Raw genomic sequence first — 57,671 nt, forward strand, 5'->3', positions numbered from 1 at the left:
AATGCGAGTTTGCAAGTTTGCCCCAAAGCTTTGCCCTGGGTGCTGCTTCCGCAATAATTCACTCTTAATTGCATCCATATTTTGGTTTTCACGCAATGCAATGTATTCCATTTCTGGCGTCACAATACCTTGACGAGCATAATGCATTTGCGTCACACATTTACCCTGTCGGGCCTTTCGTACGGTGGGCAGTTGTTTAAAACGCAGCTCGTCTAACGATGAATTTTCCAAGCGAGACTGAGCAAACTGTGATGAAACACCCTGTAAAGCTTCAGTATCTTGGCGCTTTTCTATCCAAGGTGCACGCATGGCAGCTAAGCCTTCGTAAACATCAATAGTGACTTGAGGGTCTGCATAGGGTCCGGAACAATCATAGATGTATATGGCTTCATTGGGTTCAAAGTCAAGATTGTCAGGGTCAGACCCAAGCGGTGTATCGGTCAGGTTAATTTTGCGCATGGGAACACGGATAGAGTCATTAGAACCCGTTAAATAAATACGCTCTGACGCCGGAAACGGTGTGGCTTGCAAGGATTCAATAAAGGATTTTGCAGCTAAACGTGTTTCTTCACGAGACTGCTTTTTAGATACCTTGTTTGGTTTTTTCTGTTGATTCGGTTCGTTGATAGTAGACATAAGCATTTCCCTTATTTAAAAACTGGAGAATTGCTTGTCTGGGGTGCTGCTTTACTGGAAAACGCATTTAAAGACGCTTTTAAAGCAAAACATGAACCCTGAATTTTCATTGAAGAATGATGGGCGTGACGTTACGAATAAAACAGTAGACATCGCATCGAATCAATCGTCATAAAAAATACAGGTGTTCATTCGATGCAGAAAAGAAAAATGGAGACTTTCTTGTTTCCTACGCGGGTTCTAACCCGATCAGGTTCTGCGGATCCCGCACTTAATTATGCGATCTCAGCCAAATGGCACTCCGACAAGTGAGACTGAGTATACCCAGTCTCACTTTCTTGTAAACACCTAATTTTTATCAGGACTAAGGAAGGAAAATATATCAACCACTAAAGGATTTATGCTTAGTTTTGCATTTCTAACGCCATTTTATAAAGGTAGTTTTTCTTTTCGCCGGTTAATTTCGCAGCCATGGCAGCGGCTTGTTTAACCGGTAAATCTTCCAACAAAATAGTGAGAATCCGTTTTGCTTCTAACTCCGCTTCATCGCCACTTTCTTGAGTAAAACTCAACATGACGACAAATTCACCACGCAATTGATTCGCATCAGCGTCAAACATCGCAAGAATCTCCGCCGCAGTGCCGGATAAGAAGGTCTCAAAGGTTTTTGTCACTTCTCGTGCGAGAACTAGCTGAGCATCCTCACCATAGACTTTTTGAACATCGGCAATGGAGTCATAAATACGGTGCGTCGATTCATAAAACACCACCGTGCCGGTCTGCTTCTTCCATGACTCGAACAAATCACAGCGACCTTTTGACTTCGCTGGAACAAAGCCAGCAAAGAAGAATTGATCCGTCGGCAAACCTGACGCGCACAACGCAGACACCAAAGCACACGCACCAGGAATAGGCACCACTTTATGCCCTTTTCCACGCAGTGCATGCACCACGTGATAACCTGGATCAGAAATTAACGGGGTGCCAGCGTCGGATACCAACGCCACATTTTTACCTTCGTCTAGTAAGCTCGCCACATAACCCGCTTTGTCTTTCTCATTGTGATCATGAATGGAGAAAAGCTTCGCTTCGATGGCGAAATGATTCAATAAACGCCGAGTGTGTCGGGTGTCTTCCGCCGCTATATAGTCTACGTCTCGTAAAGTTTGCTCGGCTCTTTTACTAAAATCATCGAGATTGCCTATTGGGGTTGCAACTATGTACAGCGACCCTCTCGCATCGTCAGAACTATGTGATACCATGTTGCCTCTTTTATTTGTCATTCTATAAGCTTATGAGCCTACTTAATTACCGCATCATATCATTAACTCTGTGTTCTTTTCTGCTGAGTGCTTGTAATTCCATGAATTTAAACATGGAGCAGCAACAAAAAACGGCCCAAAGCACGACGCAAGAAAGAACACTGCCGCCAAGCATTTATCATCCAATAAAAACCACTGATGTCTCAAAAAAGTTAGGCGACGCTTATCGCTCTGCAAAAAACTTCTATCAGCAAGGTGAATTCCAGCAAGCCATTGATACGTTAGAAAATGAAGTACTACCTACAACTTCTTCCATTCAGTTTGAAGCGTATTTGCTGGCCGCTTTAGCCACATCAAATTTAGACAACACTACTGAGTCTTTTGATTATCTAGAGCAAGCCGAGCGCTTAACGGCCGCGCGCCACCCTGACAACCAAAACAAACTAAAAGACACCAAAGCCTCTATTCTTGAGCACTTTGGAAATTGGTTAGGTGCGGTGAGTATACGCATGGATTTGACATACAATTTACCGCTTAATGAAGGTGAAGATAACCAAACCAAACTGTGGTTGGCTGTCCAAAATTTAACTCGAAATGAAATAGATGAGCTCTATCAACAACAAAGACCGCTGCTCAATGGCTGGTTAACAATCAGTGGTATTTTAAGGAATCAATCACTGTCTATTGAGCAGCAGCTTACGGTATTCGAGAATTGGCGAATAGAAAACCCAAATCACCCAGCAGCACTATCTCCTCCACAAGATTTCCAAATCATGTCGTCTATTGAAGACATGGCGCCGAAAAAAATTGTCTTACTGCTGCCGATGAGCGGCAAACTAGAGCGCGCATCTCAAGCTATTGTCGACGGTTTTTTTGCTACCTTTTACAATCAAAAAGAAGCAAGACCACAAGTCAGCATCATTAACGTAGATGATTACTCAAACATCAATGACGCACTCGCAGCGGCGAACGAAAAGCAACCAGATGTGATTATTGGCCCCTTGCAAAAGAACAATGTCGCCCAAGTTGGTCGCTTAGATTTACCTTACCCTGTCATCGCACTTAATCAACTAGATATTAATTTACACCCCAAAAATCTTTATCATTTTTCATTAAGCGCAGAAGATGAAATACACGAATTAATTACCTTCGCCAAACAAGAAGGCGCAACAAAAGCCGCTATACTAAACATCCAAGACACTTGGGCATTAAAACAAAGTGATGAGTTTCGCGCCGCTGCAACCAAAGAAAACATCACCATCACCTCCAATCAGTCATATGCCAATACACCAAAAGGCAGACAGGATGCGATTCAAAAGCTACTCCTGATCGATGAAAGTTATGCTCGCAAAAGACGGGTAGAACAATGGACAGGAGCGAAGGTTGAAAGCATAGCTAGATCACGCGAAGACCTTGATTACGTGTTTTACGTCGGGAAACTTAATGATGCCAAACAAATAAGGCCTCTTATAGATTTTTACTTCGCCGACAAAATTCCTATGTTAGCGACCAGTACATTAAATGATAGTGAGCCAGATAAATCGATTAACCCTAGCGATATTGAGCGGATACTTTTTACTGAGGTTCCCGCGCTCACACCAAACAGCACTACCTTAGATATATTACCTAAAAATCAAAATTCAAATATCTTGCGTCGATTGCAAGCGCTCGGCGCCGACTCCTATTTGTTAGCAAACAAATATCGACTGTTCACACTACTACCAAGCACTAAAATTTCAGCGAATACCGGCATTATCACCATAGATGAAAATGGCATATTTCATAAAAGACCTGAAATTATGACTTACCGAAAAGGAAATTTGGTATATGCAAACAATTACCCGTATTTTCAGCAACAGAAGAATACCGAAAAATAGTGGCGAAAAGGCAGAGCAGGAAGCTGAAAGTTTTTTACTTTCACAAGGCCTTCGCTTTGTTGAGCGAAATTTCTTCTGTCGCATTGGCGAGATTGATTTGATATTTTTAGATCAAGACACCTATGTTTTTGTAGAAGTCCGCTATCGCGCAAATAGTGCACACGGTAGCGCCGCTGAAAGCCTTGGGCAATCTAAACTAAATAAGGTGCGAAAAAGCGCCTCTTTATGGCTACAAAAGAACAATAAAGCAAACAGCGCTAGTCGTTTCGATGCGATACTATTTGATAAAAAAATAGACCAACAACATTTAACTTGGCTTAAAGCAGTATTTTAATCACTATGGATTTTCAAGAAGCAATCTACACACAATTTGCCCAGAGTTTTGAAGCACAACAGCAAGCGCTGGAAAGCTTACCTCCGTATATAGAGCACGCCGCTAAAGTGATTTTTTCAAGCGTTGCGTCCGGCGGAAAAATCATCTGCATTGGCAACAGCACGGGATCTCACCTATCTCAATACTTTAGCACGCTAATGCTAGATCGAATGGACAGAGAGCGCCCAGGCCTACCAGCCATTAATTTAAGCGGCGATGGCGCCGCTTTACTGGCAATTACTCACAATGACAGTTACCACGATGTCTTTTCAAAGCAAATAACAGCCCTAGGTAATCCGGGGGATATATTATTTGTTGTTGCTAATCGTGGTAACACATCGCCTATCATCCAAGCTATCCAAGCAGCTCATGAGCGTAAAATGAGTATCGTCGCCCTAACCAGCCCAGAAGCCAAAAACGTCTCCTCCCTTACCTCACAAGATGACACAGAGATAAAAATAAACCTTCTTGGTACAGCCAGAGTGCATGAATGTCAGATCACCGTCATTCACACGTTGGTTGATCTTCTTGAGCGTCAACTATTTGGCAATGAAGACTGAGTTAAGAACATTTAAAAATACATAAAAAAAGAGCCATCTATAAGTGGCTCTTTTTTATTTAAATAACGTAAACAATCAACTCTCTTTTCTACTTCACAACCTTCAACTTAAAACCTTTTTTAGGCACTGGTGGTGTAGGAGGGGTAGGCTCATCAGTAAATTCCTCATCAGGGAATACAAAGCCATCGCCATTCTCTTTAGCGTACAAGGCAAGCGCCGCTCGTATCGGCACATAAACCTGCATTGGCTTACCACTAAAGCGCGCCTCAAAAGATACCGCTTCTTTGTCCATAATTAAATGACGCACCGCAGACATGCCGATGTTCAGCACTATCTGACCATCTTTAACAAATTCTGTTGGTATCACTACATCTTTTTGCTCTGCATCCACCAAGAGATAAGGCGTCATATCATTATCAGCAACCCAAGTGTAAGCGGCATTTAATAAATAAGATCGTTTGGGTAACATAGTCTCTCCTACTTAATATTTTGCAAAAAAAAGGAGCCATAAGCTCCTCTTTTGCTATCTAACATAACCGAGAGCAAAAGCCTCAGCTTAGTCTAAACGCATTTCTTGTTCAGCTTCAGAAAGGCTTTCTTGGAAAGACTCACGCGCAAAAACAAGATCCATATATTTGTACAACGCTCTTGCTTGCTCTTTAGGTATTTCTACACCCAATGAAGGTAGGCGCCATAAAATAGGAGCCAAGCAACAGTCAACAATCGTAAAGTCGTCGCTCATAAAGTAAGGCTTTTCCTCAAAAATAGGAGAAACACTTACCAGCCCTTCACGCAGTTCTTTTTGAGCTTGAGCAACCGCCGCTTTATCTTTACTAGAAAGAATCAAGTCAACTAATTTCGCCCAATCGCGTTGAATGCGATACATATACAAACGGCTTTCTGCACGAGCAACAGGGTAAACAGGCAATAATGGTGGATGCGGAAAACGCTCATCCAAGTATTCCATCATGACATTTGGCTCATAAAGAACCAAATCACGATCAACCAAGGCCGGCAATTCATTGTATGGATTAACATCAGCCAATTCGTCTGGCTTGTTAAATGAGTCCACATCAATAATGTCTACTGTGACAGCTTTTTCTGCCAATACAATACGCACTCTATGGCTATAATGATCCTCTCCATCAGAGAAGAACGTCATTGAGGAGCGCTTAGCAATAACACCCATGTCTAACCCCTATTTTGAAAACATCCAAGTCCCCTTAATCGGAGACAAACTATAAAATAATATCGAAGTCATAGCTTAATCACTTCGATATCGAAATTCTTTTAGCTTTCAACTGAGTCGACGAAGAATAAAAAGTGACCCAACAGAAACATCAAACCAATATCAAATTCATGCTAGTTATTCATGTAGTTGATTACAGCCTTAATAGCGAAACATTCTAACATGATTTGACTTAAAATTTTCTCTGAATACTTACTTTGATACACGAATAGAGAAATTCTCTTTTTTTTTGAATAAAAAAAGCAGAAAAATAATACAAAGCAAAAAAAACGCTTGATGAAAAATCACCAAGCGCTTTAATAGTATTCTGAAAGCGAAAATTAACGCTTAGAGAACTGAGGACGACGACGTGCTTTGCGTAGACCAACTTTCTTACGTTCAACTTCACGCGAGTCACGAGTAACGAAACCTGCAGAACGTAGAGTACGACGTAGAGTCTCATCATATTGCATCAAAGCACGTGTGATACCATGACGGATCGCACCAGCTTGACCAGAGATACCACCACCTTTAACAGTGATGTAAACGTCAAATTTTTCAGTAGCGCCAACAAGTTCAAGAGGTTGACGAACAACCATCTGAGCTGTTTCACGACCAAAGTACTGAGAAAGTGTACGGTTATTGATAACCAAGTTACCAGAACCGGCCTTAAGGAACACACGAGCGGTAGACGTTTTACGACGACCTGTACCGTAGTATTGAGTAGCTGACATAATGATCTTCCGTATTAAATGTTAAGTGTTTGAGGCTGTTGAGCAGCATGTGGATGCTCAGTACCAGCGTATACTTTCATTTTCTTGTGCATTGCACGGCCCAATGGACCTTTTGGCAACATACCTTTAACGGCAAGTTCAAGAACACGCTCTGGAGCATGATCAATCAGCTTCTCGAAATTCATAGAACGCAAGCCGCCTGGGTAACCAGTATGGCGGTAGTATTGTTTTGCAGCTGCTTTATTACCTGTAACATGAACTTTCTCAGCGTTAACAACAACGATGTAATCGCCAGTATCAACATGCGGAGTGTATTCAGCTTTATGCTTACCACGTAAACGGCGAGCAATTTCAGTAGCCAAGCGGCCTAGAGTTTTGCCTTCAGCATCAACCACGAACCAGTCGCGGCGAACTTCAGCAGGTTTAGCTGTAAAAGTTTTCATCAAAAAACCCTTTCAATACGCGTGTTCAATGACACGCAATACCTATTATTATTGGTTAATTAATTATTTGCACAATTAATTAACGTACACTTACCTTTAAAAAGGCGAGCGAAGTATATACCAACGCAACAAAATAAGAAAGGCAGATATGCTTATGGACGGTGCTCTAAAGACAAATATTCTTCAGATTGCATTTCCAACAATCGACTCACTGTGCGGTCATATTCGAACGCTAAACGCGTGCCTGTATAGATATCTGGAATCGACACTTCAGCCGAAATAATAACCTTCACATGACGATCATAAAACTCATCTACCAGGTTAATAAAGCGCCTTGCTAAATCATCCCGTGAAGCATCCATTTGCGGCAGATTAGAAATAATAATTGTGGTATAGAGGCGAGCTATCTCGATGTAATCAACCTGGCTTCTTGGCCCATCGCATAACCCCTTAATATCAAACCAAGCAAGATCTTCACAACTGCGAACCAATGGAATATCACGCCCCTCTATTTCAACAGCACCACCTTCAACAACATGAGATGCATCTGATATTAGACTCAAAAATCGATTATTCAACTCAATATTGGCTGCGTCACTTAATGGGTAATAATATAACTTCGCCTGTTTTAACGTTCTAAGACGATAATCTATACCACCGTCCACATTCATCACCTTGGTATGTTTATTAACTAAAGCAATCGCGGGCAAAAAACGAGCACGCTGCAAACCATTTTTATACAAGCCATTAGGCTCAATATTAGAAGTTGCAACCAACGTTGTTCCGTTTTCAAACAGCACCTCAAGCAAGCCCGCTAAAATCATAGCATCGGTAATATCCGTGACGAAAAACTCGTCAAAACACAACACTTTCGCCTTAGAAGAAATATCTTTACCCACTATTTCAAGCGGGTTTTTCACGTTATGAAGCTTGCGCATTTCTTGGTGGACCATTTGCATAAACCGATGAAAATGCAGACGCATTTTCTTTTCCATTGGCAAACAGTCGAAGAATGTATCCATTAGATAGGTCTTACCCCGACCCACACCACCCCAAAAATACAAACCTTGCTCTACAGTCGGTACTTTCTTTTTTCGAAACCGATCAAAAAAACCATTTGAAGACTGACCTCCCTGATTTGCCACCAAACGATCGAATAAATCCTGAAGCGCTTCTACCGCCTCTTCCTGAGCCGGATCGTAGTTAAAGTCTGCTCTTGTTAAATCTTGCTTGTAACGCGTAATGGGGGTCATCGTCGCTCTTTTGTTCGAATAAGTGAATTCTGACTATTCTAACAAATTGCATCTTAAACAACACCTATCAAGCTGTTATCGTAGGGACGATTTCGCTATAATGGATTATCTGTTTTTTGGAGAAAGTCATGAACTTAGAAGAATTCAATATCATCATCTTTATTACCGGCATTATTATTGGCTGCGTCGTCACATTAGCTCTCAAAAGCTACAAAGCAAGAAATAACAAACAGGCTTACTCAAGCTCAAGCATCATCACTATGAAATCACTACAACAAGAGCTAGACAGCAAGCAAGTCATTATTGATAACTTCTTTTCGGACAGCAACGAACACCTAATAGCTGTTGAGAAACGTTTGGCGGATCTAAGAAATTGCCTTGCTGATAATGCGAGTCAATCTAGCAATATCAAAATAGAAAGTAGTTCAATCATCAGCAACGCTCAGACTCCTGACGCCCCTCCAGTAACTGAGCCACCAAGAGACTATGCTCTAAAAAATGATAAGCAACCAGGCATGCTTAGCGAAAACTTTGGCCTAGATGATAGACATACCGATTTAGAACCTAAACGTACTGTTTAATTAAAAAACGGGCTTTAAAACTGCCCGTTTTTTTATGTCTTTACAGCCCATTTAGCTCTTTCAACCCCTTCAATTAAGCAGGGTTGTCTATATCAATAAATACCGCATCTAGACCACACTCTTCCGATAAAAATGCCGCCATGGATTTAGCGCCAAAGCGCTCGGTTGCATGATGACCCGCCGCAATAAAATGAATCCCCATCTCACGCGCAATGTGAATTGTTTGCTCAGATACCTCTCCAGTGATATACACATCCGCACCAACATCGACTGCCTGCTCTATATACCCCTGAGCACCACCAGTGCAAAGTGCCACTCGGTGGATCTTTCTATCGCCAACACACTCAAACAGCACGTCTCGCTCGACCGCTTTTTCTACCATAGACCGAAAAACACTAATGGACACTGGCTCACTTAACTCACCAACAATTCCAATGGACTCCTCGATTGCAACACCTGACTGCAATCCAGCTCTATTTAAGAGACCAATGGCATCAGCCAACCCTGCGTTGTTACCTAATACAGGATGCGCGTCTAGTGGTAGGTGATAACCATATAAATTGATGTCATGTTTAATCAACGCTGAAATGCGACGATATTTCATTCCAACAATCTGAGGAGTTTCATTTTTCCAAAAATAGCCATGGTGGACAAAGATTGCGTCGGCCTTATACTCAATCGCCGCATCAATAAGCGCCTGACAAGCCGTTACACCAGTAACAACACGACTGATTTCTTTTTTTCCTTCCACCTGCAAACCATTGGGCGCATAATCTTTAAAACGATTTGGACTCAACGTCTGATTAAGTAACAACTCAAATTCACTACGTAGCACAACAACTCCCTAAGCCTTATGATCCGAAAAAACTATTGTACACCCATCATTATCTCCGTTCTCGCAGGCACTTGCATAGGCCTAGCTGTATTACTTATACAAGAGAAGCAAAATACGTCCAATTCGAGCTACTCCATACCAGTAAAAGTAGCGACACCCTCTGTTGTTAATATTTACACCCAAGTCGCCCAAAAAATAACACTAAGCAACCAAAAAGAATCCAAACACAGCATTAATTTAGGTTCCGGCGTCATCGCTACAAAAGATGGCTTTATACTCACCAACCATCACGTTATTCAAAATGCACAGAGTATCGTCATTGCCCTTAACGATGGCAGACGTACCGAAGCAAAACTCATCGGCTCGGATCCATCAACCGATCTAGCCGTTTTAAAAATAAATCTACCTGATTTGCCCAACATTAGAATGGGCAACAGCAATAAAGTCTCTATTGGGGATCGTATACTGGCAATAGGTAATCCATTTGGAATAGGTCAAACCGTCACAGCCGGCATCATTAGCGCCAAAGGCCGAAACAGCATAGGTCTTAATACTTACGAAAACTTCCTACAAACCGACGCAGCCATAAACCCAGGCAATTCTGGCGGCGCTTTAGTCAACCTTAAAGGTGAACTTATTGGCATAAGCTCTGCAATTTACTCAAGTACGGGAGGCTCACAAGGAATAGGGTTTGCAACACCAGTCGATGACGCACTTGATGTGATGACAGCCATTATTAATAACGGAGAAGTAGTGCGAGGATATTTAGGGATGGACGCTCAAAAAATCACAAAGTCATTGGCGAATAACTTATCACTGCCATCAAACCACGGATTACTTGTTAACGACATTACAAAGGAAAGCCCAGCAGAAAAAGCCGGCATAGAAGTGGGAGATATAATACTTGAAATCAACAACAACCCGAGTAAAGATCCGTTTCAAGTCAGGCGACTTATCGCGTCGCTAAAACCTGGTACCAACATTTCTCTTGTTGGCATTCGAGGGCAGCAATCCTACCAGACAGATATCATGCTAGAAAAACAACCCACGATGCAGCGTATTAATTATTAGCATCAACCCTAACGCTGAAGCTCAACCTGCTCTTTAAGGTTCTGCAAACTTCGCTCAAAGTTATTACCCGCAATATTATTTGCAAACATAGCAAGATAAGGGCTTAACAAGCCCGCACTAAGATTTCCTTCAATGGTCCACGTCACAAGTGTCGACTCATTGCTTGATTGCAACGTTATTACGTTATGCACAATATTAACTTTAGGTTTGGGACGAACATCGAAGCGTATACGCTTTTCGGATAGCTCAATCACAGACAAAACACCTTGCTCCGGCACTTCGTCGTACGACAATGCAACTGAATCCCCTTCCTCTAAAGCGCCTTCAAATGGATCCACTTTACCTTTTTGAATGAACATCCAGTTTGGTAAACTATCGCCGTGAAACAGGTCGTTGTATATTTCATCACGAGGTGCGTCAATAAGCACACTCCGTTCTACGCGATAGTCTGTCGGCATAAAAAACCCGCCTATAACCAAAAGCAAGATAATCAGCGCCAAAATACGCGTCACCTTCCTTAATTTATAAAGAGCGGCAGGGTGAGACGTATTTTTCACGATTAAGAGTCCTTCAAAATTCGGTATTCTGCTGACATAGCATGAGCCTCTAAAGACTCACCGCGGGCCAACGGAGAAGCAATTTTCGCCAACTCACTCGCCCCTTCAGGTGAGCAGTAAATTAACGAACTGCGTTTTTGGAAATCATAAACACCCAGTGGAGATGAAAACCTTGCCGTACCGGACGTAGGCAAAACATGATTCGGCCCAGCACAATAGTCACCTAAAGCCTCAGGCGTATGTCTGCCCATAAAAATCGCCCCAGCGTGACGAATTTTTTCAACCCATTTCTCTGGCTCATCAATTGATAACTCAAGATGTTCAGCCGCAACAATGTTCGCAATATCCATGGCTTCATCCATGTCTTTAACATGAATAAACGCACCCCGCCCCTCTAGAGAAGCCTTGATAATATCCTTACGGCTCTGAGTATCGATCAAGCGCTCCATCGCGGTTTTTACATTTTGTATGAAAACCAAATCTGGAGAAATTAAAATAGATTGGGCATCTTCATCATGTTCAGCCTGAGAGAATAAATCCATCGCAATCCAATCAGGATCTGTCTTTCCATCGCACACAACTAAGATTTCAGAAGGACCAGCAATCATATCGATGCCAACAACGCCAAAAACCATTTTCTTAGCCGTTGCTACATAAATATTACCCGGACCAACAATTTTATCCACCTTAGGAACTGTCTCGGTACCATATGCCAAAGCAGCAACCGCCTGAGCACCACCGATCGTGAAAACACGATCGACACCCGCAATATAAGCAGCCGCCAAGACAATGTCATTTACAAAACCATCCGGCGTTGGCACCACCATGATAATTTCACCAACACCCGCCACTTTAGCTGGCATAACATTCATCAACACAGAAGAGGGATAAGCCGCTTTGCCACCGGGCACATAAACACCAACCCGATCCAAAGGCGTAACTTTTTGACCTAGTATCGTGCCACTCTCTTCTTGATACTGCCAAGAAGGCTGTTTTTGACGCTCATGGTAATCATAAACTCGCTTTGCCGCCGCCTCTAGACTAGCGACTAACTCAGGGCTGACCCGACCTTTAGCAAGAGCAAGCTCTTCACGCGATATTTCCAGTTCAGATGAGGAAACCACGTGACGACGATCAAAGCGATTAGTGAACTCAATAACCGCATCATCACCTTTCAAACGAACTTGCTCAACAATGTCCGCCACTGTTTTCTGCACTCGCGCATCGGACACGGAGTCCCACGCAAGTAGCGAGTCTAACTCTGAACGAAAATCATCAGAGCTTGACGAAAATTCTCGTATAGTAAGGTTCAATTATTTACCCTCGCTGTCTTCAACCGCACACCTTATCATTTCTAAGATCGGCTCAATTTCAGAGTACTTTGTTTTATAAGCGGCTTTATTCACCACCAAACGTGTACTGATCGGTGCGATTAACTCTCGCGCTTCAAGACCATTTGCTTTTAAGGTATTACCTGTATCAACAATATCAACAATGAGATCTGCTAAGCCCATAATAGGCGCAAGCTCCATCGCACCATATAGCTTGATGACATCAGCCTGAATACCCTGCTCAGCAAAATACGCTTTGGCGGTTTTTATAAATTTAGAAGCCACTTTTAAGCGTCTATTTGGCAAAGGCTGCCCAACAACACCGGCCGTCATCAAGCGACATTTTGCAATTTTCAGATCCAGCAGTTCGTAAAGGTTTTTCGTCGATGCTTCCATCAAAACGTCTTTGCCTGCGACACCAAAATCCGCCACACCATGATCAACATAAGTCGGAACATCTGTCGCGCGCAAAATCACCAACTTGATATGCTCATGGTTGGTGTCGAAAATCAGCTTTCGACTTTTGCTAATGTCTTCAACTGGAACAATATTGGCTTTTTCTAAAAGCGGTAAAGTCTCACCAAGAATGCGCCCTTTCGATAGCGCAATCGTCAAAGTTCTACTCATATTAATTTAAAACCCGTGAAATTTTCGCACCCAATGAACCGAATTTCTCTTCAATACACTCATAACCACGATCGATGTGATAGATGCGATCTATCTTCGTATCGCCTTCTGCCACTAACGCAGAAAGCACCAAACTTGCAGACGCACGTAGATCTGTTGCCATTACTGGCGCACCTTTCAAACGTTCGATGCCACGAACAATAGCCGTATTCCCTGTCACTTCGATGTCAGCTCCCATGCGAAGCATTTCGTCTACGTGCATAAAGCGGTTTTCAAAAATATTTTCAATCACTCGCCCAACACCGTTCGCGATTGAATTCAAAGCAACAAACTGCGCTTGCATGTCTGTCGGGAATGCAGGGTATGGTGCAGTGCTAATATTTACAGCTTCTGGACGACGCCCTTCCATATCCACTTCAATCCAATCGTCCCCGCAAGTCACTTTTGCACCGGCTTCTTCTAACTTAGAAAGTACCGCTTCAAGCGATTTTACATTGGTATCAACAACTTTCACTTTACCGCCAGTGATTGCAGCTGCAACCAAGAAAGTACCTGTTTCAATACGATCAGGCATAACAGGGTAAGTCGTGCCATGCAAAGCCTCTACGCCATCAATGATAATCGTATCTGTGCCATGGCCGGTGATCTTCGCACCCATAGAGATCAGACATTCAGCCAAATCAACCACTTCAGGTTCGCGCGCTGAGTTCTCTAAAATAGTCTGACCATCAGCTAAGGTGGCGGCCATTAATAAATTCTCAGTCCCCGTCACAGTGACCTTATCAAAGAAAATACGCGCTCCCTTTAGACGACCATCAACACTAGCAACAATATCGCCACCCTCAACCGCAATTTTTGCTCCCATAGCTTCCAAGCCACGAAGATGCAAATCTACTGGTCGACTACCAATCGCGCAGCCACCAGGAAGCGAAACAACCGCTCGACCAAAATGACTAACCAATGGGCCTAAAACAAGAATAGATGCACGCATCGTCTTAACAAGATCATATGGTGCTTCGCAGTTATTGAGTGTCGACACATCCAACTGAACACTCATTTTTTCATCGACAACAACACCGCAACCCATAGAGCCAAGCAACTCTAGCATGGTGGTAATATCATGTAAGTGAGGCAAGTTTTTAATCGTGATCAATTCTTTTGTCAACAATGTTGCCGCTAAAATTGGCAATGCTGCATTTTTCGCGCCTGAAGCACGAACCACACCGTTAAGTCGAGTGCCACCAGTAATCAGAAGCTTATCCATATTATTAATCTCTTATAATCGCTTTTATAGCGTATTTTTTTGTTCTGGCGTGTAGGTCTTCATTGTAACAGCGTGAATTGCACCGCTCGCAATGGACTCTTGAAGATGTGAATACACAAGTTGCTGCCTCTTAACTGTAGAAAGGCCTTCAAATTCACTTGTAACCACAACCACTTGAAAATTACAGCCTTCACCCTGTGCAATGACTTCGCAATGAGGGATAGAGGATTCTAAAAGTGCTTTAACTTCACTTGCGTTCACAGTCGCTCCAATGGATATAATTTATTTGGTTACCTTTATTCTACCTTAGTAGAGCCAACTTCTTAATACTTCTAAGTCTATCTCTGAATAAAAACCACTTGTTTTCTAAGATTTTATTCAGGGATAGACAATACACGAAGCTTAAAATGCAAAAAATCCAAATTCATTGAATGAATTTGGATTTTATTGTGCAAAATATGCGCTCAATTATAAAATTAAGACTCTTTAGCTAACGACGCTCTCCAAGCAGAAATAGCAGATTCTATATCATTTCCATTCTGCTCCATCATAACGGCAAATTGCTTACGAAATGTTAAGCCAAAATTAATATTATTAATCACAATGTTGCTCAACAGCCAACTCCCCGATTTAGATTGCTCCATGTAAAAAGTAATATTGAGCATACCACCCGATTCCATTTGAAAATCTACATCTACCTTTGTTTCTTTTCCTCTACCTTGAGGACCCAAAGGTAAAACGTTAATTCGATCTGCATCAAGTTCGAGCAGCGATCTTCCGTAGGTTTTTAGTAAGGTGTCCTTGGTAACATTTGCAAAGCGAGTACGCTGCTCAGGTGACGCCCTTCGATAATACTTCCCCATCACTTTTTTGGAGAAATCATCAAAGTCCACCACATTTGCCAAAATCTTATTCACTCTCGATTCTAGCAAGGAAGGATCTTTAGCCAATAATTCTTTGTCAGCGACAATATCATTGCGAAACGCCTCAACGACGTTGATGACGGCATCTCTTGCCTCATCTGCGTTAGACCATGTTAGGCTAGAGCCAAACAAAGCAAACACACACAAAACACTCGTTAAAATCTTAGACATGTATTATTTCTCCGAGTCGCCGCTATTAAACAAAAACTGACTAATCAAAGTCTCCAATACCAGCGCAGATTGAGTGTCATACATTTCACTGCCATTTTTAAGCACTTCTTCATCAGCACCAATAGAAATACCTAAATATTTTTCACCCAATAGCCCGCTGGTCAACACCGCAATAGAACTATCAGTAGGAATGTTATCAACGTCCGAGTGTATATTCATGGTAACCAACGCCATAAACAATTCTTTATCAAACACGATGGACTCAACACTACCCACTTCAACGCCAGCAATAGACACCTTAGCTCGGCTCGTCAATCCAGCAATATCATCAAATCGTGCCACCACTTGGTACGCATCTTTCTTACTTGAAAAAGCAAGACCACTTACCTGCACCGCTAAATAAACAAGAGCCGCAACACCCAATACAATAAAACATCCGACCAATAACTCTGCGCGCTTACTTCTCATTCTAAAAATCTCCAAACATAGCGGCGGTCAATACAAAATCTAACGCCAAAATAGCCAATGAACCCAAAACCACGGTACGAGTCGTTGCTTTACCAATCCCTTCAGAAGTGGGAACACACTCATAACCTTGATAAACCGCAATCCAAGTAACCACGACGGAAAAACATATCGCTTTAATCACACCATTCATAATATCGGTATCAAAATGCACAGACTGCTGCATCGATGACCAAAAAGCACCATCATAAACTCCCAGCCAGCCAACCGAAACCAACTGCCCACCAAGGATGCCAGAAGCAGAAAAAATCAAACTCAACAGCGGCAAGCAAATAACGCCCGCTATAAATCGTGGTGCAATCACACGCCTTAGCGGATCTACACCCATCATTTCATAGCTGGATAACTGCTCCGTTGCTTTCATCAAACCTATTTCAGCGGTCAAAGAAGACCCCGCTCGGCCAGCAAACAAAAGCGCCGTCACAACTGGCGAGAGTTCACGAAGCAATGATAATGCTAACAGCTGACCAACCGCTTCTTCCGAACCGAATTTAGCCAAAATACTGTAGCCTTGTAGTGACAGCACCATCCCAATAAACGTACCCGAGACGATGATAATCACCAAAGACAAAACACCAACAGAGTAAAGCTGTTTAACCAGTAGATTAATAGATTCACCAAAACGCACCGGCACTCTAAAAATACTTTGAATTAAAAAAATGCCAGCTCGCCCAACCGCTTCAAGCCAATCAAAAAGCCATGCGCCCATGGATATTATTGCTTTCATTGCGCTGCTCCGTCTTTATTAAGCATACTGTTGGCATCTTCCGGATAATGAAAAGGTACAGGCCCATCAGGCTCGCCATTTAAAAACTGTTTAACCTGAGGGTCTTCAGACGCTCGAATCTCCGCAGCGGTTCCTTCAGCAATTACGCGACCACCAGCAAGAATACAAACATGATCCGCTATCGACAAGGACTCTTCCACATCGTGCGAAACCACGACAGAGGTAATATTAGCGGAGTCGTTCAATTCACGAATCAATGATACCAGCACCCCTTTAGAGATAGGATCTTGACCAGTGAAAGGTTCGTCATACATCACTAATTCTGGGTCAAGCGCAATAGCACGAGCTAACGCGACGCGACGCGCCATGCCACCTGATAATTCAGAAGGCATTAAGCCCGCCGCACCACGCAAACCGACACTATGAAGCTTTTGCGCAACGACTTCTCTAATAGCGTAAGCATCTAGCTTTGTGTGCTCCTCTAAAGGGAATGCAATGTTTTCATAAACAGACATGTCACTAAAAAGTGCGCCACTCTGAAAAAGCATCCCCATTTTTTTACGCGCTTTATACAAATCGGAGCGCGATAATCGATGAACATCTTGACCATCTACTAAAATACTCCCTGAATCGGGAGCAAGCTGCGCCGCGATCAACCGCAACAAGGTCGTTTTCCCTGTTCCACTAGGGCCCATTACCGCCGTCACTTTACCGCGAGGAATCGTCAAGGAGACATTTTCGTAAATGACCCTCCCTCCGCGCGTAAAATGAACATCTTGGACTTTTATATACGCATCTAGCACTGACACACCTTTCCATCCATATCAAATATTGCTAGATACTAGCATTGCCCCCCAACAAATAAAATCACTACGCCATAGAATCCAATTTGTTTGTAATATCAAGTCTTGAATTTCATTGCCAAACCTCATTAAATGGGGCTTCTTAAAATTTGTGAGTATCTTAGACGTTATGTTGCTGTTTTCCGCCGCCCTAATCGCAGGGTTAATCTTACTGGTTATCAGTTCTGATAAATTCATCGAACACTCGGCCCTAGTCGCAGAGAAAATGAATGTAAATCCAATGATCATTGGGATTACATTAGTGGCCTTTGGCACATCCGCACCAGAAATGGTGGTTTCTGCCATTGCTGCTCTTGATAACGCGCCAGAAATAGCCGTTGGTAACGTACTTGGCTCAAACATCGCCAACATTGCTCTCGTCTTTGGTATTACCTTATTATTTTCAGCGATTCCAATAGCTCCCGGGCTTTCATCTAAAGAAGTGCCTCTTGTTCTTGTTATTACACTACTCACCGGCTTTCTACTTTTTGATCAAAACCTTGGCGTATGGGATGGCATCATATTAATCGCTGCCTTTATCATTATTTTGACCATTCTGCTTCGCGGCAGTAAAGACTTACAAAGTGAATTAAAAGAAGGCCTACCAGAGGATGACGGCGCGTCCGTTGGTAAATCTCTCATCATTGCTTTAATCGGGTTGGCGATATTAATTGGCAGTTCTAAGCTGCTCGTTTGGGGAGCCGTAGGTATTGCAACCGCTCTTGGCGTTAGTGAATTAGTCATTGGCTTAACTATTGTTGCTATCGGCACCAGCCTGCCAGAGTTGGCAGCGTCCGTCAGCAGTGTTCGAAAAGGTCATCATGATATTGCAATAGGTAACATTTTAGGTTCAAACATATTCAACCTTGCCACAGTACTGCCTTTGCCTGCCCTTATCGCTCCGGGAATGATCGATGAAAGCATTATCAGTAGGGATTACCCTTGGGTTCTTGGCTTAACGGTTACCCTTGCTATTGCTATTTATTTGTTCCAGAAGACAAAAAACAACAAAATCCCTAGATGGTTAGGATTGCCGCTTATCGCTTCTTATGGCATTTACTTGCTAGTAATTAGCACAAGCGGCTCGTTGTAATGCAGATGCTTAAAAAAATTGTCCGTTTTAATAGTTTGCTTTTTATTGGGTCTGCACTAGTGCTGGTAGCCTCTTTATTCTGGTATGGAGCGACTCCGAAGCAAAACCTTGTTGAGGCGAATTCACTAAGCAGCTCTCCAGACTATTTTATCACCCAAGTTAAAGTGAAAGAATTCGATATCAATGGCGTGCTGATTGAGACACTTAATGCACAACAAACACTTCACTACATAACAAAATCTAAAACATTACTAGAGTTTCCCAGCGTCGAACGCCACTCAATATCAGGCAGCTGGAGTGCAAAAGCAGATAAGGGGGTTATTGATGACGGAAGTAATGATATTCTATTAACAAACAACGCTAGAGCAACTAAAAAATATCTTCAGTCAGAAGACATAAAGCTTACTGCAGACAGCGTACATTACTTAGATAAAGATCAATCTTTAACGAGCCAAGGAAACGCGACACTTATCTCCGTACAAGGGGAAACTTCTGCTAACACGATCACAACTTATATAAATTCAGAAGAAGTCTTTATGACGGGATCTGTACGAGGAAAATATGAAACAATTCATTAACTTCAGTATATTGTTCATCTCAACCAGTATTTGCCAATATGCGTATGCACTCCCTGATGACACAAAGCAGCCATTAGAAATTCAAGCCGACGAAGCTTCATTTGACCAAAACTCTGGTGAAGCCATCTACAAAGGCAATGTTTTCGTCAAACAAGGCTCTATTGAAATCCAAGCGCAGTACCTTAAAGTTTCAACAGACGCGAAAACTCGAAAATTTAGCAACTTAGAAGCGACAGGACAACCAGCCAAGTTTAGTCAACAAATTGACTGGAGCGGCAACATTGTCATTAGCAAAGGCAATGAAATTCATTATTCAACCATTGAGTCCAAGCTAGAAATCACTGGTAACGGCTACTTAAGCCGAATGAAAAACTCTATAACTGCCGATTACATTCTTTATATGATTAACGATGGAACATTCAGTGCAGAGAAAAAAGATTCAGGACGAGTATCCATGACATTACAACCACAAGTACCTGAGGAAAAAAAATAAATGGCCCTACTTGAAGCGAAACATTTAGCAAAAAGTTACAAAAAACGCCAAGTAGTGAAGGATGTTTCTATTGCTGTCGAATCAGGTCAAGCCGTTGGCCTACTTGGTCCAAACGGGGCTGGCAAAACCACCTGTTTTTATATGATAGTTGGCATGGTAGCAAATGACGCTGGCGGCATATTTATCGATGGCGTAGACATCACTCAGGACGCCATGCACACTCGCGCCCAAAAAGGTATTGGCTACCTTCCTCAGGAAGCCTCTATTTTTCGAAAAATGTCCGTCGAAGACAACATCACGGCTATTTTAGAAACTCGTAAAGAGCTAACAAAAAGCCAACGAAAAGACAGACTCGAAGACTTATTAGAAGAGTTTCACATTACCCACATTCGTGAAAACTTAGGAATGGCGCTATCAGGTGGAGAAAGGCGACGTGTTGAAATAGCAAGGGCTCTGGCCATGAACCCTAAGTTTATCCTACTGGATGAACCTTTCGCAGGCGTCGACCCTATTTCTGTCGGCGACATCAAACTCATCATTAAGCACCTTCAAGAAAGTGGAATCGGCGTCCTAATTACCGATCACAATGTTAGAGAGACTCTAGACATTTGTGATAAGGCTTACATTGTTGGCAATGGTTATATTATTGCTTCTGGCGATGCCAGTACCGTCATCAACAATGAACAAGTAAAAAAGGTCTATCTAGGCGACGACTTCCGTCTGTAACCCCTTATCATTGCTGTAGAAAGGGAGTAGTATGCATAACTCGTTCCAATTCATTCAAATAAAAAGAGTTGCTCTATGAAGCAGTCTTTGCAACTAAAACTCGGCCAACAGCTGACCATGACACCACAGCTACAACAAGCCATTCGCTTGTTGCAGCTTTCCACGTTGGACCTGAAGCAAGAAATTCATGAATTTCTTGAATCTAACCCTCTTCTTGAGCTTGATGACGACGAACAGGTTCAAAACGATCAACCTGCAAGTATTGAGTCAAAAAGCGCCCCTGAGGCGACCGTTGATAGCAATAATGAAGAAGCGCGTGTTGAATCAGAGTGGACAGAAAGCATTCCTGAAGAACTGTCTATTGACAGCAACTGGGATGACACATACCAAAACTCTGCGGCCGTGAGCGATCATAATAGCTATGAAGGTGAAAGCGACTTCGAAAGCCGCAACGCCCCAGCAGAAAGTATACAAGACCATCTAATCTGGCAATTAAATCTAACCCATATTTCTGACCGAGACATTGAAATTGCTTACGCTATTATCGAATGCGTTCAAACCGATGGCTATCTAAGTATTTCAACTCAAGACATTTGGGAGTCCCTTTGTGTTGAATTAGAAGATTTAGACATGGAAGAAGTCATCGCAGTACAGCATAGACTGCAACGTTTTGACCCAGTTGGCGTCTGCTCCATTGATTTGCGGGACTGCTTGCTTGTTCAACTAGAGGCATTTCAAAATCACCCTCTTTATAAAAGCACATACAATCTCATTGACCATTATCTACCATTACTAGGCAATCGAGATTTTGCACAATTAAGCCGAAAAACAAAACTAAAAGACGAAGCCCTAAAAGAAGTTGTTAATTTAATACAACAACTTAACCCGCGTCCGGGCTCAGTGATCGATGCTGATGATACAGATTATGTCATTCCTGATGTATCCGTAAAAAAACACAATGGCATATGGCAAGTTGAGCTAAATAATGATGCCCTCCCGCCTATCAAAATAAACGAAACCTATTCCGCCATGGCGAGTACGGCTGCCACGACTGCAGCAGATGTAAGCTACATTAAAACGTCTCTTCAGGAAGCCAAATGGTTTATGAAAAGCTTACAAAGTCGCAACGAAACACTCTTAAAAGTGGCCAGCTGCATTGTAAGTCGACAAATTGATTTCTTTGAATTAGGTGAAGAAGCCATGAAACCGATGGTTCTTCATGATGTTGCCGAAGAAGTTGGCATGCATGAATCAACCATTTCTAGAGTAACAACACAAAAATACATGCACACACCAAAAGGTATTTTTGAACTGAAGTACTTTTTCTCCAGTCATGTAAATACAGCGTCAGGTGGAGAATGTTCTTCTACTGCAATACGAGCTATGATTAAGAAACTTGTGGCTGATGAGCCAGCAAAAAAACCACTGAGTGATAACAAGTTAGCCACTGTTTTGGCTGACCAAGGCATACAGGTTGCTAGACGAACTGTTGCCAAATATCGAGAGGCGATGAATATCCCTCCTTCCAATGAACGAAAACGACTGATCTGAACGGAAACCATTTCATCATGTCCTTGAAATCATTATTAAAAGCTGAGCTCGTTTTGGCGAAGCAAGATATTGTTAGTAAAAAACGAGTTTTAGAAAGTATCGCCGACATTGCATCCAATCGGCTGCATTGCAATAACGAGGCCGTTTATGACGCCCTATTAGGACGAGAAAAGCTTGGAAGTACAGGCATAGGCAATGGCATAGCGATACCTCATTGCCGCCTAGAGTCTGCAAACCATACCGCCATTGTCGTGATGTCATTACAAGCTCCGATAGATTTTGACTCGATTGATAAGAGAGCCGTTGATCTTATATTCGCCTTAATCGTTCCGCCTAATGAATGCGATCAACATCTTGCAACATTGGCCCAAATCGCAGAATTAGCTCAATCGCCTGAAGCGCTCGACAAGCTACGAACCGCTCAAACCAACGAAGATCTATTTAATATTTTTGACTCATTAATATAGGAAGTAAAGCATGCAGGAAGAGTCCATCACCATCATAAATAAACTTGGCTTGCATGCTCGCGCTGCTGGCAAATTAGTGGAAACAACGTCACGCTTTTCTTGTGATATCACCATAGAAAAAGACAGTCGTAATGTAGACGGCAAAAGTATTATGGCAATGATGATGCTTGCCGCTGGAAAAGGAACGAACATTCGAATCAAAACCAATGGAGAAGATGAAAAAGAGGCAATCAAAGCCGTTGTTGAATTAATTAACAATCGTTTTGGTGAAGACGAGTAACCCGACAATGTCAATGTCAGAGAAAACCACTCTCAATCACCTTAAAACGGTCACCGAATCCCTTGAATCCGGCGCCACAATGCAAACCCGTTATTTACTTAATGGGGCATTGCCAGCGCAAGACGTTGCCAGACTATTAGAGTCCTCACCCCCCAAAGAGCGTAAATTGCTCTGGGAGCTAATCGAAGCAAAGAATGAAGGCGAGGTTCTACAATACCTCAGCGAAGATATTGGCGTTCAATTCATGAAGAATATGGATACAGAGCGACTTATCGCCGTATCCGAACATTTCGAAAGTGATGACTTAGCCGATTTATTACAACACTTACCAGAAAAAGTCGTAACAGAAGTTCTAGCTTCCATGAGCTCGCAAGACAGAATGCGAGTGGAAGCATTATTAAGCTATTCGGAAGATTCCGCCGGTGGTTTGATGAATACGGACACAATCACCATCCGTCCGAACATCACTGTCGACATTGTTTTTCGTTATTTACGCAGACATTCAAAACTACCAGACATGACAGACAGCTTACTGGTTGTCAGCCGCTCAGACCGACTGTTAGGAACACTTCCTCTTACCAAGCTTTTAGTTTCAGACATCAACGACACCGTTCGTGACATCATGGAAACTGAATTTACCGTTATTCACGCCGAAACACCTGCCAGCGAAGTCGCTCAGCTCTTTGAAAAAATGGACCTTGTGTCTGCACCTGTCATTGATGGCACGACTAAGAAACTGCTTGGTCGTATCACCATCGATGACGTGGTAGATGTTATCCGAGATGAAGCAGAACACTCCATGCTGAGCATGGCAGGCCTTGATGATGATGAAGACACCTTCTCCCCCATTATGCAGACGACAAAAAGACGCGCCGTTTGGCTTGGGATCAACCTCATCACCGCGTTTATTGCCTCATACGTCATAGGCCTCTTTCAGAACACATTAGACCAAGTCGTGGCATTAGCCATACTCATGCCGATTGTCGCCAGTATGGGGGGGATTGCCGGATCTCAGGTATTAACACTTGTCATACGCGGTATCGCACTAAATCAAATAGGCTCCGCAAACACCCGATGGCTCTTGAACAGGGAGATTATAGTTGGACTCCTTAATGGCATCCTTTGGGCGACCGTCATTGCTGCATTAACCGCGCTTTGGTTTGACAACATTAAAATTGCCTATATTATTGCGAGCGCAACCATAATTAACCTGCTATTTGCCGCTACCACTGGTACACTTCTGCCAATTATGCTGAAAAGATTCGGAATTGACCCGGCTCTTGCTGGCAGTGTTATTTTGACCACCGTGACCGATGTGGTTGGGTTTCTTTCCTTCCTCGGTCTCGCTACCATTTTTCTAATATAGGTTCCCATGACAGACTTTGATCAACTTGAAAATGACGACGAACTCCCTAAAAGCAAATCCCAAGTCAAACGCGAAATGGATGCCTTGCAGGAAGTTGGTAAAAAGCTATTAAGCCTGAGCAAAAATCAGCTTAAAAAAATTGAAATGTCTGACACATTAAAAAATGCCATTGAAGAGTCTGGACGCATAAAGCAAAATGAAGCGAAAAGAAGGCACTTACAATACATCGGCCGAGTAATGCGTACAGAAGATCACGAAACGATAGCACAACGTGTCGCTTTACTTGATACAACATCAGCAGCCTATAACAAACTATTTCATCAACTAGAAATAAAACGCGATGCGCTCATTGGCGAGAACAGTAAAGAAGTCTTGTCTCAATATTTAGATGACAACCCTAATCTGGAAGAGATTCAGTTACTTAGGCAGCTCATTCGACTTTCCCAAAAAGAAGCATCACAAGATAGCAACACGTCTAATCGTAAAAAGCTCTTCCGCCTTTTACGCGAAGTTGAGGAAAAGCGTCTTGGTTTAAAAGACTAATGCGAAACCGCATTAAGTAACATATCTCTTCCTAAAATGCGTCGACTATTATTGTTAAGCCAGTATGAAGTTCATACTGACTTTTTCGTCTGCAACTAATTTTATTCTAACCCTTTTTATTACACGCCTATAACACCAGAAAAAAAGAGAAGACGGAAAGCCAGGGAACATCGTCACCCTACGTTGTCTCATTAAGTGATTTTGTCGATGGACCCACTGCCTTTCATTTCTGGTGGGAGGGTGTTGTTTAGGTTGGCCTTTGATAAGAAATAATTAAGGCAGCAACCCTGAATGGACTGCTGCCTTATAGATCATTCTCGAGCTTTGAAGAATGTCAGAATGGAGTCGATTGGCATCCAAAGCGTGGAGGTGTGCTCTTCTTTCTGGAGGAAGATAAGTCGCGATGTTGATAAAATTCAACGACCGTATCATCTTCATCTTTGATGTCTACCAATAGACCAATAACCCCCCATGTTCTCGTTTATTTGTCTGTCATTAACCGCATAATGTGTTTTGCCCCTTCCCCCTGTAAAATAGAATAGTGATCTGCAGTAATGCCGTGATACTGGATTTGACCAAGATATGGCTGCCAACTGGCTTTAACTCTTTCATCATCTATATGCTGGGTTGCTATACAAAGTAACGTGTTAGCGGCAACCTTCCCTTGGGGCTGAAACGCACTAATCGCTGCCGCATTTTTTCGACATGCCGTTATGACCCGCTCAATGTACCATTGCGCCTGACTTCTCTCCTCCTGCTGAGATTGTCGTTTTGATAGTGGATAGAGGGTGTTAGCCACCTCTTCAGGCGAACTTTTAGGGTTAAGCTTTCCCTTCAAACGTGGGTATTGTTGAATGATTTCATCAATAAACACTTTATTATCCAAAACTGGCCCTGAGTTCTGAACGCCGCTCAGTGTAGGCGGATCAATCATGACTAAAGGCACTGATTGCCCCAGTTTTTCCAGCATGCGCGTCATTTGCCACGCGATAAATGCGCCAAAAGACCAACCAATAATACGCACAGGTTGATAGGATTGAATGAGATCGACATAGTGCTCCGCCATCGCTTCAACTGTCATCATCTGCGCTTGTGGTGTATTCGGTGACAGCAAGGGGTCTCTAATACCATAAATGGCTCTGCCATCAGGCATCACATCAATCCATTCCCTATAACCCATAAGATCTCCGCCAATGGGATGGATCACAATATCACAGCCTAGTGAACCATCTCCTTCTTTCAGGCATGTGATAATCCCCTCCTCCAAATGGCTTATCACATTCGCCTCACTTGATGTACTAAGTACCTCTTCGATACGGCGAATGGTCACATTTTGGGTGAGATCCGCGAGTCTCACTTTATTCGGAAATAGGACATTAATACCATCGAATAAATCCAACAGTGTTAGCGAATCCCCCCCCAAGTCGTAAAAACATTCGTCTTCATCAACCTCGTCAAATCCCAAAATATCGGTAAAAAGAGAGCTAAGATAGACAGAAGTCGACATGTCTTTTGAGTGGTTCTTCAGACTATCGGCAACGTTAGAATTGCCTGCATGCAGAGTCGAGAAAAAGCGCTTTGCATTTTGATGCGCCAGAGGTGATATCAAATACTGAGCATCACCACCGTTCACAAGAGTATCTAATAATGCAACACCTTGAGCAGGTGAAATCGAAAAGTCGATCTCCTTAACGTGTTCGGCCATTCCTGTACCTCGCCAGGTTGGCCAATTAATACTGATAAATTGAGGACCATCTATACGCTGATTTTGCATCTTGGCGTATAAATCTAAAAAGTGATTGGCAGCACAATAATCTGTCTGTCCCGCAACCCCATGCACCGCCGACATTGAAGAACAATAAGCGATAAATTCGGGTTCCAATATCAATAGTTCCGAATCAATATTAATGGCTCCGAGAATCTTAGCGGCCATATTAGCCGTTGCCGCTCCAGGCTCCATCAATCGTATCATTCCTCCTCCCGCCGACCCTGCTGCGTGGATAATACCTGTTACCTTACCAAACTGACCCAATACTTGGTTGGCCACATGCACCATATCTTCGCGTTTTGACACATCGCAGCGTAATTGCTGTATTGATTTTCCGGGATGAAGAATGGTCTCTGTAGCCGTTCGTGAAAGTAAAATCACGCGGGCGTCTCTAGTTGCCTGCAAATGCTCAGCAATAATTTGACCTATCCCCCCCGTTCCACCCGTAATTAAGTAAACGCCATCACTAATAAATTTTTTCGAAGGTGACAAATATTGAGGTAGCGTTTGATATTCTTTGCGCCAAACGTACCGACCTCTTACAGCAAAATGGTACGCGTCATCCGCCGGATTCTGCTCAAGTCCTTCAATAGCGTACAGTAAATGCTCAGAAGATAGCGCTGGCAGTATATCCAATACCCTATACTCAATGCGCTCAAGCTCTAATGGGATAGTTTGTGCCAACCCTAGTAACAAACCTATATTGGGATTAAGGGTTTCTTCACCCAATACATTGGCACTACCAGAAACGACGTTAATCAAGAATAAAGGTTGCCGTTGTGGTCGCTGTTCCCAAACCTGTAGCAGAGTAACAATGGATAACAAAACCTCGCCAGATCCCATATGCATTGGATTTCCCTCTGGATCTTGGTCACCAAATGTCATATTCACTATCGTCAGAGGCTGGCTAAATAAAGACAGAACTGGCAACCGCTCAATAGCCGATGAAATACCATCGATGTATTGAACCTGATGCCCATTAGCTCGCAAACCACTTGTTACACTTTTACCCCGTTCGTGAATATCATCTATCACTAAGTACTGTTTTTGGTTAACGGAATGCCTCTGAACGCTATAAGCCCTAACCCACTGCTCCTGCATCAACCACTGTGATTCCGGAAGCGGATCAAAAGACGCTTGCTCTGGTAACACGTCAACACTACCGAGCTCACTCTGATCACAGTGCCATTTACTAAGGTACGTTTGGCAGTTAAAGGAAAAACTGGCTGCATCCCAAGCAGGTGCCTCACTAGCGGGTCTATAATCTTCTGGCATTGAACTCAATATGGCATGTGCATTGGTTCCACCCATACCGAAACTGCTCACGCCGGCGAATCTATTCGCCCCTCTCCACGGCCTGCTGGTACTATTGAGGTAAAACCTTGACGCACTGAAATCTATATTGGTATTGGGAGTATCAGCCCATAAGGTAGGAGGAAGAACTGAGTGATACAAAGAAAGCGCCGTGCGGATAAACCCTGTTACGCCTGCCGCCGACCCTAAGTGCCCCATCTGACTTTTGACCGATCCCAACGCGCAAGTTCCTGAAGTTTGTTGCTGGTTGCTATTTTCCGCAAATGCATCGCTTAGCGCTTTCATTTCGATAGGGTCACCCAACTCTGTGCCAGTACCGTGTGCCTCTACGTATGAAATCTGCTCACTGGTCACGCCCGCATTACGCTGCGCTTGCAGCAATACATTTATTTGCCCTTGCACTGAAGGGGCGTAATAGCTCACTTTATCATTGCCATCATTATTAATGGCACTCCCTTTGATGACGGCATAAATGCGATCGCCATCCGCTTTCGCCCTAGTGAGTAGCTTTAACACGACGATACCCACACCATTGGCAGGTACCGTTCCACTTGCACCTTGGCTAAACGGTTTACAATGACCGTCACGAGAAAGGATCATTCCTTGACGATAATGATAGCCTTCAAGCAGCGCCATATCTGCATTGGTTCCCCCTGCAAGACACACCTCACTGTCACCACTTCGTAGTTGTTGACAAGCTTGGTGAATCGCAACGAGTGAACTCGAACACGCTGATTGTACTGTGATGGCCGGGCCTTTTAAATTTAAGTGATACGCTAGTCGAGTCGCTAGGTGGTCCTTCTCATTAAGTAGGGAAAGCTGGTAACGATCCGGTGAATCACCTTCGGTGGAGCGTTCAATAATGCGCTGCTGATAACTGTTGTCACTGGCACACATCACCACGCCTATCTTGTGGTTAGACGAGTCTGGTGAAATACCGGCATTTTCAAGTGCATGCACCGCACTCATTAATCCGTGCCGATGTTGAGGGTCCATTAATTTAGCTTCTTGATCAGACAAGCCAAAATAACCGGGGTCAAAATCAGCCAACCCACTCATACTCGATATAACGCCCATCCAGTTATCATCTTGATGAGCTGAGGAGTCAAACGTTTCAATGCATTCCTTACCCGACTTAATGGCCTGCCAAAACTCCGCCAAATTATCAGCACCAGGCAGGCGCACCGCCATACCAATCACCGCTACCTCATCTTGATAAGTCGATTGCATTGGCGCTTTATGATGCACCGGCTGGCTTTCTTCCAACTGTCGATTCGGGTAAAGATTTTTTTGTAGGTGCTGGGCAAGAGTTGAAATAGATGGGTAATTAAAAAGATCCACCAAAGCAAGCACTTGGCCGTCGGGCATAAGGCGATTGTCTTTGACGAGCTGACCGTGCACTTTCATCAATAATAGGGAGTTTGCGCCAGCTTCAAAAAAACTTTTTTCCAAGTCAATCGAATAACCGAGTACGGAGGTAAACGCGGTATTAATGATGGTAGAAATCATGTCAACATTGAATATATCAACGGCTAAGTTATCTCTTGTTTTACGGATCGCCTTCGATGGTGTCGAAAAATCGGGAGACGGAAATGCTGCTCGATCAATTTTACCATTGTTTGTTATTGGGAAGGCTTCGACACAAATGCATAAAGCCGGCACCATGTAAGCAGGTAATGCCGCCTTGGCCATTTCAGACAGTTCTAAGGGCAGCTGTTCATTCCCTTGTTTAGATTTAACATAAGCAATTAACAGTTGTTCGCCATGCGATGCGGTATGTGTTGTAACAATGCATTGTTCCACATTTTTATGCTGGCAAAGACAATTTTCGATTTCACCTAATTCGATCCGAAGCCCATTAATCTTAACTTGAAAATCTTTGCGGCCGATAAGCTCAACCACACCCTCTGGCAACCACTTAGCTAAGTCACCACTTTGGTACATTCGCTCACCATTAATTGCAAATGGATCGACCGAGTATCTTTCATTGGTTAACGTAAGGTTATTGAGATAACCTCTGGTCACATTTTCCCCCGCGATGTACAGTTCACCAACGATACCAATAGGCACCATGTTTTTGTGTTCGTCCAAAATGTAAAGTCGGTTATTGTCGAGGGGCTTACCGATATGGATTCGATCAGTATCTAATTTAATTTCAGCACCAGAGCAATAAACGGTGGCTTCTGAAGGTCCGTATAAATTAAAAAGCCTCGCATCATTGTCACCACCAAGCAGTAAATCTCGTAATTGATTCGTTAAATGGTCGCCTCCGGTGATCATTCTTAAACGGTCAGTGGGTTGCCAACCAAAATCCATTAGCATCCGCCAAGTCGCTGGCGTAGCTTGCATGATAGAAATGTCTAAATGTTTTTGGCACGCAGCAAGTTTGGCAGGAGTATGTACCTCGTCCCAATCTAAAATGGCAACTTTCGCCCCGCAAATAAGAGGGAGATAAATTTCCGTGACATGAATATCAAAACTCAAAGAGGTAATTGATGGAATGGTATCTTGTGCCGAAAAACCCAACATATCCTTTAATGAAAACAAAAGGTTACTGATATTTCTGTGTTCGATCATTACCCCTTTGGGTTGACCTGTGGTCCCGGACGTGAAGATAACAAAGGCGAGATTCTTTGGACCGAAAGACTGTGGTCTAATTGGATCCTGAATCGGTTGTGAACCTATCGACTCCCATAATAAATCATCTAATAATAAGACATCATTAACGCCGTCACCCAAGCCCTCCTTAATGGCTCCACAAGCTAACAGGATATCCGCTCCGCTCTCTTGGATTATATTTTTTAACCTGTTAACTGGGTTGCGCGAATCCAATGGTAAGTAAGCGGCTCCAACTTTTAATATAGCGAGAACCCCGAGCACTGTATTCAATGACCAAGCACCTACTAGACCAACAATATCACCTGGACCTGCGCCTAAATCGATTAGTTTATGGGCTAATTTATTAGCGCGAATATTAAGTTCTTGGTAAGTAAGGTGATGCCGACGATTATCACCTTCAAGCCATACACAAGCTATTTCGGCTGGCGTACGCTGAACCTGAGCTTCAAAAAGGTCAGGGAAAGTAAGCTCCTTCGGGTAATCAACCTGAGTATCATTCCAACGCTTTATTTTCGCCTGTACGTCATCTGACACTAAAGCAATACGGCTAATATCTTTGTGTGGAGCTGCCAATACGTCATCGATAATGTCGTGAACGCTATCATTGGCTAATAAACCTGCATGAAGATGACTCTCTTCGGCCGAATGCGTTAACTGGCCTAGATGCGTTGAAAACTCATCCGTAAACGAAAGCAAATAGGATTGAAATTTGGATAAAATCCAATCCGCCACTTCGCTGTTGAGCAAAGACGTATTGTATTCCAAACAAAGGCCAGCCGAGCCGTTGTTCTCGGTAATAAACAAAGTCATTGGAAATTTGGCCTCACCGTTAAATCCGGTTTCAGCCTGAATGTTTGTCAATGGAAACTGAAGGTGACTTAGATCTGTGTTTTCGAGCACCATCATACAGTCAAACAATGGATTCATTGACGTTCGTCGCGGTAACATTGAAACAATATCTTCAAAATCAATATCTTGATTCTTCTGTGTTTCGACTACATGTCGGTGAACGGCCTGGATATAGTGATCGACCGTCATCATGGGATTGATATCCGTATGAAAAACACTGGTGTTGACGAACATTCCTATTAGCTGTTCATAATCACCTGCCCCTCTATTTGCGATGGGCGAACCGACAGAAATAACATCACGCTTAAAATATTGGCTTAATGCCAAACTATAGGCAGCAAGGGTATAACTGAAGAGGGTAACACTTTCATGCTTAACCGTTTCTTTTATGGTTTGCCATTGCGCAGAGTCAATGTGTGATGTTGCAATCGCACCTAATTGCGCCGACGCGCCGGTTTGCGCAAATAACGGTGCATTATCCGCTACATTATCAATTCTATGTTGCCAGTACTTATGCTGAACAAGAAGCTCATTTGACTGTCTGTATTCACGTGAAAAGGCGCAAAAATCATCATAAGTATTACGCAATTCAGGCAGGACTAATGGCTCACCCGTCACTTGCGCCAAATACAATTGGCTTAACTCTTCAAGCAACACATTCAGACTCCAACCATCAATAATAAGGTGATGAAAGGACATGGCGAGGATTTGTGTATCTTCTCCCTGAATACTAAATAGGCGAAGATTAGCTAATACCCCCTTTTCAATATCAAATACTTGGCAGGAAAACCTATTTAACGCTACCAAGAGATCTGTTCTCTTTATCTGTTGCTGGTTTATCTTAACTAGCCCTGCGTTCATCTCACGAGTAACGGCGAATATCTCTCCATTTTCCAATTCAAAACAACTTCTGAGGGTAGCGTGCCGCTCAACCAGATGACGCCATGCTTCTTGAAGAGCACCATATTCCAGCGGTTTGTCTAAGTAAAAAAAATACGGTGCGCTATACGCGCTAGACAAAGGATTCAAATAGTACAAAAAAGCCAACCTTTGCTGCTCTGCCGACGCTAAATATTTTGCAGGCGTAACTTTTGCTAACTCAGTGAGCTGATGGCTAATCTTTGGTTTCTTTTCAAGTATCGCAAATAACTCCAGCAAAGAAATAGGCTGCAAGATTTCACCGACAGTAACACCGATTGAAAGTCGATTTTTCAGAGCAGAAGCGAGTCTCATGGCTCTTAATGAATCGCCACCAGATTCGATAAAGGTTAGATCTAAAGCCGGCAGTGAGGAAATCCCCAATATCGTTGCGCATTGATTAGCAATGGCTAATCCTCTATCAGGCGCGCATTGCAGGATTAATCTTTCTTTTTCTACCAAGCTCATGGTCGCGGATAACAGCTCTTCAGACTGCATCACGCTCAATGCTTTTCTGTCTAGTTTACCGTTTGCGTTTAAGGGGATATGAGTAACAGAAAAAAAGCGGTGTGGCGTCATATAATCAGGTAATTGTGAACGCACATGGCCACGTATTTCGGACTGGGTTAACACAACATCAGAAACCAAATAGGCATGTAAATCCGCACTGTTATTTTCTTGGACAACCGCCAATGTTACCGCTTGAGTCACCTTAGGGTGAGAAAGTAATTGATTGTCTATTTCGGAAGTTTCGATCCGGTGACCACGAATTTTTACTTGTTGGTCGGCGCGACCTAAATACTCGATCTGCTTATTCCCATTAATAAGCGCTAAATCCCCTGTGCGATACCAGCGTTTTGATGGATCTAACCAAGACAAGTGAACAAATTTCTCACTGGTAAGCTTAGCATCCTTGTTATAGCCTTGAGCAAGCCCCTCTCCGGAAATATATATTTCACCTTGCTCCTCCATTTCCGCCAATCTATCCTGACCAACAACAACGATAACTTGAGTACGCTTAATACTTTGACCAATGGGTACTCTGCCAACTTTTATATAATGATCGACCAACGCACTGTCTAGTGGGTAACACGTACTAAATGTAGTGCACTCTGTTGGACCATAACCGTTATACAGCTGAGAAGTTAACTGACCACCAATACGTTGGCATGCTTGATAATATACTTTAGCGGATAGTGGCGTGAACGCCTCCCCCCCTACTACTACATGTTTGATCTTGGTGACTTGCTGTACTTTTACTTCCACCAAAAGGTTAAATAGTGACGCGGTGATGAAAGCCACGTCCAAATCGCTGTTTTCAATTTTTTCGGCAAGCCGATCCGTATCGGTCAGTTCTGCCTGACTAAACACCACCAACGTGGCGCCATTTAACAGTGATCCCCAAACCTCAAAGGTCAACGCATCAAAAGTAGGATTGGCGAAGTTGGCCATCCGATCCCCTGCCGAAAGGGGCACATAAGTTGGCTGGCAAGCTACATTTAAAACCCCGCGCTGTTCAACTAAAACACCTTTGGGTTCCCCGGTAGACCCCGAGGTAAAAAAGATACAAGCAAGTGGATTGGTTTGTTTAAGAAGGCGCACATCAGCCCCCAGCTCGACAGACTCAATTAAGCTTTCTGCCTGAAAAGCACGGATATTTTCCTGATGATAATCGTCAACGTTATTCGCTCCCGTAACGATACACTTAGCATCCGATAACGACAGAACGCGTCGACGCCGGATAAGGGGCGCGGTGGGATCAAGAGGCACATAACAGGCGCCACACTTAAGAATCGCCACCAAGGTAGCCGTCAACAATAGTGATCGAGGCAGACTAACCGCTACCTGACCACCACCGATAACCCCATGATTAATAAGGTTAAACGCGATGTTATCCGACAGTTTATCCAACGATTGATAGCTGGTTAGTTGCTCACCCTCCTCAACGGCGATGTACTCTCCATATTGCTGTACGATATGGCGAAATTGCTCGACAATAGAGACTTCAGCCCCTTCTTCTAACAGTTTGTCAAAATTTCTGATGTCTTCCATTATATTATCTACTCATCAAGTCTAAACGATTAAAACGACACTCGCTGTCACAGCTTAATTACACAGTTCCCGCTGTATAAACTGAGCAACCGATAAGATACTGGGCGCCTCCAACATGGTTGAGTGATCGGCGTCTACGTACTCAACCAGAAACTCACCACACGCCTTATTCTCCCAATAACCCTTCATTACCTTCAGGTAGTCTGCGGGTTTATCTTGGGTCGCTATAATCACCGCTGTTTTGGCCTTGGTATTAGCCAGCGTCATCGTTTTCATCGTATTGAGATGATGATTGTATATTCGGAAATACCGATCAATTTGTTGGTCGTCGATGCCAGGATACATTCCGTTGTAGGTCACCAATTTTTCTCTAAACACATCACTACTGACGGGTTTAATTTTGTCCCGGATACTCTGATCATCGCTTCCTTCTGTGTCCAACAACAGCGCCATCGAATCGATACCACGCGCTTGCAGTATTCTTGCCATCTCATAGCTGACATACCCTCCATAGGAACAACCCACAATGGTATGTGATGTGGTCAAAAGGTGTTCTATAAGCGAGATATAGTGGTTGGCCATTGCCTGCACGTCTTCTAGGAACGGCTGGTCAGAATCGACGCCTTGAGCCTGAATACCATACACGCCAAAGTGACTAGGCAGCTCTTTCGCCAAGGCAAGATAGGCAAAAGCAGTCCCACCACCGGGATGAATGCAAATGACATTATGAACGCCATCACCTCGTCGAAACTGGATAAGATCTTGGCTGGGATTCACTGTCGATTTAGTCGTCGTTGCATCGGAGCGTATCAGCCAAGCTAATGCTTCGATGCTGGGGTTTTTAAGCAACTCTGATACCGGTATTTGTACTGAAAGTTGTTTCTCTATTTCATGGACTACTTTAATCGCCGAAATCGACGAGCCGCCAATTTCAAAGAAATTATCTCGAATGCCAATCTTCTTTTTCAACAAAATATCATGCCAAATTTGATACACTAGCATCTCAATATTATCTCGCGGGCTAGCGGTATTTACCTGTTTTGGCACTTGATTTTTCAATGCGGCTTCGTGCAATGCAGCATGATCAAGCTGGCCGCTAGCCGTCAGTGGTAACACCTCGAGCATGACATACTCATCGGGAGTCACAACACTTGATAGATCACGAGATAACATACCTTTTAATGACCCCCTTAGTTCATCGATTTCTGCCCGCGATAATTTTCCGCCTTGCTCAGGCACTTTTCCTACGATAAACACCACTAGCTGCTTTTCCCCTTCCCGCGCTACCATTTCCACGGCAACTTGCTCTACTTTGGGATGTGAAAGAACCCGTTTTCGGATAGCAGATAAGTCAATACTAACTCCTCCAATAGAGACTGAATCACCCATTCTACCAACCAGCACAAGATCGCCAGTTTTCATATATCTAACCAAATCGCCGGTACGATACAGTTTTTCGTCCGAGTTCTGATTAAAAGGATTCTCTATGAATGCTTCCGCAGATAAATCAGGTCGATTAAGGTATCCCATTGCGAGCCCGTCACCTCCCAAATAAAGTTCGCCAACTTGACCGAAAGGAACCAATTTATTGTCAGGTGAAAGTACATAAGCACTGGTATTAGTGATAGGTCTACCTATTGGGTAATATGACGCTAATTCAGTGATTTCAAAGCTGGTGCTGAATACTGTATTTTCCGTCGGCCCGTAAACGTACAATAAGTGGTTTGGTTTTCCTTGAGTCAATAGGCTGTCTAGCTTAGCAGAATCGATTTCTTCTCCTCTAAAGAGCAGGGTATCCAGAGCAGCGAAAACATCGGGATTAAGCGCTAACAATTGGTTAACCTGCGCCGTCGGCATAAACATGACATCGATGGCGTGCTGTTCAATACTATGGGATAAAGCAGCGCTGTTTTTCATTACACTGTCTGACAAAATGGCCAGCTTCGCACCGTTAAGCAGCGCCCCCCATATTTCAAACGTAGATGCATCAAGTGAAAGATCACTGATCTGCGCGATCACTTGGTCTTGACTAAGCTTTACATAATGACTGTTTTTGACTAAGCCTAGGATTGCTCGATGCGCAACCATAACCCCCTTAGGTTTATACGTGGCGTCAGAGGTAAACATGACGCATGCAGGTTGCATTTTAATATCACAAGACTGATCGGCTATATTCTCGCTCGACAATGTGCAAGGCACTTGCTTTATGTCCACTAACTGTACTGGATAGCACTCACCTATATCAGCATCATCACTCAGTAAATGTGTCATCTGACAGGTTTCCATCATATAACTCAACCGGCTTAGAGGAGATTTAGAATCCATGGGGACATAAGTGGCACCTAACTTAAGAATGGCCAGCATACTCACTATCATGCTCGAAGAACGTTCGCTAACTATGCCGACATACTGATTCGCTTTTACCCCCTGCAACACCAGATAACGCGCCAATTGATTGGCCTTGATATTGACGTCGTCATACGTTAATTCTGCCTGTTCATCAATTAAGGCCACACTGTCTGGGGTATGTTTAACATAATGTTCAAACCATTGATGAATTCCCATCCCCTCTACTTGGTCGTAGGTGCCATTCAATTCATTTATTTGAAAGTTCTGCTCTGCATTAGAGAGCAAGGGAACCTCTTGGACACAAGAATGTGGGGTAGCTACCATTCCTAACAAGATGTTCTTAATATGCTTTTGCAGCTCACTCAGTTGCCAGTCAGCTAAAAGACCAGGTTGAGATAACAGCTTAATTTCCAACACATCACTTTTAGCGGCGATAACCGTTAGCGCATAGTTAGTTTGTTCATTAGACGCAAGCTCATTCATCTGCAATCTGTTTTTATTCGAAGCGGTTCCCTGTAACTCATCCACAGGGTAGTTTTCAAACACCACGATGGAATCAAATAGATTTCGACCTTTGACCTTAGATAATTGCTGAATATCTTGTAGTGGTAAATAACCATACTCTTCGAGGTCAATATGCCGCTTATGAATAGACCTAAGCCAATTTGTTACGCTGACCCCTTTTGGAACCTTCATCACAACGGGTAACGTATTAATAAACAAACCCACCATGGTTTCAATTCCCGGTAGCGCCGCAGGGCGACCGGAAACAGTGACGCCAAAAAGGACGGTTTCATCACCGCTATAGTGGGACAAGACTAACCCCCATGCCGCTTGAACTAAAACATTCAAGGTACATTGGCTATTTTTTGCCAGCGCTTCCAATGCCTGTGTTTCTTGCGAGCTGAACGTCAGAGTCGTCTTAGTCGAGAGCTCATCTCGACATTCGCTCTCAGGAAGAAAACCACTTGGCAACGTCGTCGGTGACTCAATATTTGCCAGTGATTCAGTCCAAAATAACTGCGCCGCTTGAGTATTTTGACACGCTAGCCATTCAATATACTGGCCATAAGGGATGACTGCCGGCAAATCACTCTGCTTACCCGTCAGAAGTGATTGGTAAAAATGGCTCAAATCACTCCAGATAATAGGAAGACACCAACCGTCCATCAACGCATGGTGATTGGACCAAATCAGCTTAAACTGGCCGGAATCCATTTCAATGCAGGTAAATCGCATTAATGTTGGCAGCGTCGCATCAAAACCACAACTTTTGTCTTGCGTCTGTAGCGCCTCTATATTTGCGCTTTGTTGGCTTTCGCTTTGCCCTTTCAGGTTCACATCTCGCCAGATTATTTCAGTCGTATCCGTTACTACTTGACGCCTTACCCCATCATTCGCCAGCAAGAAAGCAGTACGTAAAATATCATAGCGTGCTATCACCCTTTGCCACGCCTGTTTCAATGCACTGGGATCAATCTGCGCTAACGAAACGGTCAATTGCGTAACGTAAGCCTCTTTCGCTAGCTCGCTGTGGTACAACAAACCTTGCTGCATACCGGTAGCTGGGTAGACGTCAGTGATTCTCACGTTGTTAGCAGACAAGGACAAACTCCAGTTATCCAAGTCCTGTTGTTTCACTTTTGCTAAAGGCACGTCGGCTGGCGTCAACCTCACTGCATCTCGTGAGGAGCAGTGTTCAATGATTTGTTGCAATGCGCGAGTGATCGCGTCGATCATGTCTGAAACCGCTGCTGGTGAAAACGCCGCCAAATCAAAATTGAAATCAAAGCTTAGTTGGCCATTTTTCACTCGACCATTAAGGGCAATGGCATAGCTTTGCATATGATCGAAGCTACCATCCTCTCCTGTCGCTTGCGATGAAAATGAAAACGCTGAATCTGCCTCCATCATTTGATCTAATTGACCAAAGTAGTTAAATAGGATTTCTGGTGAAGCCTCTCGATGATCTAGCTGTTCAGGAGAAAACCAATTTAACACGCCATAACCCATGCCCTTGTTTGGCACGGCACGTATTTTTTCCTTTACCGCACAGATCAGATCGCCTATTTCACCCCGCTCTGCATTCAGAACAAGTGGGTAATTGGAAGTGAACCAGCCAAGGGTTTGGCTTACTTCTAAATGACAATCAAGTCCGTCACGTCCATGCGTTTCCAATGTCAATGAAAGGGGGGCATAGTCATCGTTGTATTGCCCTCTCGTTTCCCGCCATTCGTCTAAGCCAAGTAATAATGCCGATAGCAGAAGCTCTTGGACTTCAGTACCGTATGCCTGTTGAGTGTTTTTTAGCAGAGTCTGGGTTTGCTCTAGGGTTAACGTCAGCAATTTTTCGCCGCGCTGCCCTTTGTTATGAGCAGCACCATCTTTTGGCATTGATCGCACCGCCGCCAAATCCGAGAGCGATTTTTGCCAGTACGGCCGTTCACTTTCAACAGCCTTCATAACAGGATCACTGGTAAGCCATTGGCCCCATTGCTGATAGGATGCTGTTTTTTCCTCCAAAACAAGAGGTAGCCCTTGCTTAAATTGCCTGTAAATCAGCTGTAGATCATCAAGTATAATCCGCCAAGACACACCATCTACAACCAAGTGATGAATTACTAGAAATAGCTTATTACCGTCCTCCGACGTTAACAACACCGCCTTTAACATGGGGCCTTGCTCAATATTGAGGCTCAGCTGAGCCCGCTGGCATTGTGCTTCTAAATCAGCCGAATCTTTGCTGTCATAACGAGTTTGCATGACAGTATTTAACTGATTTTCGGTACTAATAGGCTCAAAACTTGCCTGCCAGTGAATAGATTCTGCGTCTTTAGTAAACTGAAGTCGAAGTGCATCATGTCTTCGATAAAGGGCTGTCACTGTTTGCTCGAGCAATGTGAACGAAAAATCAGCGGGAACATTTAACAATATTGATTGGTTAAAGAGATGAAGGTTCTTTTCTTTACCATGGTGAAAAAACTCATGTTGAATCGGTAACAAAGGTAGCTTGCCAGTCACACTCACCTGAGGGGCTTGCTCTTGCTTTTTCATCGTAATATGTGGTGTTAACGAAAAAATAGTAGGATTATCAAACAGTTGTTTTACGGTGAAGTGAAGACCCAACTTTGCTGCGCGAGACACCGCCTGCATGGACATAATAGAATCGCCACCTAAGGCAAAGAAATTATCATGCACACTCACGGGGTCACATTTAAGCAATTTGGACCAGATCCCAGCTATCTCAATTTCGATACTTGTTGAGGGTGCCACGTGATCTGTAATTTGGCTAACGGCTCTTGGTTTGGGCAGCGCTTTTTTATCAATTTTCCCATTATTAGTCAGCGGCCATGCATCCAGTCTCGCCCATAATACTGGTGTCATGTAATCGGGCAGTTGATGACTAAGCTCACCGATCAAACGTTGAAATAATTCTTCGTCTGGCAATGCAGGGGTATCTTGTTTGGCTATTACATAAGCAACCAACTGGCGCTTACCTGAAGCGGTCCCCTGTACCATCACCAACGCCCCTTCCACCTCTTTGCAGACATTCAATTGCTGCTCAATTTCACCTAGCTCTACGCGGAAGCCACGGATTTTAATTTGCTCATCACTACGACCAATATAAACAAGATCGCCGTCGCGTTGTCGGCGCACTAAATCACCACTGTGATAGAGGCGCTCACCTGGTGTGAAGGGGCTTGGAATAAACCTTTGCGCGGTTAACTCGGGCTGGTTCAAATAACCACGTGCAATCCCCGCACCTGCGAGATAAAGATGACCGGCGACGCCAAATGGAACAAGATTCAATGCATCATCAAGCACATAGGTCTTAACCTTATCGATTCCCTGACCAATATTTCGCGGGTCATCCCCTTGTTGATACTGGTGAACCGTAGAGCACACACTATTTTCTGTGGGTCCGTATTCGTTAAACAGGCGAGTGTGAGGCACAAAGCGCTCAATCACCTCACTTGATATGGCCTCTCCGGACAAAACAATGCGCGGTATCAAAGGGGCATTTTCTGGTAACACCAATTCAGCAAGTAACACTGGCGGTATATAGGCCACAGCGAATCGCTCCGGCTCTGCGAGATACTTCTGCAGCGTCTCTAATTGAAACCTTTTCTCTTCCGATACGATATGCAGTGGCCGACCACTGTAAAATGAGCCCCAGATGCTGGCCACAGACGAATCGAATGAAAAATTTGTGAGATAAAGAAAGCTGGCATTTGCATAGACATCACTTGCCGATAAATCGAGATATTGGTATTGGCACTTGATATAGTTGACCACCCCAACTTGTTCAACCAACACGCCCTTAGGCCTCCCGGTCGATCCCGATGTATAAATAATATAAGCCAAATCCGACACACTTGGTTTTGACAACAGCGTCGGTTTTTCCTCTGAATAATCCTGCAAAGAACAGGCATCTACATCCAACACTAAACAGCCATTAAAGGCAGGGGGTTCGGCACTAAACAGATGTAACTGGGCCAATAATACCGGCGCTTTACTGTCCTCAAGTATATAAGTCAATCGGGACAATGGCGCCTTTGTGTCGATTGGAAGATAGGCACCACCCGCTTTTAAGATAGCCAGCATGGCAATGATCATTTGCGGCGAGCGCTCAATGAACACAGCAACAGGCACGTTAGCGCCTACCCCTAAGATGACCAAGTGATGACTGAGCTGATTGGCTTTTTTATCCAACTCTGCATAGGTCAGTCTCTCACCTTCATAGTCTAACGCCACATGATTAGGCTGACGCTCCAATTGTCGATCAAACAAATCCACTAGTAAGGTTTGGTCGACATCCAGAATATCTCCTTTATTGGCGAACAAGACACTTGGCTGCTCTTTTTCTGGTATAAGCGCCAACGCCATGACATCAGCATTAGACTGGCTCAGCATTTGTTGTAATAAATAGTCAAAATGACGCGCCAATGCTTCGATTGTTTCTCGCATAAACAAATCTAACGCAAAATTCCAGCTCAGTCGTAATTGTCCGTTAACCACCCGCACACCAAGTGTAAGATCAAATCGAGCCTCTACGCTCGATGGCATTTGCGCAGTAAGGCGAGCATCTCCTAAGCACAAAGAGTCACCAGAAGAGGATTGCTCCAAGACCATCATGATTTGAAAAATGGGATGGTGGTTGAACCGCCGAGGAATATTATTATCCTGTATTACTTTCTCAAATGGTAACGATTGGTGAGCAAAGTCATTTAACAAATCGGCATGGTTTTGCGACACCAATTGAGCGAAATCAATCTCCTTTGGTAAGCGAGTCCGCAGTGCTATATTGTTCACAAAAAAACCAATAAGCCCATCAAGATCTGGCCGTTCACGGTTAGCCACTGGCGTGCCTATGACGATGTCTTTGCTACCAGAGTAGCGAGCCAGCAAGACAGTAAAGGCACTGTACAAAACAGTAAAGGGGGTTGTACCTTGCGTTTTGGCATACGCCAATACTTGATTGGATAAGTGAGGGCTTAGATCAGAATAATGCGTCTCTCCACGGTAGCTAGCGTTTGCTGGGCGAGAAAAATCAGTGGGTAAACTATGAGTCTCTGGAACATCCACCAACCTTGCCCGCCAATACTCTAAAGAGGCAAGGTGTGCCGGTGATTCTTTGCTAAATCGTTCACGCTGCCACACCGCATAATCCGCGTATTGAAAAGCTAAAGGTTGAAGAGCTAAAGGCACTTTTTCGATAACCTTGTGACCTACTAATGCCGAGTAGCATGATTGCAACTCCTCAAACAAAATGTCCACTGACCATCCATCGATGGCAATATGATGAATGGTAAGCAACAGCACATGCTGGTTTTCACTTAGCGTTACCAGTCCGGCGCGAAAAACCGGACCATTAGCCAAGTCAAAGGGCTGGTCAAAAAGCATTTTCTCAAAATCAGCCAGTGCAGATTTGGGGTCGGATAACGACTGTGCATCAAGATGCTGCAAAATCCCCGTGACAGGCGGCATCACATGTTGCACTGGCTCCTGCTCTGTCATCTTATACACTGTACGTAATACATCATGACGATTGACAATAAAATCAAGACTTTGTGATAAGGCACTCACCTCGATCTGGCCGCTTATATGGTACATAAGGGGGATGCCATAATATCGCCCATGGGTCTCGATATTATCCAATGTCCACAATCTCTGCTGCGAGTAAGACAAGGCTACACCATTCGTCGTATCCACTTTTTTTATCGCGAAGGTCTGTGTCGTTTTTTTATCGGCACTCAGCTCATCGCATAAACGGGCTAATCGGCGGATCGAAGGCGCCTCAAATAAGACTTTTAGCGTTAGCGTGATTGCCAACGCCCTCCCCAATCGACTGATCATCTTGATGGCTAACAGAGAATGACCACCCAGAGTAAAGAAGTTTTGATCTATATCTGGATCATCAATAGAGAGCAGTTCAGACCATGTAGCAGCGATTACTTTTTCTGTTGCTGTTGTCGCCGAGCAATGCTCCTCGCTAATGTGTGAATACGTTGGTATCGGTAACGCGCTGCGATCAACCTTGCGATTATAGGTAAGGGGGAATTCAGCCATAACCACAAAAAATGTGGGTGTCATATAATAGGGTAGCGCTTCTGACAAAAGAGCTCTAAGCGCCTCCACCAGCGGTTGTTCACTGTGCTGGCTTTTGACATACGCCACCAGCACTTTATCACTGTATGCCGAGGGTGCCGTAGTAATAATGACCTGTTCGACCGCTTGGTGTTGACTAATACACGCTTCAATTTCACCAAGTTCAATACGAAATCCATTTATTTTCACTTGGAAATCTTTTCGACCAACAAGCTCGACAGATCCATCAGGCAACCAGCGAGCTAAATCTCCTGTTTGATACATCCGCTGGCAATCTTTACTGTAAAACGGATCTATAGAGTACTTTTCAGCGGTTAATTCGGGTTGATTAAGATACCCTCGAGTAATGTTGGCACCGGCAATATACAACTCCCCCACCATACCGACTGGAACATGGTTTTTGTGGGAATCTAAAATATAATGACGGTTATTCGCTAAGGCGCTGCCAATATGTACACGCTCTGAAGATAAATCGGTTCTACCACCCGAACAATAAACGGTGGCTTCCGATGGCGCATATAAATTAAATAGTGAGACACTATCCGAGTGACCTAGCAAATCCTCTCGTAGCTTTAAACTAAGGTGGTCGCCACCCGTTATCATCTTCAAACCATCATAAGGCCGCCAACCGTGATCCACTAACATCTGCCACGTTGCAGGGGTTGCTTGCATTACCGTAACAGAAAATTCTTTCTGACAAGCGATCATCAACTCTGGTGAACGCGTCTGATGCCAGTCAAAAATGGCTATCGTACTTCCCTGAATAAGCGGTAAGTAAATTTCGGCTAAATGAATATCAAAGCTTGGTGGTGTAATACACGCGACGGTATCACTAGATTTAAATTGCACCTTGTCTTGTAACGCATACAGTAGGTTGCAAACATTTCTATGCTCTATCATCACCCCTTTTGGTTCACCCGTTGAACCCGAGGTAAAGATGACATAGGCAAGATGATCATTAGTTACCCCCAGAGATAGACTATCAATATTATCGCTGGGCAGGCGCGATAACGATGCCCACAATTCAGAATCGTCAAGACAAAACACATTTTCTATGGCAGACCCTAGCTGGCTATCTGCGTGCTCTGAGGTTAATAAAACATCCACCGAAGCGCGTTTGAGAATCTTATTCAAACGCATTGACGGTTGATTGGGATCTAAGGGTAAATAGGCCGCGCCTGCTTTTAATACAGCTAAAATACCGATAATGGCATTCACTGACCAACCATGAGCAAGACCGACACAATCATCTGGCTTTACCCCAATGGACACGAGTTTATGCGCCAGTTGGTTGGCTTTTTCATTAAGCTGTTGATAGCTCAGGTTATAGCGCAGATCTGATCGGCCCTTCCAGATACAGGCGGTAGCGTGTGGGTGTTTCTCAACTTGTGCTTCAAACAAATCGGTAAAACGGTGCTCTTGAGGAAATACCTTGTCAGTTTGATTCCATCGCTGGATTTGCCGCTCACCCGCCGCCGACACTAAAGGTAGTGACGCAATTTCTTTATCCGGCTGAGCCAATACTTCGTGGAGCAATGTGCTGAAACTGTCACATAGCGCTTCAATTGTTTTGCCATTAAAGAGGCTAGTGGCATAAACCCAATACACTTCAAGCGTGTCGCCGCAATCATTGATATGCAATTCGAGTTCAAAATTAATGCTATTTCTATCCACCAATAAAGGCTCTACTTCTGCATTCTCCAAGACTAAGTGATTGGTTGAATCTTCATTTAATACAAACAGCAATTGGAGTATCGGTGCATAACTGCTTTTGCGCGCATGTCCGGCGTTTTCTACAATCGTCTCAAACGGCATGTCTTGATAGCGAAACGCATCCGCCACATTTTTCTTTGCTGACTCCAGCAATTCCAAAAAAGACTGGTCTGGTTGAATATCGAGCCTAAGCGCTAAGGTGTTAACAAAAAAACCAATTAAGTTGTCAAGGCCTTGCCTGTCACGTCCCGCCACTGGTGTTCCGATCACGACATCCGGACATTCTGTCCAACGGCTGATTAACACGGAGTAAACGCTACTCAACAAGGTAAATAAGCTAGTTCCTTGTTGCTGTGCAAATGTTTTTAATCCGAGAGTGGTGGTCTTATCCAAGGTTTGTCGTAGCAAAGTACCATGAAAGTCTGGTTGTTGTGGCCGCACAAAGTCAGTGGGTAAACAATTTAATTCGTTAACCCCTAGCATTTTGTCTTTCCAGTAACGGACCGTTGCTGCCGAAGTATCCTCGTCACCTTCTTGCTGCCAACGAGCAAAATCAGCATACTGAAAATCCAATTCAGGCAGCACTGCAGGGGTATTCTGACGCGCTCCTTGCAAACAAGCATTTAACTCATTAAAAAAGCATTTGTATGACCAACCATCAAAAATCATATGGTGAAATACAAACACCAACACAGTCTCCTGCTTCGCTTCACATTCAAGCGCGGCAATGCGTATCAAAGGTGCGCGTGTTAAGTCAAAAGGAAAACTAGCCTGTTGGTGTATCCACTGTTTTTCATCAAAATTGTTGCTGCTGTCTCTTTGAATTGACAATGTAAAAGGAGCTATCGCGCTGATAAGCTGCTTTGGGGTATCTGCTTCAACGGTAAATCCGGTGCGTAAAATCGAGTGGCGTTCAACCACCCGGTTAACGGCATGCTCAATGTTACTTAGCTCCGCCTTACCTTTAATACGAAACCCAGTGACCATGTTGTAAAGACCTTGCTCACCGAACAAGTGCTCCAAATAGAATACACGTTGCTGGGCATAGGTAAGCGGTGCTGCAAGCGTCGCTGGGCTAGCAACCGGACCCGCAGTAGGCCCAACATGATGGTGTGTTTCCAAAAACAGAATGACTTCCGCTTTTTTTTGTTTTAACGCGGCACTCAATTCCGAACTCAGCCCTCCTTGCTTCGTTCGATATTTTAGCGCCCCATTTTCAGTATATAAATGTACACCTTGCGATTTGGCCATCTGGATAAGTTGGTGAGCCATTATATTTCACCCTCTTCCATATTCAGCACTAGATCCGTGGGCACCTGATCGCGAGCACTGAGAATTGCATCAATATAACTGGCTAAATCTCGTATCGTTGCCTGCGTAAAAAAGTCGCTCATTTTCAGTTCGACCTGCAACTCAAGCCTAATTCGACCAATCATCTTCATCGCTAGTAGTGAGTGTCCGCCAATGGAAAAGAAGTTATCCGTTACGCCAACTTGATCTCTTGTTAAACTATCTTGCCAAATAGCAACTAAGGTTTTTTCAGTTTCCGTTGCCGCTATTTCTAAAGGCGTATCTCCCGTCAAAGGAGAAAGTAATTTAGTTTTGTCTATTTTCCCCTGAGCGGTCATCGGCATGTTTGCCAATACCACAATAGCATTAGGTCTCATATAAACGGGAAGTGACTGCTTCAGTAACCCCCTTAACTTACGAGTTAGGACCCTCTCACTGCTTTGATCCGTTTGCCATGCCAAAACCTCTTGCTCGGAAAGCGTGATGTAAGCATAAATGGCTTCTTCTCGTACTAAAGCTATCGCCTGAGAGACCTCAGCATTTTCTAGCAAGCGCGACGAGATCTCTCCCAATGCAACTCGATACCCTCTTACTTTCACTTCATCGTTTAGCCTACCCAAAAACTCAAGTTGACCATCAGATCGCCAACGCACCAAATCACCCGTTTTGTAATAACGATGATTTTGTTCCTCTGGCCCGGATAGATGAGCGGCTTCTACGAAACGTTCTTCTGTTAATTCTGGTTGATTCAGGTAGCCTTTGGCTACGCCAGCCCCTCCGATATATAGTTCACCCGGAACACCAACAGGCGCTAGTTGACCATCTATCACTACTCTTGCCGTTGCATTGGCGATAGGTCGGCCAATTGGAGGAGAAATCACATTTTTCGGATCCATTTTGTAAAAAGTAGCGTCTACGGTGGTTTCTGTTGGCCCATATAAATTAAATAAGTTGGCATGAAAATCAGCAGGGAACTGAACTTGACCTAATTTATCGCCGCCGACCAGCAAGGTATCCAATGACTGAGGCCAATTAAAATTTCTGGCACATGCGGCTTCCAACAACCCAGTTGGGAGACACGTATGGGTAACGTTAAATCGCGCCATCACGATAGATAATGTATCGAGATCATCACGTTCGTTATCTGACAATAGCACTACCTGGCCACCCACCATCAATAACGGCCAAACCTCTGCCATAAAGGCATCAAAGCCCACATAAGCCAAACTGGTACCCACTGAGTTTTCATTCAACTTAAATTCATCTACATGCCAAAGACAGTCATTTATTAACGCTGAGTAGCCTATTTCAACCCCTTTAGGAACACCGGTTGAACCCGATGTATAGATGATATAGCCACTCTGGTTTTGATTATCCGCAACGGGCGAAAACATCGGCAGGGCTTTCGTCACCCTATGTGCGTTAGTAATATCCACGACCGATTGCGGGCAATCAATTAAGAAGGACAGTTCAATCATGTCAGACAACACCAATTTCGACCCGCTGTCAGACAGAACAAATACCGCTCTTTGCGCCGGAAGGTCTGGTGCGATAACCACGGCGCAAGCACCCATTTTAAACACCGCCAGCATGGCGATAACCAAAGATGGAGTTCGATCAGCAACAATAGCGACTTTGTCACCTGATTGAATATTGTTATCGGCCAATTCAACCGCTAATTGGGTGGAAGCCCCTTCGAGTTGGCCATAAGTCAAATCAAGAGGACCGCTACTGACCGCAAGTTTGTCCGGCGTAGATAGCGCGATCGCACTAATGGCTGAAACTAAGTCTTGGCCAGAAAATTGTTGCATTGTTTCTAAGGACAGCGGCTTTCCACGACCCCAATCATTCACCATAAGATGGGCTTGGGAAGGCGGGATAATATCGAGTTTTTCTAAGGCCAGATCACTGCATTGCTCAAAGTCATCAATTACATTAAGAAATACATTTTTAAAACTGTCGAGAAAGGAAGCGATCTCTTCTTGGGTATAAACATCGCTGCGATACTCCCATAAGAAGTGCACCTCACCGTTTTCGTTAAAGGTTTCTCCTCTTGGCACAACTAAGCAATCGATATCAAATTTAGACGTATCCGAAATAACGGTTTCATCCTTGTGCCATTGCATCCCAGGAATAGGATCGGTATAGATCGGTGTGTCGTGAAACCCCAGTAGCACGTTAAAAAACGGATTACTGTCACCATCACGCTCTGGGTTTAACGCTTCTACCACATGAATAAAAGGCAATTCTTCATTGGATTGCGCTTCGTCTACGGTTGCCTGAGTTTGCGTTAGAAAAGCACGTAGCGAACTGGAACTATCTATCTGTTGACGCAGCACCAGCGTATTCACAAACATGCCTAACGTGGTGTGACTGTTACTCCAATTACGATTGGCAAACGCCGACCCAAAACTCAGGTCGGTCTGCCCCGAGTAACGCCATAGACAAAGATACAAAATGGAGGAGGTGAAACTAAAGCTGGTGACGCCCAATTGTTGGCACAAAGCTTCCATCGCTTGCCATTGGGCACGGGAAAAAATGATTTTCTGATGATCTCCCGCAAAGGCTAAGGAGCGTGACTTTTTACCGAACAGCGCGACGCCATTCGGGGAGCCTGCCAACTTATTTCGCCAAAATTCAAGCTGCTGCTCTGCATAGGACGACTTTAGCCAGTCACGCTGAGCAAACATAAAATCGGAATATTGAGCAGGAGGATTTATCTCAATTTTATAGCTGTGATCCACCTGTGCATGGTAGATTTCAATTAACTCTCGGGTAAATTCATTGGCGCTCCAACCATCGTGAATGATGTGGTGCTCCTGATGCAACAAGACATGATGTGTATTTGAGAATGCCACTAATAGAAATTCAGCCAACGGTAATTGACTTAAATTGTCGAGGCGGGCAAGTCGGGTCTTAAAGGTTTGTTCGAGAAAATTTTCTTGCTGCGCGAGCGGAATATGAGATGCCTCTATGGTGTTTAAAGACATCTCAAACTTTTCCAAAACCTTTTGTACCGGCTCTCCACTATCCATAAAGAAAACCGTTCGATAAATGTCGTGATTGGCAAATATTTGGTTAATCGCATAGGTTAAGGCGTCAACCTCTAAATGGCCTTTAAAATGCGTCGCCGCTTCAGCCAAATACGCCTTGCTATCCGACTGACTTTGAAACATATACCACGCCACCATCTGTTGACTTGACAGTGGAAATTGGCTCGGCCTATTCTCACCACTCTCAGGCCCTTCGATTTTTAATGGATTCTCTTCTGTTTGCTTCGACATCGCTTCAACTATCCCGACGATTGTCGGGTTTTGTCTAAATTCCTTCATATTCAAGCGACGGTTTAATCTTTTCTCCATTGTGCTCATAAAACGAATGGCAGCGATTGAATCCCCGCCAAGGGCAAAGAAATCATCGCGAATACCGATAGGTTCAAAATCGAAAATCGCTGCCCATATGTCTGCTATTTCCCGCTCTATCGCATCCCTCGCCGGCACATAAAATGAATTCCCCCTATTTGCTTTTGGGATAGGAAGCGCTTTGTGGTCAATTTTGCCATTTAGCGTTAACGGCCACTCATCTATAACGACTAATGAAGTGGGTATCATATAGTCCGGCAATAAAGACGCTAGCGTGTCGCGTACATTTTCAACATCAATATCAGACCCAGATTTTGGCGTCATATACGCCACGAGGTATTTGTGATCTCGACGCTTTTGGTCTAACACTAGAACGTGATCAATGCAGGTTAATGTCGCTATCGCGCTTTCCACTTCGCCTAATTCAATTCGATGCCCTCGTATCTTTACTTGTCTATCACTTCTGCCTATAAATTCCAATTTGCCATCTTGCATCCAACGTACGACATCACCTGTTTTATACAGTCGAGTATGACGGGCTTCACTATTAGCAAAAGGGTTATCAATAAATCGCTCTTCCGTAAGTTGTGGTCGATTCAAATACCCCCTAGCAACACCAACACCACTAACGTGTAATTCACCCGACGAGCCCACTGGCAACAATTCACCCTGTTCACCTAACACATACAATTTAATGTTGTTAACTGGCTTGCCAAGACAATTTATCGAAGCCTGCGAAGAGTGATCAAGATTATTGGTAACAGTGATCGTGGTTTCCGTCGGGCCATAAGAGTTAATCAGTAGACTGCCCCAAGTTTTGCTTAAAACAGATAGGCAGGCTTCTCCTCCACTGACAACACGTTTCAGTTTATGGGGTCTTCGACACTCGCCAATTGCTGCTAGGTAACTAGGCGTTCCATGAATATGAGTGACTTCTTCCTCTACTATTAATCGATTTATGGTACTTGGATCTTTTATGTCATCTGTAGAGGGAATCAGCAGCTTAGCGCCATTAAAAAGCGCCAAGAATAAAGTTTCTATGGAGGCATCGAAAATATAGTTGGATAACCAAATGACCGTTTCTTGCTCAGAAAAAGAATATAGTGTTGTCTGGTTTGCTACTAAATTAGTAACACCTTGGTGTTCAATTAACACCCCTTTTGGTTTACCCGTTGATCCTGATGTGTAAATAACATAGGCCAAGTCAGCGGCGTCATTAATGGCGTCAAGATTCTGTGTCGCGCTTTCAGTCAGGAGAGTATCGGTCGAAACAAACTTCATTTTCGATGCCTGCTCAAATGTCAGGCATGATAGCTTGTTTAGGTGGGATTCTTGAGTAAGTAGAAGCCGAGCTTGCGCATCTTCCAAGATAAACTGTAAACGCTTTTCTGGGTATTCTGGTGACAAAGGCAAATAAGCACCACCTGCTTTCAACACAGCCAACATACTGATAACCATGTCAAAGCTTCGGTCAAAATAGAGTGGTATTAAACTATCAGGTTGCAGCGCGCAGCCTGTCATCTCTTGATACTGGTAACGAATAACATGTGCCAGTTGATTTGCTCTACTATTAAGCTCTGCATAAGTCAGGCTATGTCCAGCAAAGACAAGCGCTGTATTTTCCGGTGTTTTTTTAACCTGCTCTTCAAAGGCTTGAGAGATAGTTTGATACGAAAGGTTATCTGTGTCGGTAAGATTGCATGTATGGAAAAATGCGTGGGCTGCCTCGCCAGATAGCCCAAGCGTTGGCTGACTACTTTGTGCATAATTTGATCGATGATCAACATCATCTATATTAGTCACTGTATGACCCGACTTTAACTCCGTACCATCTATTGTTCTTTCCATAAAACCACCCTATCTCCAAATAAAAATACTAAAAAAAATAAAATCTTGGCTGTATAATCGTTAGCAACGAAACTAACTAGCACCCAATGAGCAATACAACTCAAGGCTGACTATTACACTATCGTAGAAAAAACATCTGCTGATATCTTTGGATTACCGAATGGAAACTTGACGCTTTTACGAAACCTAAAACGAAGCATACCGCCTTCAAACCCCAGACCTTGTCTCCGCGGATCAATGACGCTGAGGCGGCATCGTAAGTTCTTTTCAAATCTGCTGTATTAGCGTTAGGGGACGGGTCAATCGCAAGCGCGACACCAGTAAAGGTAGGTGTTCTCTTTCTCATATCCTGAATCCTTGATAATTTTTTTTATTGAATTCAAACGTTTTGCCATGAAGTTATGCATATTGCTAAATATTTAGCAGGTCAGCATAGAAGAGAAGAGATGATACTAGCAATCGAAATTATGACGGGTGTGTATAGAGAATACGCATAGCTTTTTCAAGGTTATGTAATGATATTTAAGCCTGTATCGTCAAAGCAACCATGTAATCCATCCATATACCTCCTGATAAAATGAATCGATTTTAAAAAAATGAAAATGACTTAACCCAATATGAAAGATGAAGTGCTATATGCCTAAGAACAATCGTTTTGATTTCCCCTTTACCAGATTACTCTTTAACATTTTAACTCGGGCAGTGAGGATAGATATTAAGGCTTTGTTATATTAATCTAGCGTTGATCTTCCTAGCTAGTTGCTTCGCGTATAATAAAAAATTCGCCGCATTAGTCCGTTAGCGTTAATTTTTCCTGTTCAATTTAAGGGCTCGAACAATGATAAAAAGTTCAAAAGAGTACTGGTTAGAATTTTTCGATGAAAACCCAAAAGCAGATGAATTAGCTGACAACATACGATTTGTAGGCGCTCAAAGTAAATTTTCAAGACCTGATTGGCCTCTACTTTTAACACCAATAATGTACACTCAAAGCTTTGTTACTGAGCAAACCAACAACCTGTCGAAACTTTTCAAATTGATACGGCAGCTGCCAGTGAAACTATTTGACAGTGAGCTAATCGACTTCGCTAATGCGGTAGGTTTTACCAACACTGAATTACATACCCTCTATAACAAGCAGGCCTCGAATATTGGTCTTTATCCCTGTCGTTGGGATATTATTCATAGCAGCGAAGGCTGGAAAGTAGTGGAGGTCAACGTCGGAGGCGCACTGGGTGGCTTTGCTAGTGATGCTATACATGCACTGTATGATGAATCAATAGCCCAAGAAACATCTAGCGATCCATTACTGAAGCTCTCAGAATCTTGGCAGAGTCAGTATTCACACATCTCTCGTCAAATAAAAAAGACATTAGAGCAGTTAAACAATCCCATATTAGTCGTTGTAGACGATGAAAAAATGTTTTTTGATAGCCCATTGATAGCAAACAGTGTCGCTAGCGCGTTAGCTGAAAAGCTAAATATAGAGGTGCAGTCCATACCTCATACTGGTCTACAATCGATATGTACACAACACGAAGGTCAAGTATTAGTATTTGAAATCTTCGGTTATAACGACGTTATCAATAGTGGTATATCCAGTTATCAGACCTACTTCGAAGGCCTAGTGAGTAATAAAATCGAATCCACTATTTCTCCTTTAAGCGAGCTTTTCATGAGTAAAGCCATATTGGCGTTATTGAAAGAGGCTACGCTCGGCGATCTCCTCAACGATAGTGAAATCATGCTTATAGACTCTCTTATTCCTGAAACATACCTAGTAAACCAAGACACACTTGCTCACTTAAAGTCTCTGGACCACTCTCAATGGGTTTTAAAAGCCGCTGTAGGGTACGGGGGAAATAATGTCATTTGTGGTTGGGAAACTGATCTTAATTCTTGGTCAGCGCAGCTTGAGGTGGCTGCTCAAACGGATACGCCATTACACATTGTGCAAAAACGTGTTGTTGGGATACGAGAGCCAACCATCTCAATAACACCAAAAGGTTTATACGTTGAGTGTGATCAGCCTGTTGTCCTCGGTATATTTATGCTTGAAGAGGAATTTGGCGGTGGCGTTATCCGACAATCACTCACAGGTTCTGGCATCACTTCTTCTACTAACCAAGCATCCGTTGGCGTCATGCGAGCAACACAAGTGTAAAGTCAGGTATTTTCCCGAGACGAAATATCCAATTTTTCGTCTCTTTTGTTAAACGCCTTACTTAGATAAACCACACTAGCTAATGATGCCAACAGCACACACACCAACCAAGTTGTCGTTAATCCAACATACGCAGCGCCAAATCCACACAGTAAGGTACCTATTAAACCACCAATTCGTGAATTAAGAGACGAAATGGAGTCCACCGTAGAGCGTACATTGTCTTGCGTCGACTGATGCTGTAACTGTCCTTTCGCTGAAGCACCTAACTCAGCAGAAAAGTCATAGCAAATAAAGAATAACGCAAATACAAAGAGATTATTTGATAGTGCAAGGACGGTTGCCATGGATAATTGAAAAATTAATCCTACAAAAAGTACTTTTCCCAACTGTTGATCTAACCCCTTACATACCAAGGTTGTCACTCTAGCGGCAATACTGCCTAAAAATAAGGTGGCCGCATAAATCAAACCATATGCCCAACCAACAGGGTCCTCACCAGACAGCAACTCAAACTGCACTGGCCAATATTTCTCAATAGCGCTCGCCAAGGGGATAGTGAGAAGCGCTGTTAACATTAAACGCCACAATATTGGATGGCGAACCGCTTTAGCACCAGCCTCTATCTGTTGAGGTAAATCAATAAGAGACCGCAAAGAAATTCGTTGAAAAGTCCGTGTTTCCGTAACCCATACGAGCATCAACAGGTAGACAATAACGTAACAGCTCAGTCCACCTAATAATAGAAAGCGATATAGGGTGAGTTCATCTATATTAGCAATGCCGCCAAAATACATAAAGCCTGCGCACAGCAACGCCCCTATCGCACCCAGTCCATTAGTTCTAAGCCCTACTCGGGCTAGCCCCTCCTGTAAGCTAATGTCACCGTCTGCCTTATTAAACGTCTCGACAAACCATGCCGTAATCGTTCCTGAACAAAGCGCAATTCCTGCCCCCCAAAAAAACATGGCAATCACAGCACAATAGAAATTCGGCCAGATAAACAAAATCACCAAAGATAGGATATTGAGTAATAAAGAAAATAAAAACACCTTTTTTCGGCCAATTTTATCTGCCAGCCCACCCGTAGGTAACTCCAATACCATTACGGTTAAACCCATAGTAGCCATGATAATAGCTATTTCCTTTATGCTCGCACCGAAAGCAATCATAAAAGGGGTCAGAATAGGCAATACTAGGAATTGTCCCAGAAAAAATATCCCGAGATAAAGGCCGTAGTAGTTACTCAGTTGCAGTCGATTCATTGCTTATTCCTGAATTTATAGTCTATAAGCTCAATATGCTTGTATCGTAAGTGTTCAATCTGAACCTAGATCACCCATTAGAGCACAGGCTCGTAAGTCCACAAAGCAAACTCAAATACTGATTGATAAGGTAGAATTTTATCTCAGTCCAGAGCAGGTAACAGGACCGCTAGCTCTGGAAAATCCGACACTAAAAGCCTGTTTACCATAACATCACATTGACAATGGCGGTGAGTTTGCAGACCATCAGAGTATTTACCTTTGATAGGAAGTGAAACAATGGACGAAAACATTCTAAAGAACATACCAGGTATCGATGCCGCGCAATCAATCACCACCATTGACGCAGAGCAACTTACACCAAAGGTGTTTATGGAATATTTCGTATCAAACAATCGCCCGTGTCTCATTAAAGGTGCAATTAAACACTGGCCAGCAATAAAAAAATGGGGAGATCCAGACTATCTCAAAGCGAAATGTGGTGATTCCCCCATTACCTATTATCCTCATATGAATTACGACCATACGGATAATATGAAAGTAGATGAAACAGTAAAGCCCTTTTCCTTTGTATTAGATATACTCTGCCACCCCAGCTCCGGCATCACCAGCGCACCATCTCTGATGTTTGATAAACCTCCTTTTTTAGCATTAGCCAAAGATGTAGCAGGATTTTCATTTTTACCCTCTCCTCCTAAGCCAATCCTCTACCCTGCATCTCGGTCATTTATGTATAAGGGTGCGGGGACCGGCTGGCATTATCATTTTGTTGATGAAACGCTAATGTGCCAAGTTATCGGCTCAAAAAAAGTGGGTCTACTGCCACCAGATACAGAAACGGATAACATTGTTTATGAGGCCTTTACCACTGATGCATATTTAAGCAATGGCGATTGCTTTGACCCAATAAAAGCCTCAAAACTAAAGCCTATACTCGCCGTAGTGGAGCCTGGAGATGCACTTTATATTCCTCCCTTTTGGTGGCATGGTGTTGAAACAATAGGATCTAGTTTCGGCATAACCATTGCGAACTGTTGGCGCTCTCCATTGCACATAATGGGCGATTTATCCTTCCCTACTGTACGTAAAATATGGAAAAAATCACTGACTCGCCCAAACAAAAGAACACCGATTGTACTCGCATTGGGCATCTCAAGTTTACTGATGCAAAGTGTTCGATTTATATTCAATTCCCGTGCTAGAAAAACAAAAATTGTTGATGAGAAGGGGCAGCTTTGAATTTAAAAATCTTAGCTGTACCTCTAAGCTCAGTGGCATTTTCTTTTAAATCCAAATAGTATCCTCAACTTGAAGTCCCTGATTCAGTTATTAGATAAACATTGATTGGCGTAATTTTCATGGCTCAAGATGTGAAGGTGGTTGAGAGTGAACTCAGTTCGTTTTTTTTAAGTTGCAATAAGGTTGTTATCGCTCGTTTACCTAAACTCACGATATTCAGCTGTAACTACACGAACACTAGATACACACAGAGGCTATTTGAAGAATTTGATATCTATTTCCCTAATTCACTCCACCGATCCGTTGTTAAACGGCAGGCCGAATATCTCGCTGGCCGCTATATGGCTAAATTAGCACTTTCGGCATTAGGCATTGAAAACACCACAGTATCGACTGGCATTGATCGTGCCCCATCTTGGCCAATAGCGATAAACGGTTCGATCAGTCATACCCATAACACAGCTTATTCGGCAGTGGGTACAACAGCAGATTTTGATTATATTGGGATTGATTTCGAAGAATTCATTTCTCCTTCCACTAGCGAAGACATCGCCAGTACAATCATCAACCCTCATGAGCAAATACAGCTTACGAGCTATCACTTAAAATTCGAAATCATGCTAACGCTGATATTCTCGGCCAAAGAAAGTCTGTTCAAAGCCTTATATCCTCAAGTAAATGAATATTTTGATTTTTCAGCAGCAGAAATTGTGAGCATTACAGAGAAGGATAATCAATTTATTATTCAGTTAACCCGATCTTTATGTTTAAGCTTACCAAAAGGAAAGCGTTTTAAAGGATACTTTGAGCTAATGGACAACCATGTATTAACGATAATTGCAGGGTAATGCAGTTAAATCGTCTCTATGTAATCGTCAGTGCGTTTTTTCTAGAAATTTCAAAATTAGCAGAGCACTTTAGAGTGGCCATAATCCTTAGTGGCTAACTACGAGCGGTTATACCGTGGCGAAGCCATGACTATAACCGTCTTTTGAACCGCCGCTTTGTCTATAGGAAGAGTTGTTTCTTTAAAATTAGTGACGAGCTTTACTTGACCACTACAAGTGCGTTCTTTGGGATGAGTCCCATATGACGTGGAACCAGCCTCTTCTGCCGATATGCCCCACACGACAATGTGTCGGTAATGCCTTCTTGTTTACGACGCTCCTAGCAGACAATACATAGTTTCAATTAAACAAACTGATGGCGTTATACTTACTCTTATTGGTACATTTTAAGGTTGTTTTTCCCGTTAATCTGAAACTAGATCCACTTGTCCCTTAGAAATCTTGTAATTTTATGACATAATATTGGCCATCTGTCGTAAGATGCTATTTCATTTAGAAACGACGCTTTTTTGAACTTATTCGATACAAGATAAAATGCCTTTAGAAA

The 57,671-nt window shown here is 43.4% G+C and carries 39 protein-coding genes and 1 riboswitch (2 of these 40 only partly in view); of the genes, 18 read left to right on the forward strand and 21 right to left on the reverse strand.

Features of this window, described 5'->3' with window-relative positions:
* A protein-coding gene (gene thiC / locus M3I01_RS10945; protein ID WP_255895914.1) for a phosphomethylpyrimidine synthase ThiC crosses the window boundary here: on the reverse strand, positions 1-636 show its beginning. It extends 1,422 nt beyond the left edge of the window; 636 of the gene's 2,058 nt are visible here — the first part of the coding sequence; its start codon is at positions 634-636; its stop codon lies off the left edge, out of view.
* Between the two features lie 209 nt (positions 637-845).
* Positions 846-950: riboswitch (TPP riboswitch) on the reverse strand.
* A gap of 90 nt (positions 951-1,040) precedes the next feature.
* Positions 1,041-1,898 carry a 16S rRNA (cytidine(1402)-2'-O)-methyltransferase gene (gene rsmI, locus M3I01_RS10950; RefSeq protein ID WP_255895915.1) on the reverse strand — a complete coding sequence of 286 codons (858 nt, stop codon included), beginning with the start codon at positions 1,896-1,898 and terminating at the stop codon, positions 1,041-1,043.
* A 113-nt stretch (positions 1,899-2,011) separates the two neighbouring features.
* Here rsmI and M3I01_RS10955 point away from each other — a divergent pair, with 113 nt between their 5' ends.
* Genes M3I01_RS10955 through M3I01_RS10965 form a run of 3 tightly spaced genes read left to right on the forward strand, consistent with a single transcriptional unit; the run spans position 2,012 to position 4,708 of the window.
* A complete protein-coding gene (locus M3I01_RS10955) occupies positions 2,012-3,775 on the forward strand; it encodes a penicillin-binding protein activator (RefSeq protein WP_255895916.1) in 1,764 nt (587 codons plus the stop codon).
* On the forward strand, positions 3,726-4,109 hold the full coding sequence (locus M3I01_RS10960; RefSeq protein WP_255895917.1) for a YraN family protein: 384 nt from the start codon (positions 3,726-3,728) through the stop codon (positions 4,107-4,109). The genes M3I01_RS10955 and M3I01_RS10960 overlap by 50 nt, the downstream gene beginning before the upstream one ends.
* A gap of 5 nt (positions 4,110-4,114) precedes the next feature.
* Positions 4,115-4,708, forward strand: coding sequence for an SIS domain-containing protein (locus tag M3I01_RS10965; protein ID WP_112139086.1), 594 nt, complete (start codon positions 4,115-4,117; stop codon positions 4,706-4,708).
* 88 nt (positions 4,709-4,796) lie between these two features.
* Here the strand turns inward: M3I01_RS10965 and M3I01_RS10970 are convergent, their stop codons facing one another.
* From M3I01_RS10970 to zapE, 5 genes are all read right to left on the reverse strand, one after another.
* Positions 4,797-5,177, reverse strand: a complete 381-nt coding sequence (locus tag M3I01_RS10970; protein ID WP_255895918.1) for a ClpXP protease specificity-enhancing factor — start codon at positions 5,175-5,177, stop codon at positions 4,797-4,799.
* Between the two features lie 87 nt (positions 5,178-5,264).
* Positions 5,265-5,897: a glutathione S-transferase N-terminal domain-containing protein gene (locus M3I01_RS10975; RefSeq protein ID WP_255895919.1), complete on the reverse strand. Its 633-nt coding sequence runs from the start codon at positions 5,895-5,897 to the stop codon at positions 5,265-5,267.
* Between the two features lie 380 nt (positions 5,898-6,277).
* Positions 6,278-6,670, reverse strand: a complete 393-nt coding sequence (gene rpsI / locus M3I01_RS10980) for a 30S ribosomal protein S9 (RefSeq protein WP_072839866.1) — start codon at positions 6,668-6,670, stop codon at positions 6,278-6,280.
* Positions 6,671-6,684: 14 nt separating this feature from the next.
* Entirely contained in the window at positions 6,685-7,113 is a 429-nt protein-coding gene (gene rplM / locus M3I01_RS10985) for a 50S ribosomal protein L13 (RefSeq protein ID WP_024023081.1), read from the reverse strand.
* A 152-nt stretch (positions 7,114-7,265) separates the two neighbouring features.
* Positions 7,266-8,366, reverse strand: a complete 1,101-nt coding sequence (gene zapE, locus M3I01_RS10990; RefSeq protein WP_255895920.1) for a cell division protein ZapE — start codon at positions 8,364-8,366, stop codon at positions 7,266-7,268.
* A gap of 128 nt (positions 8,367-8,494) precedes the next feature.
* Between zapE and M3I01_RS10995 the strand changes: the two genes are divergently transcribed.
* On the forward strand, positions 8,495-8,947 hold the full coding sequence (locus M3I01_RS10995) for a DUF1043 domain-containing protein (protein ID WP_255895921.1): 453 nt from the start codon (positions 8,495-8,497) through the stop codon (positions 8,945-8,947).
* A gap of 73 nt (positions 8,948-9,020) precedes the next feature.
* Here M3I01_RS10995 and M3I01_RS11000 read toward each other — a convergent pair whose 3' ends face one another.
* Positions 9,021-9,782, reverse strand: coding sequence for a Nif3-like dinuclear metal center hexameric protein (locus M3I01_RS11000; RefSeq protein WP_255895922.1), 762 nt, complete (start codon positions 9,780-9,782; stop codon positions 9,021-9,023).
* An 18-nt stretch (positions 9,783-9,800) separates the two neighbouring features.
* Here M3I01_RS11000 and M3I01_RS11005 point away from each other — a divergent pair, with 18 nt between their 5' ends.
* A complete protein-coding gene (locus M3I01_RS11005) occupies positions 9,801-10,853 on the forward strand; it encodes a S1C family serine protease (RefSeq protein WP_255895923.1) in 1,053 nt (350 codons plus the stop codon).
* Positions 10,854-10,861: 8 nt separating this feature from the next.
* On the opposite strand, the gene M3I01_RS11010 is transcribed toward M3I01_RS11005, so the two are convergent.
* The 9 genes from M3I01_RS11010 to M3I01_RS11050 all read right to left on the reverse strand — a co-directional run bounded on the left by M3I01_RS11010 (position 10,862) and on the right by M3I01_RS11050 (position 17,781).
* On the reverse strand, positions 10,862-11,410 hold the full coding sequence (locus tag M3I01_RS11010; protein ID WP_255895924.1) for an SRPBCC family protein: 549 nt from the start codon (positions 11,408-11,410) through the stop codon (positions 10,862-10,864).
* Between the two features lie 2 nt (positions 11,411-11,412).
* Entirely contained in the window at positions 11,413-12,723 is a 1,311-nt protein-coding gene (gene hisD / locus M3I01_RS11015) for a histidinol dehydrogenase (protein WP_255895925.1), read from the reverse strand.
* The gene (gene hisG, locus M3I01_RS11020) at positions 12,724-13,368 is read right to left on the reverse strand and encodes an ATP phosphoribosyltransferase (protein ID WP_255895926.1); all 645 of its coding nucleotides are present in this window, start codon (positions 13,366-13,368) and stop codon (positions 12,724-12,726) included. It abuts the gene before it with no gap.
* 1 nt (position 13,369) lies between these two features.
* A complete protein-coding gene (gene murA, locus M3I01_RS11025) occupies positions 13,370-14,632 on the reverse strand; it encodes a UDP-N-acetylglucosamine 1-carboxyvinyltransferase (RefSeq protein ID WP_255895927.1) in 1,263 nt (420 codons plus the stop codon).
* 24 nt (positions 14,633-14,656) lie between these two features.
* Positions 14,657-14,893, reverse strand: coding sequence for a BolA family protein (locus tag M3I01_RS11030; RefSeq protein ID WP_255895928.1), 237 nt, complete (start codon positions 14,891-14,893; stop codon positions 14,657-14,659).
* Positions 14,894-15,108: 215 nt separating this feature from the next.
* Entirely contained in the window at positions 15,109-15,726 is a 618-nt protein-coding gene (locus tag M3I01_RS11035) for an MlaC/ttg2D family ABC transporter substrate-binding protein (RefSeq protein ID WP_255895929.1), read from the reverse strand.
* Positions 15,727-15,729: 3 nt separating this feature from the next.
* A complete protein-coding gene (gene mlaD / locus M3I01_RS11040; protein WP_255895930.1) occupies positions 15,730-16,194 on the reverse strand; it encodes an outer membrane lipid asymmetry maintenance protein MlaD in 465 nt (154 codons plus the stop codon).
* Between the two features lies 1 nt (position 16,195).
* Entirely contained in the window at positions 16,196-16,978 is a 783-nt protein-coding gene (gene mlaE / locus M3I01_RS11045; RefSeq protein WP_255895931.1) for a lipid asymmetry maintenance ABC transporter permease subunit MlaE, read from the reverse strand.
* A complete protein-coding gene (locus tag M3I01_RS11050) occupies positions 16,975-17,781 on the reverse strand; it encodes an ABC transporter ATP-binding protein (RefSeq protein ID WP_255895932.1) in 807 nt (268 codons plus the stop codon). Before M3I01_RS11050 ends, mlaE begins: the two co-directional genes overlap by 4 nt.
* A gap of 151 nt (positions 17,782-17,932) precedes the next feature.
* Between M3I01_RS11050 and M3I01_RS11055 the strand changes: the two genes are divergently transcribed.
* The 9 genes from M3I01_RS11055 (at position 17,933) to yjgA (ending at position 24,917) form a co-directional block, all read left to right on the forward strand.
* Positions 17,933-18,913 (forward strand): calcium/sodium antiporter, encoded by a 981-nt coding sequence (locus tag M3I01_RS11055; protein ID WP_317133923.1) that lies wholly within the window; start codon positions 17,933-17,935, stop codon positions 18,911-18,913.
* A complete protein-coding gene (gene lptC / locus M3I01_RS11060; protein WP_255895933.1) occupies positions 18,913-19,491 on the forward strand; it encodes an LPS export ABC transporter periplasmic protein LptC in 579 nt (192 codons plus the stop codon). The genes M3I01_RS11055 and lptC overlap by 1 nt, the downstream gene beginning before the upstream one ends.
* Entirely contained in the window at positions 19,475-19,984 is a 510-nt protein-coding gene (gene lptA, locus M3I01_RS11065) for a lipopolysaccharide transport periplasmic protein LptA (RefSeq protein ID WP_255895934.1), read from the forward strand. The genes lptC and lptA overlap by 17 nt, the downstream gene beginning before the upstream one ends.
* Positions 19,985-20,710: an LPS export ABC transporter ATP-binding protein gene (gene lptB / locus M3I01_RS11070; protein WP_255895935.1), complete on the forward strand. Its 726-nt coding sequence runs from the start codon at positions 19,985-19,987 to the stop codon at positions 20,708-20,710.
* Positions 20,711-20,785: 75 nt separating this feature from the next.
* Positions 20,786-22,261 carry an RNA polymerase factor sigma-54 gene (locus M3I01_RS11075; RefSeq protein ID WP_255895936.1) on the forward strand — a complete coding sequence of 492 codons (1,476 nt, stop codon included), beginning with the start codon at positions 20,786-20,788 and terminating at the stop codon, positions 22,259-22,261.
* A 17-nt stretch (positions 22,262-22,278) separates the two neighbouring features.
* Entirely contained in the window at positions 22,279-22,728 is a 450-nt protein-coding gene (gene ptsN, locus M3I01_RS11080; RefSeq protein ID WP_255895937.1) for a PTS IIA-like nitrogen regulatory protein PtsN, read from the forward strand.
* A gap of 10 nt (positions 22,729-22,738) precedes the next feature.
* Positions 22,739-23,008: an HPr family phosphocarrier protein gene (locus tag M3I01_RS11085; protein WP_255895938.1), complete on the forward strand. Its 270-nt coding sequence runs from the start codon at positions 22,739-22,741 to the stop codon at positions 23,006-23,008.
* A 13-nt stretch (positions 23,009-23,021) separates the two neighbouring features.
* The gene (gene mgtE / locus M3I01_RS11090) at positions 23,022-24,374 is read left to right on the forward strand and encodes a magnesium transporter (RefSeq protein ID WP_275565098.1); all 1,353 of its coding nucleotides are present in this window, start codon (positions 23,022-23,024) and stop codon (positions 24,372-24,374) included.
* 6 nt (positions 24,375-24,380) lie between these two features.
* Positions 24,381-24,917 (forward strand): ribosome biogenesis factor YjgA, encoded by a 537-nt coding sequence (gene yjgA, locus M3I01_RS11095; RefSeq protein ID WP_255895939.1) that lies wholly within the window; start codon positions 24,381-24,383, stop codon positions 24,915-24,917.
* A gap of 481 nt (positions 24,918-25,398) precedes the next feature.
* Here yjgA and M3I01_RS11100 read toward each other — a convergent pair whose 3' ends face one another.
* The 3 genes from M3I01_RS11100 to M3I01_RS11110 are packed head-to-tail and all read right to left on the reverse strand — an operon-like array spanning position 25,399 to position 51,608.
* Positions 25,399-34,437, reverse strand: coding sequence for a non-ribosomal peptide synthetase (locus M3I01_RS11100; protein ID WP_275565070.1), 9,039 nt, complete (start codon positions 34,435-34,437; stop codon positions 25,399-25,401).
* Positions 34,438-34,491: 54 nt separating this feature from the next.
* Positions 34,492-46,380, reverse strand: a complete 11,889-nt coding sequence (locus M3I01_RS11105; RefSeq protein WP_275565071.1) for a non-ribosomal peptide synthetase — start codon at positions 46,378-46,380, stop codon at positions 34,492-34,494.
* Positions 46,380-51,608 carry a non-ribosomal peptide synthetase gene (locus M3I01_RS11110; protein WP_255895946.1) on the reverse strand — a complete coding sequence of 1,743 codons (5,229 nt, stop codon included), beginning with the start codon at positions 51,606-51,608 and terminating at the stop codon, positions 46,380-46,382. The genes M3I01_RS11105 and M3I01_RS11110 overlap by 1 nt, the downstream gene beginning before the upstream one ends.
* A gap of 838 nt (positions 51,609-52,446) precedes the next feature.
* Between M3I01_RS11110 and M3I01_RS11115 the strand changes: the two genes are divergently transcribed.
* Complete coding sequence (locus tag M3I01_RS11115; protein ID WP_255895947.1) at positions 52,447-53,772, forward strand: hypothetical protein; 1,326 nt, start codon at positions 52,447-52,449, stop codon at positions 53,770-53,772.
* A 2-nt stretch (positions 53,773-53,774) separates the two neighbouring features.
* Here M3I01_RS11115 and M3I01_RS11120 read toward each other — a convergent pair whose 3' ends face one another.
* A complete protein-coding gene (locus M3I01_RS11120; protein ID WP_255895948.1) occupies positions 53,775-55,037 on the reverse strand; it encodes an MFS transporter in 1,263 nt (420 codons plus the stop codon).
* Between the two features lie 279 nt (positions 55,038-55,316).
* On the opposite strand from M3I01_RS11120, the gene M3I01_RS11125 reads away from it, so the two are divergent.
* The 3 genes from M3I01_RS11125 to dusA form a co-directional block, all read left to right on the forward strand.
* Positions 55,317-56,276: a cupin-like domain-containing protein gene (locus M3I01_RS11125; RefSeq protein WP_255895949.1), complete on the forward strand. Its 960-nt coding sequence runs from the start codon at positions 55,317-55,319 to the stop codon at positions 56,274-56,276.
* Between the two features lie 119 nt (positions 56,277-56,395).
* Positions 56,396-57,124 (forward strand): 4'-phosphopantetheinyl transferase family protein, encoded by a 729-nt coding sequence (locus M3I01_RS11130; protein WP_255895950.1) that lies wholly within the window; start codon positions 56,396-56,398, stop codon positions 57,122-57,124.
* A 534-nt stretch (positions 57,125-57,658) separates the two neighbouring features.
* Positions 57,659-57,671 carry the 5' end (the start) of a tRNA dihydrouridine(20/20a) synthase DusA gene (dusA, locus tag M3I01_RS11135; RefSeq protein WP_255895951.1) on the forward strand. Its footprint extends 1,016 nt past the window's final position, so the window shows 13 of its 1,029 coding nt (coding positions 1-13); its start codon is at positions 57,659-57,661; its stop codon lies beyond the right edge, outside the window.

It is taken from the genome of Marinomonas maritima, assembly GCF_024435075.2.
Classification (GTDB): domain Bacteria; phylum Pseudomonadota; class Gammaproteobacteria; order Pseudomonadales; family Marinomonadaceae; genus Marinomonas; species Marinomonas maritima.

Bases quoted from the DNA above. Each gene is read 5' to 3' on its own strand.
- rsmI (WP_255895915.1), bottom strand. From the start codon at position 1,898: ATGGTATCACATAGTTCTGACGATGCGAGAGGGTCGCTGTACATAGTT.
- M3I01_RS10955 (WP_255895916.1), top strand. From the start codon at position 2,012: ATGGAGCAGCAACAAAAAACGGCCCAAAGCACGACGCAAGAAAGAACA.
- M3I01_RS10960 (WP_255895917.1), top strand. From the start codon at position 3,726: ATGCAAACAATTACCCGTATTTTCAGCAACAGAAGAATACCGAAAAAT.
- M3I01_RS10965 (WP_112139086.1), top strand. From the start codon at position 4,115: ATGGATTTTCAAGAAGCAATCTACACACAATTTGCCCAGAGTTTTGAA.
- M3I01_RS10970 (WP_255895918.1), bottom strand. From the start codon at position 5,177: ATGTTACCCAAACGATCTTATTTATTAAATGCCGCTTACACTTGGGTT.
- M3I01_RS10975 (WP_255895919.1), bottom strand. From the start codon at position 5,897: ATGGGTGTTATTGCTAAGCGCTCCTCAATGACGTTCTTCTCTGATGGA.
- rpsI (WP_072839866.1), bottom strand. From the start codon at position 6,670: ATGTCAGCTACTCAATACTACGGTACAGGTCGTCGTAAAACGTCTACC.
- rplM (WP_024023081.1), bottom strand. From the start codon at position 7,113: ATGAAAACTTTTACAGCTAAACCTGCTGAAGTTCGCCGCGACTGGTTC.
- zapE (WP_255895920.1), bottom strand. From the start codon at position 8,366: ATGACCCCCATTACGCGTTACAAGCAAGATTTAACAAGAGCAGACTTT.
- M3I01_RS10995 (WP_255895921.1), top strand. From the start codon at position 8,495: ATGAACTTAGAAGAATTCAATATCATCATCTTTATTACCGGCATTATT.
- M3I01_RS11005 (WP_255895923.1), top strand. From the start codon at position 9,801: ATGATCCGAAAAAACTATTGTACACCCATCATTATCTCCGTTCTCGCA.
- hisG (WP_255895926.1), bottom strand. From the start codon at position 13,368: ATGAGTAGAACTTTGACGATTGCGCTATCGAAAGGGCGCATTCTTGGT.
- murA (WP_255895927.1), bottom strand. From the start codon at position 14,632: ATGGATAAGCTTCTGATTACTGGTGGCACTCGACTTAACGGTGTGGTT.
- M3I01_RS11035 (WP_255895929.1), bottom strand. From the start codon at position 15,726: ATGTCTAAGATTTTAACGAGTGTTTTGTGTGTGTTTGCTTTGTTTGGC.
- mlaD (WP_255895930.1), bottom strand. From the start codon at position 16,194: ATGAGAAGTAAGCGCGCAGAGTTATTGGTCGGATGTTTTATTGTATTG.
- mlaE (WP_255895931.1), bottom strand. From the start codon at position 16,978: ATGAAAGCAATAATATCCATGGGCGCATGGCTTTTTGATTGGCTTGAA.
- lptC (WP_255895933.1), top strand. From the start codon at position 18,913: ATGCAGATGCTTAAAAAAATTGTCCGTTTTAATAGTTTGCTTTTTATT.
- lptA (WP_255895934.1), top strand. From the start codon at position 19,475: ATGAAACAATTCATTAACTTCAGTATATTGTTCATCTCAACCAGTATT.
- lptB (WP_255895935.1), top strand. From the start codon at position 19,985: ATGGCCCTACTTGAAGCGAAACATTTAGCAAAAAGTTACAAAAAACGC.
- M3I01_RS11075 (WP_255895936.1), top strand. From the start codon at position 20,786: ATGAAGCAGTCTTTGCAACTAAAACTCGGCCAACAGCTGACCATGACA.
- ptsN (WP_255895937.1), top strand. From the start codon at position 22,279: ATGTCCTTGAAATCATTATTAAAAGCTGAGCTCGTTTTGGCGAAGCAA.
- M3I01_RS11085 (WP_255895938.1), top strand. From the start codon at position 22,739: ATGCAGGAAGAGTCCATCACCATCATAAATAAACTTGGCTTGCATGCT.
- mgtE (WP_275565098.1), top strand. From the start codon at position 23,022: ATGTCAGAGAAAACCACTCTCAATCACCTTAAAACGGTCACCGAATCC.
- yjgA (WP_255895939.1), top strand. From the start codon at position 24,381: ATGACAGACTTTGATCAACTTGAAAATGACGACGAACTCCCTAAAAGC.
- M3I01_RS11100 (WP_275565070.1), bottom strand. From the start codon at position 34,437: ATGGAAGACATCAGAAATTTTGACAAACTGTTAGAAGAAGGGGCTGAA.
- M3I01_RS11105 (WP_275565071.1), bottom strand. From the start codon at position 46,380: ATGGCTCACCAACTTATCCAGATGGCCAAATCGCAAGGTGTACATTTA.
- M3I01_RS11110 (WP_255895946.1), bottom strand. From the start codon at position 51,608: ATGGAAAGAACAATAGATGGTACGGAGTTAAAGTCGGGTCATACAGTG.
- M3I01_RS11115 (WP_255895947.1), top strand. From the start codon at position 52,447: ATGATAAAAAGTTCAAAAGAGTACTGGTTAGAATTTTTCGATGAAAAC.
- M3I01_RS11120 (WP_255895948.1), bottom strand. From the start codon at position 55,037: ATGAATCGACTGCAACTGAGTAACTACTACGGCCTTTATCTCGGGATA.
- M3I01_RS11125 (WP_255895949.1), top strand. From the start codon at position 55,317: ATGGACGAAAACATTCTAAAGAACATACCAGGTATCGATGCCGCGCAA.
- M3I01_RS11130 (WP_255895950.1), top strand. From the start codon at position 56,396: ATGGCTCAAGATGTGAAGGTGGTTGAGAGTGAACTCAGTTCGTTTTTT.